Here is a 57,671-nt window from a genome sequence, read left to right as displayed (position 1 = left end):
CTGCACCCTAACCAACCTGATACGTTCCCCATTCAATTCCACCCGGTACATGTTGGCGTGGTCTTGCGCATGGAACGAAAAACCAGAATACAGCCGATCGTTCGTTAGCTTATTAAATTGGATCCTGAAGTTATAAGCAGCATTTTGAAGATGAACTTTCCCAAGAAGCTGCTGCTGCGATCCTAGCGCACCTTGAAGTTCCGGTCTGCTTGCGTCGTAGACCAGCCCCTTCCGAGGGCTATAATTCCACTCTGCACGCACAATGACAGCTCCGTCACCAGCTAGAACGGGTGTCGCGTATCCCGTGTTCCAAACCTTCGATAGGTTGCCGACCGTCTCCAAACTCCCGTTCGTGATTTTGAGCCGTTTCAGGTTACGGTCCGCCCGATCCGCAACGTATAGATAGCCGCTGTTATCTAAGTTCGCTACCGCATTATAAGAGTAGTAGTTCAGGTTGCCGTTATGATTGTTAATAATCCAGAGCAGGGACAACGTGCCGTTGCTATTCCAGTAGTAACCTTCCAGATTTCCGTAATTATTCACTAGCAGGTAATTTCCCCATCGCCCGATAGCCCCTCCGGTGGGGAGCGATTGAATGAGCTGCATTCCCGGGATGCTGTACACTTTTCCATTGTAGAAAAAGTATCTTCCGTCCGACCGCGGCCAAAATCGGGGCGCGCTATTCGGATGCACTCCGGTTGGGTTCGCATACTCCGATTGTTGGCCGTTTTCCGGGTCGAATACCGTATAAAATCCGGTTGTTTGCAACGAATGATATTTCAAGTAAGCGTCAGGCATACCGAGCCACACCTTATTGTCCAGCCAAGATGCACCGTAACTGTAGTAAGGCGATTCGTGGTTATACCAATTAAATACTTGGTATGCCCCCGTTGTCGGTTTAGAGATATCCGAAGTTGCGCCTGCATCTAGCCACCCTGCGTTTGTGCTGCCCGCGCTAAACCTGACATACTGACCGTAACCTTCGTTATCCACCGGGTATGGCTTTTTCCATACAGTCGATTCTTCGAATGGCATTCCGCCCGATAAGTAATCCGCTCTACGGTATGTTCGGTACACAGAGCCGTTACGAGTGTAAACCAAAGCTTTATACGGATTAGCACCGATCACTCCGCTGCTTGGAGTCCTGTAGTACCCTTCGCCGAGATAAATAACATAGTCCTCAGTTTCCCATTGTAGAGAGTTTACCGTTGCCCCCGGCGCCGGACCGGTAATGTCCGCATTGTACTTATAAATTGACGGAATATGGCTCAAGCCGCCCGTTCTAGTATTCACCTTCCAGCTCTTCGGGATATTAGATTCCGAGATGGTGGAGTTCGTCCAGTCCGAGGAGTTCACAAACGTACTATTGGCGATCGGTACCGTCGGAACGGGGACCGGCTCGGTCACTTGGGACGAGATTTCAAAGCTCACCAAAGGACCATCGTTCACCACTTCGAACACATGGTACGTGGTCGTGTTTCTGCCCCAATTCTCTTCTGTGTAAAGACGAATCTGATATTTCCCCACCCTGTTTGGCGTGATGGAAAACGTGTTGTTGGACACCGAAGCTATGTAAACTGTCTCTTCGTTGAAATCTCCATCGTTGTCCCGGTCGTAACGGTACGTTATTTCCCTCCTTACAATGGTATCGCCGTCGGGCGAGTAGGATGCATCTTTGAACGTCGTCGTTGCATTGCGGACGCCCGGCGAATTGTACTCGAGCACGTTGACAGGCGGCCTGTCCGGTTTTACCGTCAACGTTTTTGTGGCCGGCTGCTCCGATTTCAGTCCGATAGAGTCATACACGTGCAGCGAAATGATCTCCGTTCCCGGCGTTGTGTAGACGCTTTTCTTATTCGTCCACTCATCCCGCGAATGGTCGATCGGTCTCCCTACCGGACTGTAACTGGCAGAAGAGGAAAATTCACTCGGCAACGGCCGCCCCTCGACGACTTCATCCGGACCATTGATGATCGGAATTGGGTTCGGGGGCACGACTTCAATGCTCGTTGTACGGGTCGTGCAAGCGCCGAACGGGTCGCACATCGTCGCCTTGATATTGTTATGAAAGCCTCGCCCATTCATCACGATTCCGTAATAACCCTCGGAGGACTGAGAATAATTTTGAGGGATCGTCTTTGCCCAAGCGCTGCTCTCCGAAAAATCGAAGCCCCTAAACTCAAGAGGGTCCCCATCCGGATCCCGCGGCGTTGGCACTCTTGGATCCACAATGTATACGAGATTTAGCGTTGTTCCCTCGATAACTTTAAATACGGGCACCGTAGGGTCACTTGGCTTCACAAACCCGATTTGAAAGCTCGGTGGATTGTTGGATGCCGGGCCCGTGACTGACAAGGTTTTGGGTCCGATCCACTCGCTTTCCCCGCACGTACCGACGAACTTCATGTATACGTAAACCGTGCCTACCCCAATGGTGCTAGGGTAATTGCTGTACGAATAGGTCGTTGTTAAGGTCTTTCCAACGTAATCGCGCTTCTCTACGCTTGCCCCATCGCGTTCAAACTTGTAATGATGCTTGAGATAGGTACAACCATTATCGGTGATCGTTGTTGGCTTGACGGAAAATGAATCGCGATAGGCAATTGTATTTGGACTCACCGTGAAATCTCCTGTGATGCTTCCTGTTGGGGGCGGGGGTTCGCCTCCACCACCACCGGTGCCGCTTCCGACAGTAACAGTGAAGGAACGATAAACATCCCATTTTAGGCCGTATTCATCCTCCCTTGTCCAACGCACTGTAATGGTCGCCGAGCCCACGCTTTTGGCCGTGATCCGCCCGCTGGCCGAGTTCACTTCCGCAACGGCGCTGTTGCTGCTGCTCCACGTCGTGGTTGCCGTATTGTTGTTCACATCCACCGGTCCGCCGCTCGCTTGGTAGCCGGTCGTCGTAACCGTAGCCGTCGATGCGGACGTTTCCCCGATCGTAAGGGATGTTTTTGTCGTCGAGGCGTTCAATGTCTTGGTCGTGATGACTTGCCCTTTCCAGTACACCATCATGTCGATGTCATATGTCACGAGGCGCTTAACGCTGTGAGGCTCCACCGTAATCCTATTGCCCGAACTAAACGGTTCATTACTTGTAGATTTATTCCCCTGTGTTTCGATGTTGATCGTGAGATGCTTATTGTCCGGCACCGCATTGCTGCCTATATAGACGCTGCCGAATGGCGTATAGTCTGCGTCGGCCACCCCGAACGTATTAAGATCAGCTTCGTAATATTCTTTCCCAGTCTTATCGCTCCACGGCGTTATAGGCTTATATGGAGTCATGTCCAGTTTCCAGTTTGAGATAGAGAATACCTCGGGATAGTCCTTCGTTCCGTCGTATCCCCCAAAAGCAATATATTCGCTAGGTTTTTCAGCAAAATCGGCTTTAAAGCTCCGATCATTAAGTTGGTACATTTCTACTTTCGGTTTCGCTTCCCTAGAGTTATACACCTCAATAATTCGCTTTTGTTCGCCATTGGCGTTAGCTGCGGGTAACAAATACGGGGCTTGCACGTCATTTTGGTCATAAACGCCAGCCTTCGTAGATCCCCACGGCGCCACCAATTCCGTGATCATCGAGGAGAGGAGAAGCAGGCCAACCACACGCCTCCGTCGCGTCAATTCTCAACACCCCGGACTATCATTCTAATCATTTTCCCGTCTTGCGTATTAATTACCACGATTCCACTTTTCATCACACCATATAGATTCCAAAACGTACTCGTTTGCCCTTTCTTTAACATCGTCAACGCTTGATCTGAGGTCATAGCGTGAAATCCGTATTTTTTAGGCTGATTTAGTTCACCACGAACTTGAAACGTGGTACCTGCAACTGCCGGTAAACCATATAGAAAAGATTGCGTATCCAGATCCTTCGAAGGCATTAAGGTGACCTCTACAAAGCGCATAAAGCGTTCCAACGATTCCGTAGTAAGTTCCTCCTGCTGCTCCTTTGACAAAAACACATCCTTGTACACGCTAGTCAGCTCTTTATCGACCAGAATATACTTCCGCAGGATGATCGTCCCGATCGGCCGGTCCGGCTTCAGTTCGACATTAAACGCCTCATAAAATGGACGCCGAATACCCTTACCCGGATACCACTCCGCGTTCCCGATCGTCTTCACATTCGTACCATACAGCCCGACCTCGCGCATTTCATTCAGCGCTTTGTAATCCTCAGCCTTCGTTCCCTCCGCCGCCAAGTAACGGGTCAACAGCGTGACGACCTCCGCTCGCGTCGTCGTACGATCCGGTCCGAACGAACCGTCCGGGAAGCCGCCAACCAAGCCGACACCCCGCGCCACGGCGATGTACGGAATGTCCGGTTTGTTGAACTTTCCGGGGAAGTATTCCGTAAATGGCAGAATCGTGTTCTGCGTATCCTTCAGCGCGTCACCGAACGAAGGGTCGGCCTTCACCAGTCCGTTGACCAGCCATGTCACCATTTCCGCCCGCGTCAGCGCTTTATCCGGCTCGAAGCGGCTGCCGAATGCGGACGGCGAGATGAAGCCCATGCCGATCCCCCGCCCGATCGCATCTACCGCCCAATGCCTTGCATCGACATCGACGAAAGGCTCCTCAACACCGGCGGCAGGCAATTTCGAAGCCCGGGTAACGATGGCAAGAAACTCCGCCCTCGTTACGTTCGCGTCCGGCTTGAACGTCCCGTCCGGATACCCTTTCACATACCCCGCCGTGACAGCTCCAGTGATAACGTCCCTCGCCCAGTGGTTGTCGATATCCGTAAATCCGCCCGCAGCTTTCGCACTCGGAACCGGCGCCCCCAAAGCTAACGCAAACGCAACGACAGCCGATATCCATCGTCTTCTCATCATAAACTCCCCCTGTTCCCCATCCCGCCGTCCCCGCGCAAACAAAAAAAGACCGCAAACAAGGAGTCCTCTCCTGTCAGCACGGTCCTTCCGGCTTGTGATCGTATTCGGTTACCCAAATTATACCGGAAGTGCTCACGACTGACAATCCTCCACTTCCGAAGAATTAAGCTCAAATCGCTGTACCCCAGCCCTCGTCGCCCCACCCAGACCGGCTCATAGCGTACGCCGCGCGCTCGTACACATGTTTGCGGGCGTATGCGAGCTCCACGTCGGTGATCCTCACGACCCGGAACCCCTGCGCCTCCAGCGCCCTACTGCGCTCCAAGAACAGCGCGTACTCCGCCTCCGTCAGCTCGACACCTACCCGATGACTCAAAATTTCGAACACGATCGGCCGGCGGTTCCATCGGAAATAGGTGAAGTAGCATGCGAAGCGAAGCTCCTCCGCCCCGTCCAATGGGCACCCCGCGCGCAAATGACGGAACGCCCCCTTCGACAACGGCGCCCAGATCAGCGACAAGAACGCCACGGCCGCCGCTGGCAAACCGTGCGCCCAGCCGGCAGCCGCCAGCGAGCGCTCGCATTTCTTTACGAACGATTCGACTTTACCCCCGTACGCCTTCCGCTTCGACACAGCCATCCCTAACCATCGCTCCTTTCGTCCGAACGCAAAAAAGCCCCGACAGGCCGGATCCACGGCCGTCGAGGCATGCTTTGCCATCGCACGTAATTAGATTTGATTCCCAATTTATCACAGACCTGCCTGTTTGACAAGCCTCACATGTGCGCCGACGGATCGGACGGCGTGCCGCCAGGCCCGTAAGCGGCGCCGCGCGAAGACGAACGGCGAGAACGCAGGAACGAGAACAACCCGCCTTCCTCGAATTCGGCGACATGCAGCACATGTTCGTCCGGACACAGGACGATGCCGAGCTGATGGTGCTCGTTCGCGAACAGCGCGCGCTGCAGGAAGCGGCTCTCGCCCGCATGGTCGAGCACCTCCAGCTTCGTGAACGCCGCGTTCAACCGCATGGCGGCGTGCAGCTCCGCGCGGTCCAGCACCGGCTGGCCGTTCACGCGGCGGAGCACATAGCCCGGCTCGATGCCGAGCTCGGCCGCGGGCGAGCCAGGAACGACCGCCAGCACCTTGAGCCCGCGCGTATCATGCACAAAGTAAGGGGAGCTCTGCGATTCCTCCCTGCGATCCCACACGATAAGCCACTCGTGCAGCCCGAAGCAGAGCAGCGCCGCCAGCGCCGCGGTCCACCACGCCGGCACATAAAACACGGCCGCCCCGCACAACAACACCGCAGCGCCGAATCCGGCCAGCCGGAACGCGCTCGACCGCGCCTTGTCACGCGGCAGTCGGCTTAGCGCGAGCGAGTGGAACCCGACTAGAATCGGGAACGCGACCGCGCCCCAACCGGAAGCTTCGCCGCCGAAGAGCGTCGGCCACGGCAGCGCGCCCGTTGCCCCGCCGGCCATCGGCGTCAGCAGCAGCAGCGGCACAGGCCAGAAGCCTTGCATTTGGTAGCCGCCGACCGGTTTGCCGCGCTTGCCCTCGAAGAATAGCGGGGTCGCGAGTCGTCCAGCCGTCGCATATACTAACGCTGCCTCGGCCACATGCAGCAGACCGACGAGCGCGAACACCGACGGCATGTGCACCGCTTCGATTTCGCGAACGAGCATCGCCGCTCCGCCCGGAAGCGAATCCGCATCGAGGAAGCCGATTGCCGCTTGGAGCAGCCCGACCACGCCGGCAGCGTAGGCAAAGCATAAATACCGAATGCGGAACGCCGACAACAGAAGCGCCGCGATCCACAATAAGAGCAGCGCCGAACCGGTTACCGACGCCCCGATAAACAGAAAGACGATGGAAACGCCTACACCGACGATCGCGCCCCAAAGCACCGTTCGTCCCCACTCGCGCCACCACGTATGAAGTTTGACGGAAAACAGCTTCCGCTCGATCGCGGTCTGTTTTCGCGCATGCCAAGCTACCCAAAGTATCGCTAGATAATAAAAGGGCGATGTCCACAATCCCCCGAACGCCCGCAACCCATCGTAGAACATGTCCATGAAATCTGCTCTCCCTACATAAGTGCGGATACAGAAAAAAGGAAGGCCGACGCGCGACCTTCCCCATCCTTTTCGACAATACCGCCGAAATCTCCTGCTTAGTGCGATAGCATTTTCTGGATCTGTTCGACGGCCGCATGCAGCTGCGCATCATTTTCCGGATCGAGAAGCCGCTCCAGCGCCTTTTCTTCCAGCTTCGACGCCGTCGCCGCGTTCACGACGCCCGTCTGCGGAAGCCCATGCTCCTTCTGGAAGGCGACGACCGCCTGTTTGGTCGCTTGGTTGAAGTACCCGTCCGTCCGGCCAGGCTGAAAGCCGAGGCCCTCCAAGATCAGCTGCACGTTCTTGATCTCGTCGCCTGTCATATCGAACGCGAGCTCTTTGTCGTCCGGAATCGTCACCGCCTCGAACAGCTTCGTCTGCTCGACGACGATATCCGGCGAGACGCCCTTCTCGTGGATCGTGTCGCCGTCCGGCGTCAGCCATTTCGCGATCGTCAGCTTTACGCCGCTGCCGTCGCTCAGCTTCACGGTGCTTTGCACGAGACCTTTGCCGAACGTCGTTTGCCCGACGAGCTTGCCGCCCGCCGATTCTTGAATAGCCGCCGCGAGAATTTCGGAGGCGCTCGCGGAGCCTTCGTTGATCAACACGACGATCGGATACGTCTTGCCTTTGCCTTTCGACGTCGTTTTCTCGCGCTTGCCGTCGCGGTACTCGAGGTGCATGATCGTCCCGCCGGACGGCACGAACGTTTCGGCGATCGACTGGACCGCCTGCACGACGCCGCCCGGATTGTTCCGCACGTCGATAATAAGGCCTTTCATCTGCTGGTCTTCCAGCTTCTTTAGCTCTTCCGTGAAATGCTCCGACGTATTGACCGCGAATTGGCGGATGCCGATGACGCCGATGCCGTCCGGCCGCATTGTCGATTCCACGGTTTCGAGGCTGATGTCGTCCCGAACGACGATAATGTCGATCACGTTGGCCGAATCCTTGCGCTGAATTTCAAGCTTCGCCTGCGTGCCCTTCGGACCGCGGATTTTCTCCACCGCCTGCGTCAGTTCAAGCCCTTGCAGCGATTCGCCGTTGACGGACAAAATTTTGTCCCCCGCCATCAATCCGGCCCGTTCGGCGGGCGAGTTCTTGATCGGCGTGACGACGACGACGTGGCCGTCCTGCAGGACGACTTCCGCGCCGATACCCGTGAACGTCGAGTTGATGTGCTCCGAGAACGACTCCACTTCTTCCTTGTTCAAATACTCGGAATACGGATCCTCCAACGCTTGGACGAGCCCGTCCAAGGCGCCCTCGGTCAACCGCTCCCGGTCGACCTCTTCGACGTACCGCTGCTCCAGCAGCTTGTAAACCGCCGCCAGCTTTTTCGCTTCTTCCTCGCTCAATCCGCCCGCATCTTTTTCCGGCTTCGCCTCGCCCGAAACCGTGACCGCCGGCCCTAAGCTCGCGACGAAGCGGTCGTCCAACGGGCCGACGACCGTAAGCGTAACAATGCTGCCGGCGAACAACGCCAGCAGCACGAACGCCAGTACCGTTCGGCCTTTAAACATCATCCGTTCACACCGCCTTCTCCTTACGGACGCATGCAACCTTTCCGCCCATATACTGAGAGTAGTATATGCAAGGCCTGTACCGGTTATTTACTAATTTTGAAAGCGATCAGCGCAAATACGGTTCCGGATCGACGGCGGCGTTGTTGACGTAGACGCCGAAATGCAGGTGGTTGCCGGTCGAATTGCCCGTCGAGCCGACTTCCGCGATCTTCTCTCCGGCGCTTACGATATCGCCGACCTTCACTTTGATGCCGCCGCTGCGGATATGCGCATACAGCGTCCGGAAGCCGTCTTTATGCTCGATGATGACGCAGTTGCCGTAGCCGCCGTACCATTGCGCGAGAATAACCTCTCCCGAAGCCGCCGCGACGATCGCGGTGCCCGCGGGGGCGCCGATGTCCAAGCCGGAATGCGTATGCTTTTTGCCCGTGATCGGGTGCGTCCGCGTTCCGAATTGGGAAGTGATCCGCTGGCTGTCCGGCACCGGCCATTTCAGCTGACCGCCTGTATATTTAACGACGTTCTTTTTCTTCGATTGTTCTTCCTGCTTTTTCAGCTCTCGCTGTTTTTTCGCCAGCTTCGCTTGCTCGTCCGCCAGCTCCATCAGCTTCCGCTCTTCCTCTTCGGTCACTTCCTCGAGCTCGTGCTCCTGAATTTCTAGAGAAGCAACGGCGACTTCCTTCTTCTCTCGGTTCGCCTTAAGCTCGTTCTGAAGCTGGGACGTTTGATCGACCAAGTTCGCTACGTACTCCAGCTGCGCTTCGACGTCGGCCTTTTTCCGCTCGACGGTTTGCTTGTCCAAGATGTTTAATTCCAAAATCTCTTTGTCCTGTTGCACGATCGACTGCAGCGCGTCGATGCGGTCAAGGAAATCGACGAAGCTGGTGGAGCTGAGCAGCACGTCGAGGTAGCTGACGAAGCCGTTCACGTACAGCAAGCGCAGCCGCGACTTCAACAAACCGTCCCGCGTGACGACGCGTTCTTCGGCTTCCGTCAACTCCTTCACGGTAAGCTGCAGATTTTCTTCGACTTCGGCCATTTGCTCGTTGAGCGCCGCGATTTTTTGGTTCGTCGCCGCGATTTCCTTCTCCAAGCGCTGGATTTCCGCGAGTCCCGCTTCCTTGAAGCCGCGAATGCGTTCGATTTCTTGCTCCGCTTTTTTCTGCGCAGCTTCGGTCGCCGCCATTTCCTTCTTCAGCTTCTCCAGCTGGGCGTTCACCTTCGCGAGCTCCGAGCTCGCCGCGACCCCCGTTCCGGGAACCGCGACGACGGAACCGGCGGCGAGGCTCACCGCAAGCGCGAGCGGCAAAATGTACCGTTTCAAAGAATCTCCTCCCTTGCTTTCGTCTTACACCTTCAGAAATTTTCGAACGGACAGCGTGCTACCCCACACGCCGATAATAAAGCCGAGGCCCATGAGGAGAACGGCCAGCACCTTCGCGACCTCTCCAAGCGGCACCAGCGCGATTTGCAGCAGACCGAGCTCCAGCTCCGTAGCCGAGATGAGCTGGCCGTAAGCGAAAATCAAAATAGCGGTCGGAATAACCGACCCGATAATGCCGAGCAATGCCCCTTCGATGAAAAACGGCCAGCGAATAAATCCGTTCGTCGCGCCGACCAGCTTCATGATGGCGATTTCGCGACGGCGGGCTACGATCGTTATTTTAATGGTGTTCGCGATCAGGAACATCGACATGAGGGCAAGTCCCCCCACGAGCACAAGACCGACGTTGCGCACGATGTCCGTTACTTTGAACAGCGTCCGCACCGTATCCGCGCCGTACTTCACTTCCCAGATCGGAGGCGGTTCTTGGCCTTCGTTAATGGCCAGAATGCGCTCCGCTACGAGATCAATCGTCCTCGGTTCGTAGACTTCTACTGTGAACGAGTCAGGCAGCGGGTTGTTGTCGCCCTCCTGCCCTTCGAGCAGGGCGCGCCCTTCCTCTCCGAGCCGTTCCTTCAGAAACTCCAGCCCGTCCTCTTTCGAGACGAACTCGATTTTTTTCACGCCGTCGATGCCGCCGATTTGGTTTTGCAGCTCAGGCACCTGGCTTCTTTCGACGCTGACGTCGAGGTAGACGCGAATTTCGACCTCGTTCTCGATGTCCTGCGTCAGCTTGTTGATGTTCATGGCGACCGCCAGGAACGCGCCTAAAATAAACAGCGAGATCGAGATCGCGCTGATCGAGGCGAAGGACATCCACCCGTTGCGCCAAATGCTGCGGAAGCCTTCCCGGAAGTGGCGGCGCATGGTGCTAATCCTCATAGCCGTACTCCCCTCTGAGCTCGTCGCGGGCGATCAGACCGTTCTCGATCGCGATGACCCGCTTGCGCATCGTATTGACGATCTCTTTGTTGTGGGTCGCCATGACGATGGTCGCGCCTCGGAAGTTGATTTCCTCCAGAAGCTTCATGATGCCCCAAGACGTCTCGGGGTCGAGGTTGCCGGTCGGTTCGTCCGCGACGATGACCGTCGGATTGTTCACGATCGCTCTCGCGATCGCGACCCGCTGCTGTTCGCCGCCTGACAACTGGTTCGGGTAAGCGTTCGCTTTATCCTTCAGCCGGACGAGCTCCAGCACCTCCATAGTACGCTTCTTAATGATGCGCGAAGGCGCTTCGATGACCTCCATCGCGAACGCGACGTTCTCGTAAGCGGTCATTTTCGGCAGGAGTTTGAAGTCTTGGAAGATCACGCCGATATTGCGGCGCACGAACGGAATTTTCCGCTGCTTTAATTTCTCTAAGTTGAACCCGTTCACGAAAATCGAGCCCTTCGTCGGCCGCTCTTCGCGGTAGATCAGCTTCATGAACGTCGACTTGCCGGCGCCCGAAGGCCCGACGATATATACGAACTCATTCCGTTCGACGCGCACGGACACGCCGCGGAGCGCTTGCCCGCCGTCCGGATACGTCTTATAGACGTCCTGCATTTCGATCAACCTGAATCACTCCTGTTTGCGCATAAGGTACATTTCGACAAAACTAGGGAAAATCCTCTAGTGAAATACGGTTTTCAACATTATGTAACATTATATCACTCGACTCTAGCGAAATTGGCTGAAAGTTCGTGGAAAATGTCCGGAACGTCGATTCGTGCGGGGCCCAGCTTTGTCCGAATTCGGCGAACGATTGAAGGAAGAATTTGTATCGAACGATCATATATTCATTGCATCAACCTATTTCGGACGAGGTGTATCGCAATGAACTCACGGTTGATTCGCTGGATTCTCATAGGCTGGGGAATCGGGCTTGCGGCGGCGGGCATCGTCGCTTGGTATGGAATGCATAGCGGGCTGCCGGGCGGCATGTCCGTTTCCGGATGGAACGTGGGAGGCATGCGGACGGACGAGTTCGAAAAAGGGCTCGCGGACCGCGTCGCGCAGCTTGCGCGAATGCCTGTCGCCATGACCGCCCCGATGCCCGGAGGCGGCACGGAGACGCGCACAGCGACGCTGGGAACGTTGGGTCTGCAGACGAACGCGGACCAGCTTCGCGCCGAAATCGGGCGGTTCGCCGAAGGGTCGGTATGGGAGCGCGCGTGGCGGCGCTGGCAATGGCACGGCCGTTCCTGGGAGCTGCGGGTCGCTTTCGACGCGAAGGCCCTCTCCGCCGCGGCGCAGCAAACGTGGCCGGAGCTGTACGCTTCTCGACCGGTCAACGCCGTCCGCTCGATCACGGAGCAGGACGAGGTGCGTTATTCTCCGGAGCGGAAGGCGCTGCGCCTCGACGAGAAAGGGCTGACATCGACGATCTGGACCGCCGTGCTCGGCGAGGGCGGCGCAGCGGCGGCCAAAGCGGGCCGGGCGGCGCATCCGTACGCGCTGAAGCCGGACGGGCCGCTCCAATCGAAGACGCCGCTGAAGCTGACCGTGCCGACGTACGAGCTGCAGCCGGAGGTGACGGTCGCCATGCTGAAGGAGCAAGGCGTCGAACGGCTAATTTCGTCGTTCACGACCTCGTTCGCCACGAGCGGCTCGGGCCGCCGGCACAATGTCGCGAAGACGGCATCCGTCGTGCACAACCGTCTCTTGAAGCCCGGCGACGTGTTCGACTACGCGAAGATCATCGAAGAAACCGAATCGAAATTCGGATTCCGGGAAGCGCCCGTCATTCTGAACGGGAAGCTCTGTCCCGGCGTGGGCGGCGGCATCTGCCAAGTCTCCACGACGCTGTACAACGCCGTGCTTCGCGCCGGGCTCGAAATCGTCGAACGCCGCAACCATTCGCTGCCGGTCAGCTACGCCCCCATCGGGCAAGACGCTACTTTCGCGAGCGGATACATCAACTTCAAATTTCGTAACAACACGGAGAAATATATATTAATCCGAACCAGCACCGAGAACGGGAAGCTGACCGTAAAGCTGTTCGGCTCGATGCCGCCGGGCGTCGCCTACGAGATCAAATCGGTGAAGCTGGAAGAGCTCGACCCGCCGACGAAGTACGTGAAAAACCCGCATTTACGCAAAGGCTCCGTAGAGCTGCTGCAGCGGGGCAAGCCGGGTTACGTCGTCGTGACACATCGGTACAAAAAAGTGAACGGCAAAGTCGTCGACAAGGAGCTTATTTCCAAGGACACGTACAAGCCGCTGCCGACATTATACGCTTCCAACAGCGGCGATGCGTCCGATCGCGAGCAAGAGCGTCACCGCGGCGATCCGATCGTAGAGGACGGCGTGAAGGCGCCGGCGGACTGATACTCGCAGGTTTAGAGGAACCGACTGTCCGTTAATATTCACAACGCTCTAGCGCTCCGTCCAATAGCGGAAACGACTGTCCGTTAATCGGCCGAAATCGTGCGTTTGACGCCTTTTTCGTCGAAATAGCGGACACCGTCTTCCGCTATTTTCCCGTTGTCCCGCCTTGCCCGCAAAATAACGGACACGGCTTTCCGCTATCCATTAAAGCCCAAGGAACAGCTCCGTTCGCTCCGCGCACAGCTCGTACGCCCGCACCCGCTGCGAGCCCCGCGCCGGCCGAATCGCCCCTTTCGCGGCCAGCGCACGCAGCTCCGCCTCGCCGTGCGGTCGCATACGCCGAGCGCCGGGCTCACGTCCCCCGGCAAGAATCCCTCCCAGCAAATAAAAAACGCCGCCCGCCCCTCCAGGGGACGAACGGCGCGTGCTTCGCGCTATACCTATCGTTCCGATTTTATGAAAAAGACGGTCACTCGGCAACCGCCGGCTCGTTCTGTCCGCCCAAGCGGCGCCGCGCCGTCTCCCGCGGTCCCGTCGCCGGCGCCAAACCGGCGACGCGGCCGAGGCCGAACTTCGGCATGTTCACGTATACCGATTCGTACTTGCCTTCGTCGACGATGTACGTTTCATGAAACACGCCGACGGCATGGGACTTCGCCGCCTTCGTATTAAAGTCCCGCCAAGCCTTCAGATGCTTCGCGCCGTGCCGCGCATAATGCTCCAGCTGGTCATAGGAACGCCAGTACTGAATCAGAATCGGCCCCTTGGGCGAGAGCGCGAACTGCATATCCAAGAAGCCAAGCTCCTTATTCTTATAAAGCTCAGCGATCATCGGCCCCATCGCCCGAAACACGGGAAGCCACCGATGCACCGCCCACCAACGATTGACGCTCATCCCGATAATGAATACGACCAAGCTGCCGCTGTACGCGGCCGTAAACCGGCCGGCTTCCGCCTTTGCCATGCTAGGACGCCTCCTTTTTCATATGAAAATGCTGGTCAGGTGCCGATCGTACGTCGCGCGAATGTCCTGCCTGCACATGTGCGCGGTCAGGTAAGCGCCGTAGAAGATCGTGAGCAGCCACTGCGCCAGAACGGCCGTGCTTTCTTCCCGCCGGCATTCGCCGTCCGCCTTCGCCTCGTCGATCAAGCGCCGGAACAAGGCGAAGATGTCCACCGGCGTCGACCGCGCGCGTGCCTCCCGCCCCGGGAACAACAAGTGCAGCTCGGCGTCGGACAACACCGGCATGCACGGGTGCATGTGCGTCTCCGACAAAAAACCGATCAAACTGAGCATCAACCCCGGCCGTTCCTCCGAGCCCTCCGCCACGCTGTGCAGCAGGTAACGCGCCGCGCCGGCTCCCCGCAGCCCATCCTCCTCGATGCGCAGCATCCGCTCGAGCAGCCACACGTTCATGAAATACACCAGGACGTCCTCTTTCTGCGGGAAAAACTTAAAAAACGTCACCTTGGACACTTCCGCCTTCTCGCAGATGTCCTCCAATTTCACCGCCCGGAACGTGCTGCGGCCGATCAGCTCTAAGCTTGCCTCGTACAGCGCGATTTTCGAGCGGGCTTTCTTCAGCTCGCGCAACGGCAGCTTCATTCGTCCTCCCGCCCGCCTGCGAGAAACCGAACTATCCGGCCCGCCTCGGCGTACCGTACGACAGCTTCAAGATACACATCAACCACTCCATATATTAACTTGTGTATCTATATTAACTCGAGTTAACTTTACTCGTCAAGCCAATTCCTTCCAACATTGAAAAAAAGCCCGAAACCGTCCGCGGCCGCAATGAGCGTTCGCATCCGATTTCGAGCTTATGAAGGTTGAAAAGCTGTTTATTTCGACGCGAGCCCCGACTTGGCCGCGTATTCCGCCGTCCACGCCTGCAAGCCGACGAGGGACGCCTCGGCGCGCGCAATCGCTTCGCGCACCTGCGGGAACGCCGTGCCGCCGTACACGGCGCGCGCGTTCACCACGTGCTCCGGCTGGAGCACGTCGAAGATGTCGCCCTCGAACTCGGGCGCGAACTTCTTGTACTCCTCCAGCGGCAGCTCGAGGAGGACGATGCCGCGCTCGATGCAGTGCAGCACGAGCTTGCCGATGATTTCGTGCGCCTGGCGGAACGGGATCCCCTTGTTGACCAGGTAATCCGCGATGTCCGTGGCATTCGAGAAGTCGCGGTCGACCGCGCCGCGCATCCGGTCCGTCCGCACCTGCATCGTCGCGATCATCGGGGCCATCAGCCGCAGCGCGCCGCCGACGTGCTTCACCGTGTCGAACATGCCTTCCTTGTCTTCCTGCATGTCCTTGTTGTAAGCGAGCGGCAGCGACTTCAGCACGGTGAGCAGGCCCACCAGATTGCCGTAGACGCGGCCGGTTTTGCCGCGGACGAGCTCCGCGACGTCCGGATTTTTCTTCTGCGGCATGATCGAGCTGCCCGTGCAGAACGCGTCGTCGAGCTCGACGAAGCCGAATTCGGTGCTCGACCAAAGGATGAGCTCCTCGCACAGCCGCGACAAATGCGCCATCAACAGCGACGCGTTCGACAGAAACTCGACGATGAAGTCGCGGTCGCTGACCGCGTCGAGCGAGTTGTCGTAAATGCGCGAGAACCCGAGCTGCTCCGCCACGAACGCCCGATCGATCGGGAACGTCGTGCCCGCGAGCGCGCCCGCGCCGAGCGGCAGCATATCGACGCGCTTATACGAGTCCATCAAGCGCTCCGCGTCGCGTCCGAACATCGCCACGTACGCGAGCAAATGATGGCCGAACGAGATCGGCTGCGCCCGCTGCAAATGCGTATACCCTGGCAATATCGTCTCCACATGCGCCTTCGCCTGGCCGATCAGCGCCTCCTGCAGCGCGCCGAGCAGCTCGACGAATTCGACGACCCGCTTGCGAAGGTACAAATGCATGTCCGTCGCCACTTGGTCGTTGCGGCTCCGTCCCGTATGCAGCTTCCCGCCGACCGGACCGATATCCGCGATGAGCAGCTTTTCCACCGTCATATGGATATCTTCCTCGGCCGCCGAGAACGTCACTTCCCCGCGCCGCAATTTCTCGAGCACGCGAGTAAGGCCCCCGATGATCGTCTGGACGTCCTCCTGCGGCAATATGCCCTGCTTGCCGAGCATCGTTACATGCGCGATGCTGCCCTGAATGTCTTCCTCATACAGCTCTTTATCGAAAAACACGGACGCGGTATACTCCTCCACCAACGCGTCGGTCGCTTTGGTGAACCGGCCGCCCCACAGCTTCGACATCCTGTTCGTCCTCCTCCGTCATGTACATAGGAAAGGAGCCGCCAACGTCCGTCCGTTGGTCGGCTCCGTCCCCTTCAATCGCAGTTTCTTAGGCGTTCGTCTCGGCAGGCGCCTTCGCCGGCTCGATGCCCTCGGCGCCGTGCACGGCCGAGGATACTTTCAACCGCAGCGCGTTGAGGCGGATGAAGCCCGTCGCGTCGCCTTGGTTGTACGCCTGCGTCGGGTCCGCTTCCATCGTCGCGATGTGCGGGTTGTACAGGCTGACGTCGCTCTTCACGCCGGCCGCCATAATGTTGCCTTTGTAGAGCTTCAGGCGGACCGTGCCTTCGACGTTCTTCTGGCTCTCCGTTACGAGCGCCTGCAGCGCAAGACGCTCCGGCGCGAACCAGAATCCGTTATATACGAGCTGCGCGTACTTCGGAATGAGCGAGTCGCGCAGCAGCATCACTTCGCGGTCCATCGTGATCGATTCGATGATGCGGTGCGCCTTGAACAGGATCGCGCCGCCCGGCGTTTCGTACACGCCGCGGCTTTTCATGCCGACGAAGCGGTTTTCGACCATGTCGACGCGGCCGACGCCGTGCTCGCCGCCGATTTCGTTCAGCGTGTCCATGACCTCGAGCGGCGACAGCGGCGTTCCATTGATGGCGACGCAGCAGCCCTGCTTGAACTCGAGCTCGATGTACTCCGGCTCATCCGGCGCGAGCTGCGGATCGACGGACATGACGTACATGTCGCGCACGTCTTCGCGCGTCGCGTCGAACCACGGATCCTCCAGCATGCCGCTCTCGAACGAGATGTGCAGCAGGTTGCGGTCCGTCGAGTACGGCTTCGCCGCGGACGCTTTGACCGGGATGCCGTGCTTCTCGGCGTATTCGATCATTTCCGCGCGGCCCGGGAACTGCGCCCGGAATTCTTCGATGCGCCAAGGCGCGATCACGTCGAGATCGGCCGCGAGCGCCGCCGCCGTCAGCTCGAAACGCACTTGGTCGTTGCCTTTGCCCGTCGCGCCGTGAGCAATCGCCGTCGCGCCTTCCGCGCGGGCGATTTCGACCATCCGCTTCGCGATGAGCGGACGCGCGATCGACGTGCCGAGCAAATATTGACCCTCGTACAGAGCGCCCGCTTGGAACATCGGGAAAATGTAGTCGCGCGCGAACTCCGCCCGCAGGTCTTCGATGTACACCTTGGACGCGCCCGTGTTGAGCGCCTTCTCCTCCAAGCCGTCGAGCTCGTCGCCTTGCCCGATGTCCGCCGTGAAGGCGATGATTTCCGCGTCGAACGTTTCTTTCAACCACTTGAGAATGACCGACGTATCGAGACCGCCCGAGTACGCCAGCACAATCTTTTGCTTCGACATAAGCCGCCGTTCCACCCTTCGCTTCGTTGAATTCCTATAACTACTATCGTATCCTTTATCCCATCAATGCCGCAAGGACCGCTTTCTGCGCATGCAGCCGGTTTTCCGCTTGATCGAACACGATCGAATGCGCGCCGTCGATGATCTCGGCGCTCACTTCTTCGCCGCGATGCGCCGGCAGGCAGTGCATGAACACGAAATCCGGTTTCGCGTATTGGGTCAGCTCCGCGTTCACTTGGAACGCGTGGAACGCCTTTTCCCGCTCCTGCTGCTCCGCCTCCATGCCCATGCTCGCCCAGACGTCCGTATATACGACGTCCGCGCCTTCGATCGCTTCTTTCGGATCGTAGTGGAACGTATATTTGCCGCCCGTCGCCGCCGCGGTTTCGCGGGCGATGTCCGCGACTTCCCGGTCCGGCTCGTATCCGGCCGGGCTCGCCACCGCGATATGGAGGCCGAGCTTCGCCGCGCCGACCATGAGCGAATGCACCATGTTGTTGCCGTCGCCGATGTACGCGATTTTGAGACCTTCCAGTTTGCCCTTATGCTCCAGCACGGTCATGTAGTCCGTCAGCGCCTGGCACGGGTGCGACAGGTCCGTCAAGCCGTTGATGACCGGCACAGTCGCGTTGCGCGCCAGCTCGACGACGTTCTGATGCGCGAACGTGCGGATCATAATGCCGTCGACGTAGCGAGACAGCGTGCGCGCCGTGTCGGCGACCGTTTCGCCCCGGCCGAGCTGAATATCGTTCTTGGACAAGAACAGCGCATGGCCGCCCAGTTGGAACATGCCGACCTCGAACGACACGCGCGTCCGGGTCGACGATTTTTCGAAAATCATCGCCAGCGTTTTGCCGGCGAGCGGCTGGTACGTTTCTCCCGCCTTTTGCTTGCGCTTCAGCTCGATGCCGAGCCGAATCAAATTGCGAATTTCGTCGGGCGTATAGTCGGCCAGCGCCAGGAAGTCCCGGCCCTTGAACGGTTTCGCCAACGATTCTGCGTTATCCTTGCCTTCAGAGGCTTGCAACGCCGCGGTTTCCACGCGCACCTCTCCCCTCTATGCGTAAATGCCGTTCTTCGCGTCCGCCGCGATGACGCTCGCGAGCAGATCGAGTCCACGGTACCACTCTTCTTCCGAAATCGTCAGCGCCGGCAAGAGCCGCAGCACGTTCGGTCCCGCCGTGACGACGAGCAGCCCTGCCTCCTGCGCCTTCGCGACGATGTCCGCCACCGGCTCCTTCAGCTCGACGCCGATGAGGAAGCCGCGGCCGCGCACTTCGACGAAGCTCGGGTGGCCGGCCAGCTTGCTCCGCAGCCGCTCCATGCCTGCTTCGCCCAACGCTTTCGCGCGCGCCGGGAGCTTATCGTTCACGATCGTCTCGAGCGTGGCGATCGCCGCCGCGCAGGCGATCGGCGTGCCGCCGAACGTCGAGCCGTGTGAGCCGGCCGTGAAGCCTTCGCGAAGATATGCCTTGCCGAGCATCGCGCCCATCGGGAAGCCGCTGCCGATCCCTTTCGCGAGCGTCAGAATGTCCGGCTCGATGCCGAATTGCTCGTATGCGAACAACGTGCCCGTCCGGCCGATGCCGGTCTGGATTTCGTCGGCGATGAGCAGCAGTCCATGCTCTTCGCACAGCGCCTTCACCGCTTCCAGGAACGCCGGCTGGGCCACGTTCACGCCGCCTTCGCCCTGCACGAACTCCAGCATGATCGCCGCCGTCCGTTCGCCCACCGCCGCCTTCAGCCCTTCGACGTCGTTGTAATCGACGTGGACGAAGCCGGTCGGCAGCGGATCGAAGCCGTCCTTCACTTTCTCCTGACCGGTCGCCGTCAGCGTCGCTAGCGTGCGGCCGTGGAACGATTTGTTGAACGTGACGACCTCGTACCGGTCGTTGCCTCTCACCTTGCGCTGATAGCGGCGCGCGAGCTTGATCGCCGCCTCGTTCGCTTCGGCGCCGCTGTTGCAGAAGAACGCGAGGTCCGCGCAGCTGAGACGCGCAAGCAGCGCCGCCAATTTCTCTTGGTTCGGAATTTCGAACAAGTTCGATACGTGCCACAGCTCGCCCAGCTGCTTCACGAGCGCTTCCTTCACCGCCGCCGGCGCATGGCCGAGGTTCGTGACGGCGATGCCGCTGACGAAGTCGAGGTATTCCTTCCCCGCTTCGTCCCATACGCGGCTGCCTTCGCCTTTCACCAGGCGGATCGGAAACCGCCCGTAATTCGGAAACAGCGCTTCTTTGCCCGTGCTCATGCCCGCTCCCCCTTCCGCGTTACGCCGGCGTGACGGACGGTTCCGCCACGATCGTCGTGCCGATTTTCTCGCCGCGCAGCACTTTGCCGAGGACGCCTTGCTCCGAGCCGTTCACGATGACGACTTCGTTGACGCCGCCGCCGAGGCATTTCAGCGCGGCCTTCACCTTCGGAATCATGCCGCCGTAAATTTCGCCGCTGTCGATCATCGCTTGAATCTGGCTCGGCGTCACCGTCGGCAGCACCTGCTTCTCGCCGTTCACCGTGCCCGCGATGCCCGCCACGTCGGTGACGACGATGAACGGTCCCGCGCCGAGGCTCGACGCGACCGCGCCGGCCGCCGTATCCGCGTTAATGTTATAGCGCTGGTTGTCGACGCCGAGGCCGACCGGCGCCACGACCGGAATGTAGCCCGCCGTCAGCATCGCGTTCAGTAGTTCCGTGTTGACCTCCGTCACTTCGCCGACGTAGCCGAGACGGTCCGCATTCGCGACCGCTTCCGCCGTAAGGAGCCGTCCGTCCGTGCCGGAGAGGCCGACCGCTTTCGCGCCGTTCTGAGACAAGCGGCGGACGATCTCTTTGTTGATTTTGCCCGCGAGCACCATTTCCGCCACGTCGAGCACTTCCGCGCTCGTGCGGCGGAGACCGTCGACGAACTCCGTATGAATGCCGAGCTTATTCAGCGCCTGCGAAATCGCAGGCCCCCCGCCGTGCACGATGACCGGCTGCTTGCCTTCCTTCTGGAACGCGGCCAGCTCCGCGAAGAACGCGTTCGGCAGCGCCGCCAGCGTGCTGCCCCCGCATTTGATTACGAACGTGTTGCTTTTACCCGCTTCGCTCATCCTCGTTTCTCTCCCCTCGTTATGTGCGGTACGACGCGTTGATCTTGACGTAGTCGTAGGTCAAATCGCAGCCCCACGCCGTCGCCTTGCCCGCTCCGCCGTGCAAATCTACATGTATGGTCACTTCTTTACCGTCCAAATACGCTTTCGCCGCCGCTTCGTCGAACGGCAGCGGAGCCGACTGCCGCAGCACCGTGATGCCGCCGAGTCGAATGTCCACCGTGTTCGGGTTGATCGGCACGCCCGCGCGCCCCGCCGCCGCGATGATGCGGCCCCAGTTCGCGTCGGAGCCGTATACGGCCGATTTCACGAGGTTCGAGCCGACGATCGTCTTCGCGATCGCCCGCGCGTCGTAATCGGACCCCGCGCCGACGACGTTCACTTCGATGAGCTTCGTCGCGCCTTCTCCGTCGCGGGCGATCTCCTTCGCCAGCGTCTCCGACACGAAACGGAACGCCGCCGCGTAATCCGCCCAATCCGGATGATTCGGGCTCAGCGGTTCGTTGCCCGCGAGGCCGCTTGCCATCGCGACGACCATGTCGTTCGTGCTCGTGTCGCCGTCGACCGTAATCATATTGAACGTGACGTCCGTCGCGCTGCTGAGGAGCGACTGGAGGCAGCCCGGCTGGAACGCCGCGTCCGTCGTGATGAAGCCGAGCATCGTCGCCATATTCGGATGAATCATGCCCGAGCCCTTCGCCGCGCCGGCGACGTACACCGGCTTGCCGTTCACCGTCAGCTCGACGCAGACCGACTTCTTCACGAGGTCCGTCGTCATGATCGCTTGGCAGAAGTCTTCGCCGCCGGCAGCGCTCAGCTTCCCGCCGAGATCCTCGATACCGCCGCGCACCTTCTCCATCGGCATCGGCACGCCGATGACGCCCGTCGACGTAACGCCGACGTAATGCTCCGGCACGCCCAGCGCCGCCGCGAACGACGCGCGCATGTCTCGGGCGTCGCGGTCGCCCTGCTCGCCCGTGCAGGCGTTCGCGTTGCCGCTGTTCACGAGCATCGCCTGCAGCTTGCCCTCTTTCGCGAGGGACTCCTTCGTGACGGCGAGCGGCGCCGCCATGACGACGTTCGTCGTGAAGACGCCCGCCGCGTCCGCCGGCACGTCGCATACAATCGCGCCGAGGTCGTTCCGCTCCACTTTCTTAATGCCGCAGTAAACGCCGCCCGCGCGAAACCCTTTCGGCGTCGTGACGGTTCCCCCCGCTACTACGGTGAAACTTGTTTGCCCGATCATGCTTCTGCCTCCCCTAATCTTGCCGCGTCCGCCTCGCCCTGGACCGCGCGTCCTCTTATGGATATACCGGCGCCAACCGGAGTCCGAGATCCTCGTCCCAGCCCATCATGATGTTCATATTCTGCACCGCTTGCCCCGCCGCGCCCTTCATCAGGTTGTCGGTGACGGAGATGATCGTGACGCGCCGCGTGCGCGGATCGACCGCGAAGCCGATGTCGCAGAAGTTGGAGCCCCACACTTCCTTCGTCGCCGGCCATTGGCCTTTGTCACGGATGCGTACGAACTTGCGGCCTTCGTAATAATTGCGGTACAGCTCGATCCAAGCGTCCTCGTTCATATACCGCTCGTCGGCGATGCTCGCGTAGGTCGTGCACAGAATGCCTCGCGTCATCGGCACCAGATGCGTCGTGAACGTCGTCGTCACCGGCTCGCCCGCCCGGTCGCTCAGCACCATCTCGATTTCCGGAATATGCTGATGCTTGTTGACTTTATACGCTTTGAAATTTTCGTTGATCTCCGAATAATGTACGCCGAGGTTGACACCTCTGCCTGCGCCGGACACGCCCGATTTCCCGTCGATGATGATCGTCCCGCGGTCGATCGCGCCTGCCTCCACCGCCGGCACCAAGCCGAGCGTCGCCGTGGTTACATAGCAGCCCGGATTGGACACGAACGCCGCCCCGCGCACCCGGTCCGCGTACACCTCGCAGAGACCGTATACGGCGCCGTCCAGCGCGTCCTGCGGCGGCGCTTCGTGTTTGTACCACGTCTCGTAAGCGGCGCGGTCCTTCAGGCGGAAATCGCCGGATAAATCGATCACGCGAACGCCCGTCTCGAGCAGCTGCGGCACGAGCTTGCCGCTGACGCCGGACGGCGTCGCCGTGAACACGAGATCCGCCTTCTCCCGGATGAGCCGCGGATCGACCGCGTCCAGCGTATCGACCGTCAGCACGCCCTGCAAATGCGGATAGCCCGCCGTGAGCGCTTCCCCTGCGTTCGACGACGAGATGACCGAAGTGATGTCAACCTGCGGATGATTGGCGAGCAAACGAATCAGTTCGACCCCGCCGTAGCCGGTCGAACCGACGATTGCCGCCCGTAATTTGTCCTTCAACGAATGTTCTCCTCTCGCACCGTCTTGCCCGGTCGTTTCAAGATATGAATTATTATACATAGGTATGCATATTGATACAACCCTATTTTTTGCCCGTTTTCGCGCCCAAACTTCGCCGGACGCTCGCCCGCTCACTGCACCTTGAACCCTTCGCCGAGCACCTCCGTCGCCCCCGTCAGAATGACGAACGCCTGCGGGTCGACCGACTGCACGAGCGTTTTCAGCCTCGTCACTTCGGTTTGCGACACGACGACCATGAGCACCGTCCGCTCCCGCCTCGTGAAGCCGCCTTGCGCCGTCAGCCGGGTGAGTCCCCGGTCGAGGTCGTGCAGCACCGCCTGCGCGATTCGCTCCTCGTCCTCGCTGATAATATAGGCGACTTTCGCATGCGAAAAGCCAAGCTGCACGACGTCGATCGTCTTCGTCGTGACGAACAGAGCGATGAGCGCATAGAGCGCCTGCTCCGCGGAAAAAACGAAGCCCGCCGTCAGGATGACCAACCCGTCCAGCATCGCCACCGCGAGCCCGAGGCTGACCCCCGTATACTTGGCGACGATTTGCGCCGCGACGTCCATCCCGCCGGTCGAGCCCCGCCCGCGAAACACGATGCCGAGCCCCGCGCCGATGCCGAGTCCGCCGAACACCGCCGCCAGCAGCGGGTTTTCCGTGAGCGGCGCCCAACTAGATGTCAGCAGCACGAACAGCGGCATGACCGCCGTGCCGACGGCCGTCTTCATGCCGAAGCGCCGGCCGAGCAGCCAGACGCCGAGCAGAAACAGCGGCACGTTGAGCGCCCACTGCGTCGCCGCCGGCGTCACCCCGAGCAGCGCCCGGACGATGATCGAAATGCCGGACGTCCCGCCCGAGGCGATCTCGTTCGGCTCAAGAAATAAGTTGAACGTCGCCGCGATCAAGAAGGCTCCGATCAGCAAAAGCGCATATTCCAATATCGTATGCGCCGGGCTCCCTACGGGTAAACGCGGCGCCTTCCTTCTCGCCCGGCGCCGTTCCGCGGCCGCGTTCATGCGCCGCACCTCCTTATCGCTTAGCAAAAAGGACCATCTTCTCCAACAGGAGTAGGATGGTCCTTCCGCCGTCCGCCTTATTCGCTCTTTTGGATTTGGCTGCGCAGGTACGCGTTGATGAACGGATCGATTTCTCCGTCCATGACGGCGCCGACGTTGCCCGTTTCCTCCCCGGTGCGGTGATCCTTCACCATGCTGTACGGGTGGAAGACGTATGAACGAATCTGGCTTCCCCACGCGATATCCGACTGTTCGCCGCGAATCGAAGCGAGCTCTCGCTGCTGCTCCTCGAGACGGCGCTCGAACAGCTTCGAGCGGAGCATCTTCATCGCCCGGTCGCGGTTCGAAATTTGCGAACGCTCCGTCTGGCACGCCACGATGATGCCCGAAGGAATATGCGTGATGCGGACCGCCGACTCCGTTTTATTGACGTGCTGACCGCCGGCGCCGCCGGACCGGTACGTATCGACCTTCAGATCCTCCGGACGAATTTCGATTTCGCTGTTGTCGTCCTCGATCTCCGGCACGACGTCGCACGACACGAACGACGTATGGCGCCGTCCGGACGCGTCGAACGGCGAAATGCGAACCAACCGGTGCACGCCTTTCTCGGCCTTCAAATATCCGTATGCGTTATAACCGCTGACCGCGATCGTTACGCTTTTGATCCCGGCTTCGTCGCCCGGCAAATAGTCGAGCACCTCGACCTTGAAGCCGCTCTTCTCCGCCCAGCGCGTATACATCCGGTACAGCATCGACGCCCAATCCTGCGACTCGGTGCCGCCGGCGCCCGGGTGCAGCTCGAGGATCGCGTTATATTTATCGTACGGCGAGCTGAGCAGCAGAGTGAGTTCGAACTGCTCGAGCGCTTCCGCCAGCTTGCTCACGCCCTCTTCCCATTCCGGGATGAGGCTTTCCTCGCCTTCCTCGGCGATCAGCTCCTGCATGACGAGCAGATCGTCGCAGTCGGTCTGCAGCTTCTGATACTTCTCTACGACCGACTTGATCGCGTTCATCTCCGCGATCGTCTTCTGCGCGCGCTCGTTGTCGTCCCAGAAGTCCGGGGCCGACATTTTCACCTCAAAATCGCCGATGCGCTCCAGCTTCAGATCTAAGTCAAAGAGACCCCCTAAGCGCTTCGAGTTTTTCCGCCGAGTCGCGGAGGCGATGGCGAATCTCCGGATCCATCATCATGTGTACATCTCTCCTTGTTGGTATTGCCGCGTGCGCATGCAGGAAGCCCGGCAATATGCTTCCGCCGGGCCGCCTTTTATCGTTATATTACGCCTGCATGCCATGGCACTGTTTGTATTTCTTGCCGCTGCCGCACGGGCACGGATCGTTGCGGCCGATGACGTTGTCGGCTTTCGCCGGCTTTTTCGTCACCTCTTCCTTCGCGTTGACCGCTTGGCCCTTCGCGACCTCTTGACGCTGCAGGTTCGATTGCACCTGCGCCTTCATGATGTACTTCGCGACCTCCTCCTGGATGGAGGCGATCATCTCTTCGAACATCGCGAAGCCTTCGAATTGATATTCGCGGAGCGGATCGGTGCCGCCGTATGCCCGAAGGTGAATGCCCTGCCGCAGATGATCCATCGCGTCGATATGGTCCATCCACTTGCTGTCGACCGCGCGCAGCACGATGACCTTCTCGAACTCGCGCATGAATTCCGGCGGGAGCTCCTTCTCGCGCTCTTCGTACGCCTCGCGCACGACGCCCTTGAGATATTCTATGATCTCTTCCGGCTCTTTGCCTTCCAATTGTTCCGGGGACACTTGCCCTTCTTTCAGGAACGTGGCGTTGCCGTATTCCACGATCGCCGCCAAATCCCAATCCTCCGGCACTTCCTCCGGCGGACAGTGCGCTTTGACGATGCGCTCGATGACGTTGTCGACCATGCCGAACACGATGTCGCGGATATTATCGGAATGCAGCACTTCGTTGCGCTGTTTATACAGCACCGTCCGCTGCTGGTTCATGACGTCGTCGTATTGAAGGACGACCTTCCGCACGTCGAAGTTGTTGCCTTCGACTCGCTTTTGCGCCGATTCGATCGACTTTGTGATGAGCTTGCTCTCGATCGGCTGGTCTTCCTCGAAGCCGAGCTTCTCCATCATGCCCATCACGTTGTCCGCGCCGAACCGCTTCATCAGCTCGTCCTGCATCGACAAATAGAATTGCGTCGAGCCCGGGTCGCCTTGACGGCCGGCGCGACCGCGCAGCTGGTTGTCGATCCGGCGGCTCTCATGGCGCTCCGTGCCGATGATATGCAGGCCGCCGAGCTCCTTCACGCCTTCGCCGAGCACAATGTCCGTACCGCGGCCGGCCATGTTCGTCGCGATCGTGACCGCGCCCTTCTGGCCTGCCTGCGAGACGATCGCGGCTTCTTCGGCGTGGTACTTCGCGTTCAGCACCTTATGCGGCACGCCGCGCTTCTTCAGCAGCGACGACAAATATTCGGACGCCTCGATCGACGTCGTGCCGACCAGCACCGGCTGACCGATCTTGTGCTTCTCGACGATCTCCTCGACGACCATCCGATATTTGCTCGCCACCGTCTTATACACGACATCCGGCTTGTCTACGCGGATCATCGGACGGTTCGTCGGCACGACGATGACGTCGAGACCGTAAATCTTCTTGAATTCCTCTTCCTCCGTCTTCGCCGTACCCGTCATGCCCGCAAGCTTCTGGTACATCCGGAAGTAGTTCTGCAGCGTAATCGTCGCGAGCGTCATGCTCTCGTTCTGAACCTCGAGCCCTTCCTTCGCTTCGATCGCTTGGTGCAGGCCGTCGCTGTAACGGCGTCCCGCCATCAACCGTCCCGTGAACTCGTCGACGATGACGACGTTGCCTTCCTGCACGACGTAATCGACGTCGAGACGCATGATCGCGTTCGCCTTGAGCGCCTGCGTTATATGGTGGTTGAGCAGCACGTGCGCGTGATCGTACAAGTTCTCGATGCCGAACGCCCGCTCCGCCTTCGCCACGCCGGCTTCGGTGAGCGCCGCCGACTTCACTTTAATGTCGACCGTGAAATCTTCTTCCGGCTTGAGCGTCTTCACGAACCGGTCCGCCGCATAGTACAAGTCGGCCGACTTCGCGGCTTGTCCGGAAATGATGAGCGGCGTCCGCGCCTCGTCGATGAGGATCGAGTCCACTTCGTCGATCAACGCGTAATGGAGCGGCCGCTGGACGATCTGCTCTTTATAAAGGACCATGTTGTCCCGCAAATAATCGAAGCCGAACTCGTTGTTCGTGCCGTACGTAATGTCGCAGGCATACGCGTATTGTTTCTCGGCGTGCGACATGCCGGCGAGGTTCGTGCCGACCGTCAGCCCGAGGAAATTATAAATTTGCCCCATTTCGGTCGCGTCGCGCTGAGCCAAATATTCGTTGACCGTAACGACGTGTACGCCCTTCTTCGTGAGCGCGTTCAAATACGTCGGCAGCGTCCCGACCAACGTTTTCCCTTCGCCCGTCCGCATCTCCGCGACTTTGCCCTCGTGGAGCACCATGCCGCCGATCAGCTGCACGTCGTAATGACGCTTGCCCAGCACTCGCTTGGAAGTTTCCCGGACGACCGCGAACGCCTCCGGCAGCAAGCTGTCCAGGCTCTCCCCGTTCGCGTGCCGTTCCATGAACTCCTGCGTCTTCGCGCGCAGCTGTTCGATGCTGAGCTTCTCCATATCAGGTTCCAAGCCGTTTATTTGCTCTACGGTGCGTTGCAGCCGTTTGATTTCTCGTTCGTTCGAATCCCCGAAAATCTTTTTCACTAAGCCGAGCACAAGCCGTTCCCCTTTCCAGGTTGAACTATTAAACACCATTGTATCAGTTGGTTATATATGTCGCAAATAACCGGCGAATATTCACTATTACGCAAGAAAGCCCCGTCCGGTTTCGGACAGGGCTTGATGTTCTTGACGTTACGCAGATTCGATCAACCCGTAACGGCCGTCTTCTCGTTTATACACGACGTTGATGCCGGACGTTTCCGCGTTGGAGAAGACGTAAAAGTTATGTCCCAGCAAATTCATTTGCAAAATCGCTTCTTCCATGCGCATCGGCTTCAGCGTGAACCGCTTCATGCGCACCACCTCGAACGGCTCCTCCTCCTCGTACGCCCGGGCGGGCGCCGCCTGCTCATACGATTCCTTGAACACTGCTCGGTACGTGCCTTCCGCACGCGCCTTTCGGTTGACACGCGTCTTATGCTTGCGAATTTGCCGCTCCAGCTTGTCGCTGACGAGGTCTATGGATGCGTACATGTCCTCGGACTTCTCCTCCGCGCGGAGCGTAACGCCGCTTACGGGGATCGTCACTTCGACGGTATGTTTATTCTTGTTGACGCTTAACGTAACATGAACTTCGGAGGTTGGCGGACTTTCGAAATACCGCTCGACGCGGCCGATTTTCTTAGCTGCATAATCCCTCAATGCTTCCGTAACTTCTACGTTCTTTCCGCGAATGAGAAACTTCATGTTGCATTGCCTCCTTTGGTTAAGCTCAACTCGATTATACCATAGGGACAAGCCGATATCAAAATTTTCTGACTAGTTAGCGTTTTCAAAAAGTGCGCAAAAAAACACCCCGGTCTCCCGAGGTGTGTGTCCGCGATGCTATTCGTTCCCTAAAATATATAATCATCTATTCCCGGGCGGGAAAGCCCAGAATGTGATTAGATTTTAGTTACGTTAGCTGCTTGAGGTCCGCGTGCGCCTTCGACGATGTCGAATTCTACCGCTTGGCCTTCGTCTAAAGTCTTGAAACCGTCTTGTTGGATGGCCGAGAAGTGTACGAATACGTCTCCACCTTGTTCCGTTTCGATGAAGCCATAGCCCTTCTCAGCGTTGAACCATTTCACTTTACCTTGCATTGAGACACGATCCCTTCATAATCAAGTACGTGGCTGAGCCCACAGTTTGAATATACCACCCTGACCCCGCAAAAGTCAATTCTGTCAAGTGATCTTTTCTTGAAAATTTTCCCCTTTTTTGCATTGTATTCTGAACATTTTGATACAAACAACCTATGCCATTCGGCGCATGAAATGAAAGCAGGTTTTCATTGGTTACTCACAGGTTTGTCCACATTGTCCACAGGCGTTTTGGAGGAAATGTGCACAAGTTGGCAACGGCAATATAGTGCTTGGGGATAAATCGAAATGCATTCAAGTGAGCGGTTCCGTCCTAGAGCGCTAATTTATCTTGCGAGATAAGGAAGTTCATCCCGTGAAGCGTAAACTTCTTATTTTAAAAAATCCTCGCCCTAGATTCGGACGAGGATCGCTTGAAACCTATTTTTTTCTATCGAAAAATACGCTGTTGTCGCCGTTCCCGAAGTTCTCGTAGGCGCCGACCGTCGTCTTCTGCACCGCGAGCTTTTGGCGTTCCCTCGCCGCTTCCTCCATGTACTCTTTCATTCGGCTCGAAATCACTTCGTCGCACTGGAGCACGTTGCGGATTCTGCTCTGCAAGGCAAGGCGTTCGCTGTCTTCCATCGCGATTCGCGACAGCTCATCAACAATTATGCCCCGCTCGTCTACGAATTCACTCAACCGTTCGTAGGATGCTTCGTCCAAGCCCTGAAGCAGCGAGGCTGTCATCTGTTCCAACCGGCTGACGAGCTCTTCGGCGTTCATTGCGGCTTCGCGGCTGCCGCTTGGCTAGCCATCGCGATTTTATTCGCTTCGGTCCACGTCTGTTTCAGCTCGATGAGGTACCCGAGCACTTCCTCCGCCGGCTCTGCGGCTTTCTTCATGTTAGCCTCCCGTAAGCGCACAAGGAAGTAATCGTACAGCCGGAGAAGGTCGTTCGCGAGAGGAGAGTTCTTGTCCAGCGTAATTTCGAATTCGTGAATGATGTCCTGCACTTTCATAAGGTTTTCATGCGCATCCATTAGCTTGCGCTCTTTAATCGCTTCGATGGCAAGCTTGCAAAACCGGATCGCACCGTCGTACAGCAGGATGAGCAATTGCCCGCGGTTCGCCGTCTGCACGGTCATTTCCAAGTATCTATTCTGCTGCTGTTGCTGCATCATGCAGGTTTCCTCCAGTTAGGTAGGTAGTAATGAAAACGCAATAATACCACGCGCGTCGCAACGTTTTAGCCGCCTGTACCGCCGAACTGGGACATGAGATTCGTGCTTTGGGCTTGAAGCTTGGCCAGCGCCTGCTCCATTGCCGTAAACTGTTTGTAATAGCGATTTTCCATGTCGACGAGCCTGCGCTCCCAGGAAGTAATTCTGGTGTTAACATTGTACAGCTCTCGGCCGATCGTGTAGTTATCCAACGAGCTCGTCGACGTTCCTGCCCGTTGAAGAATCATATCGATCGTGCTGTCCGCGATGCTGTGCAGACGTCGAGCCAACCCGTCGCCTTCGGAGCTGGTGCTGTCGTTGTCGTCTGCGGTGAACAACGCCAGTACTTCTTCCGGACGGTCGGAAATCGCCTCGCGCAACAACTCTTCGTCGATATACAGCTTCCCTTTTTCATTGTAAGCGTACGCCCCGGTCGAGATGCCGATTTCCGACATCTGCTGCAAATGACCGGCCGGCAGTCCCGTGACCGATCGCACCATGCCGTATCGGAACGAATTGACGGCGCCCGATAGAATGCTATCGTTTCGCAGCAAGCCGCTGCGCGCCTTCTCTTCCCATTTTTTAATATCGTCCTCGTTCATCGCTTCCCGCTGTTCGTCGGTCAGCGGCTGGAAGTCGCGAAATCGCTCTTCGCTCAATTCCTTATTCATCGCGTCTAACATCGAATTATATTTCTCGACGAACGATTTAATTTTATCGAAAACCGCATCGACATCTTGCGTGACCGCGATATTCACATCCGACGTCGTCGTCTCCTTGGCCGTGAACGTGATGCCGTTGATCGTGAACGTATTCGAGCTGAACTCGACGGCAGGCGTCAAGCCGTTAAACTCGACCGACGCATTCTGACCTTCCCCGTCGTATTCGTGATAAGTGATCGGCGTCCCGGCCGTGGATCCCGCCGTCAACCCGAGCGAAGATAAAATGTCGACGCCGTCGCTGGTGGCATCTTGGATATCCAATTGCTCATTGGAATCCGGATTAAATAACGTGAAATGACCGTCTTTATCCAAGTATGCGGAGACGCCCTCTTTGCCTAACCCCGAAGCGTTGATTCGATTGATCAGCGTCCCCACGGACGTGCTGCTGGTAATATTGAAGTTGTATGTCTTTGTTTTGTAAGTGATCCGAAGCGTCTGCTCGGATGTCAGAGAATCATTGATCTTCTTCGTTGTGCTCGGAGACGCCGGCGTGCCGGAAACGAACGCGACGGATCCCGTCACCAAGCCGCCGTTTCCGGTTCTTTCCGGTGTCAATCGGAGAACGTCGCTGAGAAAATCGGAGTCCGGCGAACGAATATCCACCGTCGCATCCGCTCCGGTCGTCGACGATTTGAAAAAGAATCGCTGGAGCGTCGTATCGTAGCTCGCCACGACGCCCGTCGTCGTCGACACGGCGTTGATTCGGCTGATGACGTCCGAAATTTTGTCCGTCGTCTTAAACACGAGCGACACCGATCCCGTTTTGCCCGTTATCGTGACCTCCGTCGGCCCCGGCGAATCCATGCCGATGGACGACAGCGTATCCGCCGTCGACGTCGCCCCGACAGGGCCTTCCGACGAAATGCTGGCCGCTTTCGCAAGCGCGTTGACCTTCACGGTGTAATTTCCTGCGACCGTTCCCGGCGCGGCGGTAGCGCTGACGGCGTTCTCGTTCGATGAAGACGCCTTCCTGGTTAAGTAGCTCGACGACAAGCGCATGTCGAACGCGGCGTTCCGGAAGTCCATGATCTGGCTGTTCAGCGTACGGAAGTCCTCGCGCTGCCATTCCAGCGTTTGCTTTTTCTGCACGAGCTTGTCCATCGGCAGCCGCTGCGCCGTCATCAGCTGTCTAACGAGCTGGTCTATATCCAAACCGGAGGAAAAGCCGTTAATTCTCGTTACCATATCGGAAAATCACACCTTACGTGAATTTATCGCTTCTCGTCGACGAAGAGTCCGGCTATCTTCCAAATATTTGCGATGAAGTCCAAGTTTTTTTCCGGCGGCACTTCACGAATAAGCTCGCCCGTCTCTTTGTTGAGCACTTTGACCATAATTTGTTTGGTTTCTTTATGAACTGCGAACTCCAGGGACGTATTGTTGCCTTGGATCGCTTTGATCGCTTTTTCGATGGCTTTTATCAATTGTTCGTCGCTTACGGAAACCTCTTCACCTTGCATCTCGGCGCGCTTGAGTTCCTTCGTGGAGTAGATATGCTTGATTTTTTCCGTATGGGTGTGTTCGCTCCCTTTGACGGAAGTCGCCGGCAATATAGGATCAATTTTCGATACGGGAGCCGCGCCCCCAACTTGAAAATCAAAGCTCATTACGATATCCCTCCGCGCGCATAAGAATCTATATTCTAGTATTTCGGCAATATCGGGCGCAGGTTTAATAGCATTTAAAAAGATATTCCGGAAATATACAAATATTGTTATGAGCACTTAGAAATAATGCGTATATTCCATATTCGCGCGCTCGAAGTCGCTCATTCTTCCAATATCCATCCAGTATTCCCGAATCGGAAATACGCTGGTCGTTTTGTTTTGTCCGATTAACGCTTTAAAAAGATCCGGCATGTCATAGAACTGGTTCCTCGGTATCATTTCCAGCGCACTGGGCGCCAAGACATAGATCCCTGCATTAATGAAATACTGATGCACCGGCTTTTCCTCGATCGCTTCAAGCGCATGCCCATTGGATCTAACGATCCCATACGGTACTTGATAGTTATATTCCCGCACGCACATCGTCGCAAAGGAATGGTGCTCGTTATGAAAATCCAGTAGATTCTCGAAGTTTACTTTCGTCAATAAATCGCCGTTCATCACGATCAACGGCTCCATCGGCGGTTCGGGCAGCAACGATAACGCCCCGGCCGTACCCATCCGCTGCGTCTCGTCGATATAGCGGATGCTTACCCCCCACTCCGAACCGTCCCCAAAGTAATCTTTAATCATCTCGGCTTTGTAATTCACGGAAATATAGAAATTTGAGAATCTATGGTCAATGAAGCTCTCTAAAATCGTCTGAAGAATCGGTTTTTCCCCGACCTTCAGCAGCGGCTTCGGCGAATGCTCGGTCAACGGACGAAGCCTCGTTCCTAGCCCGCCGGCCATTAACACGACCGGATTATCTCTTTTCTCCAATTTCAGTATATCTTCAAGCTTCTTCACGTCGATGACGCGCATTTCTTCATCGACGATCGGCAAGTGCTTCAGCCTCGCATTCTTCAATAGCGAAGTTATCGTCCCCGGCGATTCGTGAATGCTCGCGTATTTCGGCGAAGCATTCATGACGCGTTCGACCGGGTCGTGCAAAGGAACGTTGCGCAGAATGCCTCTCCGAATATCGCCGTCGGTTACGGTTCCTAATAGTTTCTTATTTTCGTCGATGACGATCGCGATTTGCATCGTGCTTTTGTCGATCGCTTCGATCGTTTCAAGAATCGTGGTAGTCGGATATACCGCGGCTTTCTCCCATGAATTCATTCAGTTGACCTCCCTCGCGGGTACTCCCAGCACCTTCGTTCTTTCCGACACATCTTTGACGACCACTGCCCCGGCTCCGACCAAACTGCCGGCTCCGATCCGAATGTTTTGAATTATGACAGCCCCCGTGCCTACATGTACTGCATCGCCGATATGGATGCCGCCCGAGAGAATAGCCCCCGGCGCAATGTGTACATGGTTCCCGACCGTACAGTCATGGTCAACCGAGGCTCGAGTATTTACGATCACGTTGGCCCCCAACCGACAACCCGGCTGAATGACAGCCCCCGCCATAATTTGAACTCCGTCGCCAAGGACGACATCTTCGGCGATGACTGCGGACGGGTGCACTGCCGCGGCGAACCGGTAACCGGCATCGTGCAGCTTGCGATATAACGACGCTCTACGCTCCGTCGATACAGTACTGCCCAGCCCGTTAACCAGCAGGACCGCATTGGAATCAAATTGGAGCACCGCCTTGTCGTCACCTAAATAAGGAGCTCCCGTAAGCTCGGTTCGTTCGGGATCCGTAAATCCGATCACCGTTCGGCCGGAACGCTTCAACACATCGAGCAGCACCTTCGCATGCCCGCCTCCGCCAAGCAAAATAATCGGCTTGTCGGTCATTGCACAGGCTCGTCCCGTTCGTAGTCTCTATCGGCAGGCTGACCAAGCATCTCCCAATACTCCATGGGGGATCTGCCGGTTCCGGGCCGCTTGATCGCGAGATTCTCTTCGGAGAACGGCTCGCCCTTGCGAATCGCGCGTATGGCGACCAAGCTTTTCCGCACGACCAATTTATTGTTGATTTCCGAAGCCGTCGGATGTTTGATCGGGTTTCCGAGCGCCTTCTCCACATCTCGAATGGCCGAAACCATTTGCTTCAGTTCCATCGGTTCGAGCGAAGCTTGATGATCAGGCCCCGGCATGCCGCGATCCAACGTGAAGTGCTTTTCGATGACCGCCGCCCCTTTGGCCGCCGCGGCGACCGGAATGGCGATACCCTGCGTATGATCGGAGTATCCGACCTTGAGGTTGAACGCCCGCTTTAACGTATCCATGACATTCAGATTCACTTCATCCAGCGGCGCGGGGTATTCCGTCGTGCAATGGAGCAAAGTTACGTTGTCGCGCAGCGCGCGCTGCCCCGCCTCGCTGGCATATGCCCGGAGAATTTTATCGCGCGAAGGCTTCTCGTCCGCGGCAACATAACCGAACGCGATTACCGAAAGCGCCGTTTCGATTTCGCCGAGCGTGCTCATGCCCGTGGACAAAATGATCGGTTTGCCGGTTCTCGCGGTACGATATAAAAGAAGAGGATTGGTAATCTCTCCTGAAGGCAGCTTAATCGTCGGTATATCGTACGTTTCGGTTAATAGAGACAAGCTATCCAAATCGAACGGCGTGGATAGGAAGTGAATCCCCCTCGCCCGACAACGTTCCAGCAGCTTCGGGTAACTTTCTTCCGGCAACTGCAGCTTGCGGAGCATGTCCAACTGCGACTCCTCAGAATCCGTAAGCTTCTTCTGATAATCCGCTTTCCCGGCAAATGCGCTGACAAGGAGTTCCGGCTTGAACGTTTGAAATTTAACCGCGTCCGCTCCCGCTTCAACGGCTGCGTCGATCAGTTCGACGGCAAGCTCTACGGACCCGTTATGATTGACTCCCGCTTCCGCGATAATATACGTCCGATTCAACGGCCCCACGTCTCCTTTAGCACCATAAACGCCTCGGCGGCTTCGAAGCCGGAGGCCGCTCCGCGCACTTTCGCCAACGAACGGATCGCTTCTTCGCTCCTCGGGAACGGGAAAGCTCCCATTTCGCTGCGAAAAATGTTCATGATCTCGATTTTGCGATCGATCCAAGGCGCGATGTCTACGAACCAATTCGGACGAAAGCCGTTATTATCCGGGTTTAGGCCGAAGTCCGTCTCGGATAATGTTTCGTAAACCGCTATTTTCGAAACGAACGGGTACCGAAACCATTTCGTACAAGATATCGTCGCATCGAACACAGCCGCATGATCTGTGTGGACGTCTCCCCTGTGCGGCACGTACACCGTGTTCGGTCGGATTTCTTGGAACGATGCACTCATGCGGGCGACCAGATCGGCCATCGGAATATCGTCCAGCCGCATCGTCGGAAATTGTAGCTGCGTTACGCCGTCAAACCCGTACGCGTCTTTCGTCCGTTGAATTTCCGCCTCTCGTTCTTCCATTCTTTCCTTCGTGAATCCGTATTGTTCCGACATGGAGGTAACGATCAGCCAATGCACCTCGTCCCCTTGCTCCTTATGTCGGAGCAGGGTGCCGCCGCAACCTAACGTTTCGTCGTCCGGGTGGGGCGCCACGACTAAAACAACGCTCATATATAGGTCCCCTCCAAAGGAAGTTGGGTCATTTCATGCTCCACAATCCGAATAACCCCATGCCCGCACTTGATGTCAACAGCAGTTCCGTTGACGCGAAGTACTTTGCCGGGCTCGAGATTGTTCGTTTCAGGGTAAAGCTCGTCAACCCGAACCGTTTTCCAAACTTTCGCCTCTTCCCCGTTGGAAGCTGTCAGATGCGCTCCGATGTACGGCCTCGTCAATGCTCTCACCAAGTTGTGAACGGACGCAGAGGACATCCGCCAATCAATGGCGCCATCCTGTTTGCCCCGCTTCCGCCAGGAGTTCGCTTTTGTATGGTCCTGAGGAACTCTCATATAGGTTCCTTCCGCAAGTGCCCTTGTAAATGACGCGATTTGCTCCTTAGCGACGTTCTCCAACTTGGAATACAGCGTTGCCGCGTCGTCATCATCCTCGATCGCGATTGGACGCTGATCCAATATATCGCCGGTGTCCGCCCCTTCGTCCATGAAAAAGAACGTGGACGCAGTATGCTTCAACCCTAACGCTAGTGCCCATATGATCGGATGTCTCCCGCGATTTTGAGGCAACGCGGCAGGATGGTACCCGATCACTCCAAGCCTGGGAACCGAAAGCAACTCGGCAGGCAGCAAGTGCGACCAACCGAAGCAGTAGACGACATCCGGCGCGAGCTCTTGAATCCATCGAATCATCGGTTCAACGTCCGCCGAACGTTGATATAAGAAGCAAGGGATCTTCTCTCTTGCTGCGATCGGCTCAAGCGATCGAAAGTCGGCGTTAATAGCGGAAGCAGCCTTCGTAACGATACCTGCGATTTCTGCGCGTTCCTGCTGTAAAAGTACTTCCAAAGTCGTTTCGCTAAATTGGACGCAGCCGATAAACACAACCCTCATGAATTCAATTCACTTCCAGATCGTAGAATCGCTTGAATACGATGCCTTCCAGCTCCGCTGATTTTAAGATTTCCTTCATCTTTCGGGATGCCGTGCCATCTCCGAATATCGATTCCGCCCGCTCGATGCGGCTGCGGAAATCGTCGTCCAGCGCCGTCCGTAAGCAACGAACGATCTCGTTCGCATCGTCAGCTGCATCCAGCACAGAAGGAGCTCGCAAGCGCCCGCTTTGGCGTTCGCCGATGTTGACGGTAGGCGTCTTGAGGAACGGGGCCTCGATAATGCCGCTGGATGAATTGCCGATCACCGCGTCGGCGGCTTTCAGGACGCTTAGGTATCTGCGTTGTCCCAAATTCGTGAATACCTTCGCCCGTTCGGAACGATCGGCTGCATACCGCTCGAGCCGTTCGTTGATGACCCGCCCATGGGTATCGGAATTGGACTTCGTAAATACGATTCGCGCCTCCGGGAAATGATCCAACGCCTGAAGCAGCTGCTCTAACGCATGCGTCTGATCCGCGCCCGCCAGCGTTACCGGGTGGTACGTGACCAGAAACAGCCGTCCATCCAGTGCCATGCCTAGTTCCCGTTCCAGCTCCGTCCGCGTCATCAATTCCGCGTCTCGGATGTAGTCCAATCCCGGCGCGCCGACGTTATACACCCTCGACGGATGTTCGCCTAACTGGATCACACGCCTTCTATACGGCTCTGCGGACGTAAAGTGAAGGTGCGCCATTTTCGTCACGGAATGACGGATGGCTTCATCGATCAACCCTTCGGTCAATTCTCCTCCGTGGATATGAGCGATCGGAATGCGTGCCGTCATCGCAGCTTGAGCCGCTGCCAAAATTTCGTACCGGTCTCCCAACATTACGATGACATCCGGAGCTAACCGTTGGAATGCGTCAGCGAATCCAATCGTCCCAAGGCCGATCGACTTGGCGATGCCGACCGGCGAATCGCTGGACATGAGCATTTCCACCTTCTCATCGATTCGGAAACCATCCTGCTCGATGAGCCGATACGTGAGTCCGAATTCGGGAGACAGGTGCATGCCCGTGGCGATGATCTGTAGTTCAAGATCCGAGTCGGATTGCACTTCAGACATCAGCTTGAAGAGAAGACCGTACTCGGCTCGCGTACCCGTAATGATACAAATTTTCCTTCTCTTCATAATCCCTCGCCTAATTTCGCGCTGCTGGGCAAGTTGATGATGGACCGTTCCAACCGCTCCGCGCAGCTAAGATCCATTGCCGGACAATCTCGAAACATCGGGAGGCGGTTCAGCAGCGTCCAAACGGGGCGAGACAAGTATCCGGATTGATGGAGCGCTGCCAGCAGGTCGTCTTTCTGATCGGTGAACTGATCGTCCAGCAGCAGCGCATTCAGCCAGTAATTGCTTCGGGCGAACGAAGGCTCGGTAAAAAAGGCAACCCCCGGCACGTCCCGGAACGCCTCTTCGTACTTCGCCGCCAGACGGCGCTTGTTCTCAAGAAAAGCTGGCATTTGCTCTAACTGAGCACAGCCTAACGCGGCGTTCAGGTTAGGAAGACGGTAATTGTATCCGATCTCGTCATGGAAGAAATCCCAGCGATGCGGCAGCTTCGCGGTCGTCGTTATATGTTTGGCTCGATCCGCTAATTGTTCGTCATTCGTTACAATCGCGCCGCCGCCCCCGGTCGTAATGATCTTGTTGCCGTTAAAGCTGAGCGCCGCCGCCTTTCCGAACCCGCCGGTGTGTCTGCCCTTATAGAACGATCCCAGCGATTCGGCTGCATCCTCGATCAACTCGATGCCGTACGTACGGCAAACGTCCATAAGCGAGTCCAGGTCGACCGGGTGACCGAATGTGTGCATCGGGACGACAGCCTTGATTCTCCGACCGGTATGCTTGTTATGGCAAACGCCTTCTTTCAATACCGCAATGTCGGCCAAATACCTATCTAGTTTTCGGGGATCGATGCCGAGCGTCGAAGCCTCGCTGTCCACGAAATGGGGGACAGCTCCGCAATAAGAGACAGCATTAGCGGTAGCCACGAACGTCAAGGCCGGAATCAGCACTTCGTCCCCGGGCTCTACGCCGCAAAGCTGTAAACAAATATGAAGCGCCGCGGTCCCATTCACGACAGCGACGGCTCGACGCACGCCCGCCGCCTCGGCCAGCTTCTGTTCGAACAAATCGACGTATTTGCCTACGGAGGACACCCACCCTGTGTCCAAACATTCCTTCACGTAAGCCCATTCATTCCCCGAAAACTGGGGTTCGTGCAGCGCAAGCGGCGCCGATCGGTTCTGAAAAATAGAATCTAGGGCTTGAATGACATCGGCCGTAATCATATATTGTATCGATCCGCCTTGTACGCGCTGAGATTTTGTTTGTCCGTAAACCAAGCCGCCGTCTCTTGGAGACCCCGTTTAAAACCTTCTAAACCCCCGTATCTCGGTTCCCACCCGAGTATCCGCTTCGCCTTCGCATTGTCCGCCCACAGCCGCTCGACTTCGCTTTTCTCGGGCCTCAGACGCTGTTCGTCCGTTTGAATTTCGATTTCCGCATTCATCGTATCGGCGATCGCCTTGACCGTATCTCCGATCGAAATTTCGTAATTGCTGCCCAAATTAATGACTTCCCCTTCGATCGCATCCGTTTCGAGCGCCGCGATAAAGCCGGCAACCGTATCTTTCACGAAATTGAAGTCTCGCGTCGGGTGCAAGGCACCTAATTTAATTTGGCGGGCCCCCTGCGCGATCTGGGTGATGATCGTCGGAATGACCGCCCGAGCGGACTGCCGCGGCCCGTAAGTATTGAAAGGGCGAATGATCGTCACCGGCGTTTGGAAGGAGTAATAATAAGACATCGCCAGTTGGTCGGCGGCAATTTTCGTCGCGGAATAGGGCGATTGTCCCTGCAGCGGATGCTCCTCCGTAATCGGAACGAACCTCGCCGTGCCGTACACTTCGCTGGTTGATGTATGGATCACCTTGCTGATTCCCAAGCTTTTCGCGGCTTCCAAAACGTTCAACGTCCCGTTGACGTTGGTGTCCACGTAAGTGGCGGGTGAATGATACGAGTACGGAATCGCGATGAGGGCAGCAAGATGCAGTACCGCATCGCAGCCTTTCATCGCCTCCTTCACCCCGAACGGATCTCGTATGTCGCCGCTGAAGATTTCAATCGATTGCTTGATATCTTCCGGAGCATGGTCGAGCCAGCCCCAAGAGTTGAACGAGTTATAAAGCACGAAGGCTCGGACTTGGTAGCCCTGCCTTACGAGCGTTTCTGTCAGGTGGGACCCGATAAAGCCGTCGGCTCCCGTAACCAGCACTTTTTGCGAATTGCGATCCATCGACTTCCAGCCTCCTAAATCTATGCCCAAGCTGCGAACAGCCGGTTACGTACGCTGCGTGATCATCCACTCGCACAACCGAAAATCGATCTCATTGTCGATGTCGAAAGATCGCTCCTTCGGCATCGGGTATGCGACCGTTTCGGAGGTAATGAACGCCTTTCGCTCCCGCAGCCACTCGCTTTCGGCGATGTAGACGGCGCCGTTCAGGGCGTATACCTTCGGCAACTGCTGCCGGTTGGGGATGACATCCACATTCAGAAGGGACTGCATCTTATTTTCGCCATCTACCGTATACATCCAATACGGACTTTTCTCCGGCTCCGTCACCGTCACGCAAGCCTTCGCCCGCTGAGAGTGGCACAACTCGATGCATCCGTCGATATCCCCCGCCGTCCGAAGCGGGGACGTCGGTTGGAGAAGCATGACGTAATCGTATCCCGGCACCATTTCCATGGCATGAAGGATCGGGTCGATCCCCGGTGTGTCGTCCTGAGCCAAGGATTCAGGCCTAACGTAGGGGACATCCCCGCCGAACTGTCTTGCCGTCTCGATAATTTCATCGTCCTCCGAAGAGACGATCACTCGGTCGATGTACTTCGACGCCTTCGCCTCCCCGATCGTCCAAGCAATAAGCGGCTTGCCCGCCAGAGGCCGAATGTTTTTTCTCGGGACGCCCTTCGAACCTCCCCGAGCCGGAACGACCGCCAATATTGTTTTGCCGTCGATCATCGCTGCGCCTCCGATACATTTCGATCAGCTCGACTGAGCCAGCTCCGTTTTCGATGCCGCGTATTCGCGGATAGCTTGAAGCATATAACCGAACACGGGGATCGATTGTTCCAAATCGCGTCGGCAATGCGATAAATATTTCCCGAAGACATCGAGCAGCATATTCGCCTTGGTAACCTGATCGCGCTGGAACCGAATCTCTTGGGTATGTTTCAGTAGTATCTCGAACTGAACCCGATTCATAGGTTGAATGTAATGATAATGATATTGATTCGTCTTCATCCGTTTGAATACCCTATCGAACTTAGGGAACATCCCTTCCAATGCCCTTGCATTCCCTTGATCCGCAAAACGCTTGAGGTCTCTCATAATGTCGACTAGCTGATCGAATATCCTGCATAACTCTTTAAAAGCTTCTTCCATTTCCATGGATTGCTTTCGTAAATATTCGACGTCATACGCTCCATCTTTACCTTTCATCCAATCCGGTTCAACGCAGGCTTCCTTGCAATATTGGCTCATGACATCTCGCAGCGCTTCGAACCTCGTGCCCTCGATGTTCGCACCGCCCTGCGTCGTATTGATGACAACGGTTTGCGGATCGAAAGCCTTTATATACTGTTCGATTTGCAGCCGCATCTGATTCAGACTGTTGTTGGTCAGCACTTGACTTCCGTCCACCGCTTCTACGGGGAATGCCCTCTGCAATTCGGCTTCCGACAGTTTGGAAGGCCTGTGGGAGTACTCGATACCCGCCGAATAAAACCGTTCGTCCTTGTAGGATAAGTTCTGCCCGACAAGAATAATCGGATTGCATCCTAATCTATATAACAATTGCAGCGTTATAACGGCAATGGAAGGAGCGTCGTTGACGACTTCTAAAGGCGTTCCTTCTTCCTTCTTTAGAAAAACAGCCGCAGTAGAGTCTTGGCTCGTAATCATGTGCAGCTTAGGACCCGGATACTGCTGCAGCGTTTCAAAACCGACAGTCGTACCATAAATCAACGGAATGTTGTCGATGTTTTGTTGAACCAGTTTCTCGAAGACTTTTTGATTTAATGCCGAGGGGTCATAAGTGCAAGCTGCGTCCGGTTGAATCCCAGCCGAAAGCAAGGCGTTAATCGCCGATCCCACTGCGAAAATGTATGCGGTACCGCTCTCTTTGATTTGGCGCAAATTTTCGAGTTCTTCTTCGAGGGACGGTCCGGCGGAAACGATAATCGCAGGTTTCTGTTCAAAATGCTGCCGTTTCTTATCCAGGATGCTCGGCGACTCCAATGTATGCTTGATATTAAGCATGCCATTGACAATCCACCGTTTTTCAAATGCAAAGTTCGTATTCAGAGCAGACCGTTTACCGGAGATCGCCTTAATGAAGGTTTGCTGAAATGCGCGAAACTCCTCTTGGAATGCTCTCTCGTAACTTGGCAAGACGACCAACAACACGTGATCTTTAATTTTGTTGATGAAATCCGATACATGAGAGGTGATATCCGCGGAACTCCACTGGATATACAGTTGATCCGGTCTCCTCCGGAACACATCTTTGAACAAACGGGTTTCCAGAAACTTCACGAATACGGACGCGTTCGGTTCATAGACGCTATAGGCAACTTGGGGGTGGAGCGCTTGCATCGCCTCGATGTGGTACCCTAAGCCAATGCCGTAAAAAAATATATGTTTATAGTTACCTAAATTCCGGTACTGCTCTACGAACTTTTCCGCTTCCTCCCGCGGATTATATCGACTATGGAGGTACACCGGCGTTCCGTTGTCGTTGTCGTAGATCAATGTCGGGTCCCCGCTCCGGCTGTTTACAAGTTGTAAAGTTTCATTTTGCAACGATGCCTGCTCTTTTTCCATCCGAGACCAGAGGGGCTGAAAATTTGATTTTAGCAGCTGTACGTTATCGATAAGAATCATACTTAGTTACCCCGGCTAGTTTTTAATGTCTTGGCCTGAATTAGGAGCCGCTCTAATAGCGGCACTACTTCATACGTTAATAAGTCCCCGACCAACGCCTTGTCCCCTTGTTCAACCGCCTCCACCATCTCTTTCCACTGCGGTTGGAAGTCGCTTAATAGCTGGTGCATGTCCCCGCTCGTTGGGCCGCCTCCGGATGAGACTTCTCGTAAAGCTTCGCTCAATTGAGTCAACCATTGCATTCCCTCGAAGAGCTGCTCCAACTTCGCCCATCCGGCCATATCATTGCGATAAAATGCATCAGCCAAATCTTTCACTTCGGGGAGCGCACGTTGGATATATTCCTCGGATGAATGGATCATATCCTCGATCAATTGACCGCGCGTACGCACCTCGACGATTACTTCTTTAATTGAATTTAGTTTCGACGCAAGAACATCGTAATGGTCGTCGTATATTTCTACACCATCTACTGTCATATGACTTATTAGTAAGTCCGCTTCTTTCATTTTTCGGTCCAGTATTTCAAACAGTTCGCTCAACGCATCCTCTGTCCGGACTTCATACCGATCATCCAACATCAATACCTGCAAGCGGATCTCCTCCACGTTGGAAATTACAAGTTATACATTCTTTATCGGTTAAGGGGGTAAAATTCTGAATAGATTCTCCCTATGGGAATTAGAAGCAAAAGAAAGAAGGCCCCCTCGCGGGAGCCCTCTATCGGAGAGTTTCTTATTAACGGAGCAACTGGAGCACGCCTTGCGGCTGTTGGTTCGCTTGAGCCAGCATCGCTTGCGCAGCTTGCGTGAGGATGTTGTTCTTCGTGAACTCCATCATCTCTTTCGCCATGTCTACGTCGCGGATGCGGGACTCGGCAGCCGTAAGGTTCTCTGCGGAAGTTGCCAAGTTATTGATCGTGTGCTCGAGGCGGTTTTGGTTCGCGCCAAGCTTTGCGCGCTCTGCGGATACGCGTTCGATCGCGTCGTTGATGACCGTGATCGCCGCAGACGCCTTCGTGGAATCGCTCATGTCAAGTCCATACTCGACATTCGTTGCATCCGTTCCGTTCGTTACGGTCGTGTCGGCCGTGAACCAAGCTTGGACGTACCACTTGCCTGCTTCGCCGCCAACTTCGCCGCCGGATTTCATGACGCCGTTCAGAACGAGGTCGTCATGCTTCCGGGAGATGTTGACCCAGATGCCGTTGTCGCCGCCGGAGTTCGTCGTCGTAACGCCGATCGCTTTGGCACGCATGTCGTTGATGTCGAGGGACATCGACTGATTCTGGTTCGCGCCGATCTGGAACGTGACGGAATTATTCGTTCCGCTGGAACCTTCCGTGACTACCGTGAAGGAGCCTACGGAAGTCTCTACACCTGTAGTCAATTGCGTTCCCGATGTAGTAACTCGGATTCCATTAGCCGTATACGTGCCGGCTGCAAGACCGGTAGAACCGGATGCGATCGTCGTGGACGACCCGTTCACGTTCATCGCGTAAGTGAAACTAGGGGTGGTGGTGAAAGTGACCGTATCGCCGTCTCTACCGCTCGTGCCGCTACCGATCGTAAAGCTCAGGCCATAACCGGTGTACGCGTGAGTTGCCGAGGAAAGGTCAGTCGTCACTGTATCAGTAATCGAATAACCGGATCCAACACCGGAGATCGTAAAGCCGCTTGCGCCGTTGGCTCCCTTCAGCGTGATCGTCCATGTCATATTGACAGGAGGAAGATCATTCGCGCCCGAAAGGCCACTGCTCAACGCCGGGGTGCCAATCGCGATATTGGTCATCCAATCGTTAGTGCCCGAGTTTGTACTTGCATAGCCAAGCTGATTCGTAGTGTATGTGTTGGCACCGGACATCACGCCACTCGCGAATTCAACCGCACCATTGCCTGTCAAACCGGACGTGTTGAACGAGAACGAAACTCCGAACTGGTCATAATTGACTACGCCGCCGGTGATTGAAATCGTATCGTTGATTTGGCCGCTTGCGCCGGAACCAAAGATCGTGAGCGTCTTTGCAGTGTGGTCGTACGTGATGGAGAAGCCGCTGTTGGCGAAGTTTACCGCACCGGAAGTAATCGTGACACCGCCGCCGAAGTTCGCACCGATATTGCCGCTCGATCCCGCCGTCGTCATTGCATCGGAGACCGTTTGGTCAGCATGGTCGACAGCCGTACGAGTGAATTTCACCGTATTTGTGCCGGAAACCAAATTACCCGAGCCCACGATCGTAATGCCCGTAACCGCAGCCAAACCGGATGCGCCTGCGAAAGTCTTGCTGCCCGCTGCGTTGGAGAACAGACCTGTAAATTCCGTGTACGTGTTCGCCTTCGCGCCGTTGAGGAGCTTCTGCGTGTTGAATTCCGTCGTGTTGCCGATCCGGTTGATTTCCGAGGAAAGCTGGTTGATTTCCTTCTGGATCTCAGCGCGGTCGACGGCGACGTTCGTGTCGTTGGAAGCTTGCGTCGCGAGTTCGCGCATCCGCTGGAGGATGTTTTGCGTCTCGTTCAGCGCGCCTTCCGTCGTTTGGATCAAGGAAATCGCGTCCTGCGAGTTCCGGGAAGCTTGATCCAAGCCGCGGATTTGGGCTCTCATTTTCTCGGAGATCGCAAGACCTGCAGCGTCGTCGCCTGCGCGGTTGATGCGGAGACCGGAAGAGAGCTTCTCGATGTTCTTGCCCGAGTTGACGTTGTTGGAGGACAGCTGACGATATGTATTCAGCGCCGCCAAGTTGTGATTAATACGCATTGATTCTTCCTCCTTGAAGATCTAATGGGCCACGTCCGTGTGGCTGAGACTTTCCCCTAGGTCGGCCGCCCTAGTTTTGTCCCTACCCATTTTTATCGGCAAACCTCATCCGAAACTTTAGACTTCCGATAGAAAAACTAGAAAAAAGAAAACGGCAGCCATAGCGGGAACCTCGCCCGCATCGACTGCCCTCTTCCCCCGGCTCTATTTTTTTCCGCCGAACAGCTCGTCCAAATCCTCTGGTCTTACGGTCAGCGAAGCTTCGCGGTTTGACTGCTGGATCATGTCGAACACTTCTTTGCGGAATATGTCGATCGATTTCGGCGCGTTGATGCCGATCTTCACGGTATCTCCCTCCACCCCGAGCACGGTGATTTCGATATTGCCGTCGATCACGATCGATTCGCCCTTTTTGCGGGACAGGACCAGCATCAGAGATCACCCCGCCTTCCACCGGTCGCGGCGATTTCTTGCAGGTTGACGGCATGCTTTGTCTGATACCCGCTGTTATGAAGCACCACCTGTTTCGCCGTACGGGTCCGTTGGTTCAAAATGACCGGCGCCAGCAAATTCAACGTCATTTCCTTCCGTTCCGAAATCGTAATGATCGCCACCGTCATAACGTCTTCCTCGGTGCGGATATCCAGCTCTTCTTGGACGGAATCCGGCAAATCGATCGTATAGTCCGGAAACACGAGGAACGGATTCATGACCATAAACGCCAGCGCGCCGTCCTCGATCGACTGCATGAACCATACCGGGATTTGCGCGTTAGGCGGCTGTAGGAAAATAAAGTCTCGGCAATGTTCGAACCCGGGAATGCCTTGCGGGAACCGAACGATTTTGTCCTCCTCAACTTCGATTTCCCCGAACCGAGTCGTATCTAGTTTCATATCGTATCGCACCTTTGCCCAAAAATAAAACTATAGATCATTCATCTATAGTCGAAGTTCTCTATCATTCATTTATGTCCTAATCTAGACGGTTTGATCAATGACCGGAGGAGTAATCTCGAGCGAGGCCTTCTGCTGCAAGTAAACTCTGACCTTACCGACGTGGTATTGGATTTGCGGCGGATTCGGGCTCGACTGTACCGACACGCTGCCCGGCTCGAATTGCATGTCCGGTTCCACTGCCGTATACGTGACATCGACAGGATCGGGCGTGAACGGCCCTTCGTAATTGATTTTAAAATCCCGAAATACGCTGTCGTATGCAATATCCGCAATAGCATTCTGACCGGTATGAATCGCCTTCATACGGTTGCCCTCGTCGACGCGTCGGCCGATGCCTTCCAGCGCGAGACGCTGTCCTTCTTGGGCCATCAAGCGCGTAAACTGAAACACGTTCCCTTTCCCGAACGCCTCCCGGGCTCGGGTCGAATCGATGGTCAGTTCCCCGCGGTGATAGGTTGCTACCAACTTCGGATGTTTTGTATTCATTTCGAAGTTGGGCCGGGGCTGCTTAATTTCGTAGCGCCCCGGCTCGCTCTCGATCCCGATTTTGGCGAACTGCTGCCGCATTTGAATGCTTGCGCCGACCTTCACTCGCGTTCACCTTCCGACGATCCGGTTTCAAATTATCTCAAGAAATCTACAAGACTTTGGCTAATAATTCTCGAACCGATGGATAAGGAAGCTTGATACACGTTCTCAAACGTTTTCAGCGTCGTGATCAGCTCCGCCATGTCGGCATTTTCGATATTGGCCTGCAGCGTCGTCAAGTTGTAGTTGATATCCTTCATTCGTTCGCTCGCAAGCTCCGTCCGGTTCATCTTCGCGCCGACGTCCGCCCGCACGGCAAGGAATTTGTTCATTCGCTGGTCCAGATTGCCGAGCAAATCGGATACCTTCGCCGTATCCCCCGCATCGAGCGCGTTGTAGATGTCGTTCATCACCCTGAACAGGTTGTCGTTCTCTTCCGGAGCGCCGAAGACGGCGTCCCCGGTAATGTTGACGGCGATGTTCACCCCGGTGCCGATCTCGAATTCGATGCCGCCCTTGTCCGTGCGCGCCGATTGCGCTTGGATGAACACGCCTGCGTCGCTGGCTGCGAAACCGGCCGTCTCCTCCAAATCAGACAGATCCCCCGCGGCGCTGAGCCATGCGATCGCGAAGCTTCCGCCGGTCACTTGCACGGAAGATGTCGTCCCCGCCGAATTCGAGGCGATTCTCAGCTGATTGTTTTTGCCGACCGTTACTGTGACGTCCGTGGTCGCCGTCGCTGCATTAATGCGCGACTGCAAGTCGGCCGCCAGTTGTTCAGCCCCCGCGTCCCCTAACGTCGTGTAATCGAACGGAGGAATCGTCACAGATACCGTCTGCCCGTCGACGATAAGATCCAAAGCGTTATTCGACGAAGTCAGCACGGCGCTGCTTACGTCGACGTTGCCTTGGGAAAATCCGCTCGTCGCCGGCCTGCCCTCGGAAACGGCTGCGCTGTAAGGCGGCACATCCGTGAGCTGACCGTTAAACACGTACTTCCCGTTGAATTGGCTGTTCCCGATCGTCGTGAGCTGTTTCGTCAATTCAAGGATTTCCGCCTTGATGGCGTCGAGCGCGGATTGCGGGTTGCTTCCCGTCGAACCGTTCACGGTTAACTCTCGCACCCGCTGCAAGATCTGGTTCGTCTGGTCCAGCATCGTGTCGGTGTACTCCAGCCACGAAGTCGCCGTGTCGATGTTTTCCTGGTATTTTTCGTGGATTGAAATTTCGGCCCGGTACCGAAGCGCGAAAGAAATGCCGACGGGGTTGTCCGAAGGCTTGTTTATGACTCGGCCCGTATTGATCTGCTCTTGGTACTTTGTCATCTGCGCCAAGTTATAGTTATAGCTGCGCATAAACTGGCTGTTGATCATGCCTTGCGTTACGCGACCCACCATGCCTTAAGCTCCTTTCCCGCCGTTCGGGTCTACCGTTAACGGCCTACTGTACCCATGCCGTTAATGACTTTGTCGAGCATTTCGTCGAACGTCGTCAGCGCCCGCGCCGCAGCGTTGTAAGCATGTTGGAATTTAATCATGTTCGACATTTCTTCGTCCAACGATACGCCGCTTACCGATTGTCTGCGCGCGTCGATTTGATCGACCAGCGTCTGTTGGTTATCGGATTGGCGCGTCGCTTCCTGCGCTTGAATGCCGATTTCCCCGACGACCGCCCGCAAAAATTCGTCGAACGTGCCGCCGTTCAGAATGATTTTCTCCAAACCGCTGCCATCGAAATTGAACTTCTGGTTGCGCAGTTGCGCGATCTGCAGCGCGACCTCGTTGTTCCCGCGTACGACGCGCACGACGCCGTTAGCGTCCGTGTAGGTGCGAGCTGACGTCGCGATTTTCTCTACGTCGTTCGCGATATCCGGGTGTAAACGGAATCGTTCAGCCGCCGTTTTCGGGTTGTCCGGATCGAGCGGCGCGAACTGGAAAAACTCGCCGCCGAGCGTGACCGGATGCTCAAGCGTGTAGCCGGTTTGATGCACGGCGTTGAGCTCTGCTGCAATCGTCGTCACCAACGCGTCGAGCTGGTTTTGATATCCTGTAACGATTCGATCCTTCGAGTAGATCAATCCGAACAGCTCCCCGCTGTTCAAGTCGCCCGATCCGTCCTCCGCGTAAGCGGACGTAACGAGGTCCGAATCGAATTCGGTCGGCACGTTGCCTTCGACCAGCACTTCCGACCCCATCGAGATCGTATAACCCTGTTCTCCGTCCTGCACGGTAAGATTTATAATCTTGGACAAGTCGTCGACCAAGACGTCTCGGCGATCCCTCAGGTCGTTGGCATTGTCGCCCAATCCCTCGTTGCGGTAAATTTGTTCGTTCAGCCGGGCGATCTGCGTAAGCAGCGAATTGACCTCGCCGGCTTTCACGTTGATACTGTCGGACAAGTCCGACTTTAAATCGCTCAATTGGCGCGCCGCGTGGTTGAACGAATCCGCCAGCGCCAGCGACGACTCTTTCACCAGCGCTCTGGCTTCGAGATTGTCCGGAGCTTTGGACAGTTCCTGCCAGGAACTCCAGAACGTATTCAGCACGCTGTTCAATCCGGTATCCGAAGGCTCATTGATGATCGCTTCGAGCTTTTCCAGCGTCTCTTTGCGAACGGTCCATTGGCCTAAGCTTTTGTTTTCGTTATAAAATTGCTTATCTAAAAACTGCTCCCTAACGCGGGTAATCGAAGAAAATTCGACGCCTTGTCCCATCTGTCCCGGGACGCCGGAACGCATGAGGCCTACGGCTTCGATCGGACTCGACGCCGTCATATTGACGACCTGCCTCGTATAGCCGCGCGTATTGGCGTTGGCCACATTATGCCCCGTTGTCGAGAGCGCCGCTTGATGGGTGAATAAGCTTCTTTTGGCGATTTCTAAACCGCTGAACGACGAACGCATGAGGTCGCTCCTTTCGTAATGCGCGGGATGGGATCGTTACGCTTTGGAATCGAAGTAGCTCATGCGCTTGGCCCCGCCCGTCGCTTGTGACGCAGGATTGTGGTAGATCGGCTCCTCATCCGGTCCGAGCACCAAATCCAATGTGTAATTTATATAGGAAATCGATTGCTCGATCAGCTTCTGATTCAGTTCATTTTTCGTTTTCAACTGTGCGATCGCCGCCGTTAGCCGATCTCTCGCGTCCAGCAGCCGCTTCTTCTCCTGCGGATCGGTGACCATGCGAGAAAGCTCCGTCACTGTGACTGCCCGCGTCGTTTGGAAGCCTCTCGCCCGGAAGAAGGCGTTAGTCGCGTCGGCCTGCTCTTTTAAGAGCGTGTCGACGACCTTCACCGCCCTCGTTTCTCTATTCACGATCGCGGACACCTCGTCCACGTTGTTGCGAATTAGAGCTTCTTTCTTCTGTTCCGCCAATGCGATCAATTCCTCGTGTGTTTCCGTCATCCGTTCCAAGACGGACAACAGCTGTGCGACCGTCACCGGCGTCACCCCTTCGTTGTTATTTTAAAAACGGCAAAAGCTTCTCGGCGAGCTTCTCCGCATCGACTCTGTACGTGCCATTCTGGACGGAGGCTCGCAGCTGTTCCAGCCGCTCAGCCCGATCCCCTTGGTTCGCTCGCTCGGCTTCTAGCATTTCTAGCGCCTCGGGAGAAATTTGCACGTTATCCTTCATGCTCGCTTGCTTGCCCTTGCCAGCGATTTTAGAGTCTTGGTTTTGGTATCCGTTCCGGTACGCGTTCACCGAAGTAATCCGCCCGGATTCGTTGATTTTCATTTGCAACCACCGCCTATACCGACAAAATAAAAAAGGAAACCGATATTCATATTATACATATCGGTTTCCGAATCTATTTTGTTAATATACGTTTTTTCCTATTTTCTATCCTTCAAGAAACCTAATCCGCGCTCGGGCTGATTCGTCCGGTCTTCGGACGCTTTCATCGCGTTGACGTCGCGCACGAGCCGCTGCCGGCAGCTTTCGCACATTTTCCCTTCTCGGATCGATGTCCCGCACACTTCGCATTCATAGCTCAAGTTCGGCAGCTCCGCGATCGAGATGCGCCCCTCGCGGATGAATTTCGTGATTTGCGCCGTGCTGACGCCGGTCGCCTCGCTCAGCTCCCCGAGCGTGCATTTCCGATTGTCGCGCAAATACTTCCAGCATTTATCGAATTGCGCCTCGATCTCTTGATGGCAGTTCGGACAAAGCGGCCGCGGTCCCTTCGCCATCAATCGGCCGCATTTCGGGCAATTCGTCACATTCAAAGACATCATTACACCTCCGATAGTACCAGCGAATAATTATTTCACTGCGTAAATTGTACTGCAAATATATGGTTTTGTATATTGAGAGATTGCCGACTTTCGGTCTACCTCGCCCATGTTAATCCGTAGATAGACAAGCCATTCGACCCGAATCGTTCGGCGACCGTAGCCCCGCACCGCTGCATCGTGCTGCCGGTCGTGTAGACGTCGTCGACGATGACGAGCCGGACCGGTCCGGAGCGAAGAAGCCGCTCCAGCTCGGCCGCGCCGTCGTCCCGCAGCGCGAATGCTCGGTCCAAGCTTTCGAGCCGTTCGCGGCGGGTTTTGTAGCTTTGCTTCTCGGTATGCCGCGTGCGCGAGAGCAGCGGGAGGACCGGCGCGCGGAACCGGCGGCCGACGTATGCGGCCATCGCTTCGGCTTGATTGAAGCCGCGCTCCTCGAGGCGCCGTTCGCTGAGCGGCACGAACGTCAGCGCGGCGCGCGCCCGAGGCGGCGTCTCGCTCCGCCACGCGTCGGACGATAGCCGCTCGTACGCCGCGCAGGCCATGTCGCCGAACAGCGGCGCCAGCCGCTCCGAGCCCCGGTATTTGTAGCGGGCCAGCATCTCTTTCATCATAGGCGTATACCGCACGGCGGCTCGGTTCGCGACGATGTGCGACACCGCGCGCCGCGCGCAGTCGCCGCACGCCTCCGCCCGTCCGCACGCCGGGCAGAGGGGGCGCGCGATCCACGGAATGCCGGACGCGCATGCGCCGCACAGCCGCTCCATCGCTCGGAGGGCGGAAGGAGAAGCGTCGGGAGGGAACGCCGGACGCCCCCGACGCGCGGCGCCGCACCACAGGCAGGCGTCCCCGCCCGGGCCGAGCCCGCGTTCCAGCAAGTCGAGCAGCCGCGACCACCACGCATTACCGCCCCTCATGCGTCAAATACCCTTTCTTTCGCGCGAGCGCGTTCATCGCGCGAATGTCGCGGATCGCCTGCCGCTGCGACGACGTCCACTCCGAGGAACAGAAGTACACGTTCCCGTCCGGCTCCTCCCGCTTCCTCCCGGCGCGGCCGGCCATCTGGACGAGCGACGCATCGTCGAACAACGAGCTGTCCGCGTCCAGAATGAAGACGTCCGTCTTGGGTACGGTGACGCCGCGCTCCAAAATCGTCGTCGACACGATAATGCGCAGCCCGCCGTCGCGGAACGCCTGCACCTTCGCGGCGCGCTCCTCGTCCTTCGACGACGTGCCGGCGACGGGCGCCTCCGGGAACGCGGCGCGGAGCAGCCGCGCCACGGCGTCCGCGACCGCGATGTGCGGCACGAAGACGAACAGCTGCGCGCCGCGGCGCAGGCTCGCCGCGATCGCTTCGCGCAGCGCGGGCGGCGGCGCGGCGTCCTTCCAGCGCCGAAGGGGCGGCAGCGCGAGGCGGCGGGGCACGGGCAGCGGGCGCCCGTGGAATCGCACGCACACTTTGGCGTGCGGGAGGCGCCCACGCCGGGCGGCCTCGCGCAGCTCCGCCGGCGGCGTCGCCGACAGCAGCACGAACTTGCCGCCCCGCCGCGCCGCTCCTTCCGCCGCGAACGCGAGCTGCGCATCGCCACGGTACGGGAACGCGTCGACCTCATCCAGCACGACGAGGTCGAACGCCTCCCGGAACCGGAACAATTGATGCGTCGTCGCGATCGTCAAGGAGCCGGACGCCCAGCGATCCTCGCTGCCGCCGTACAGCGCGACGACCCGCTCCGCGGGGAACGCCGCTCGAAACCGCGGCACGAGCTCCAGCACGACGTCCTTCCGCGGCGTCGCCACGAGCGCGCGCCCGCCCGCGCGCAGCGTCCGCTCGACGAGCGGAAACATCGTCTCCGTCTTCCCCGCTCCCGTCACCGCCCAGAGCAGGAACGATCCGCCTCCGGGGCGCCCCAAGAAATCCAGCGCCGCCGAGGCCGCCTCTGCCTGCGCGGGGCTGAGCCCCCAGCCGCCCGCGCCCAACGGGCGAACGGCCGAAGCGCTCCCGCTCCCGGCGCCGGAAGAGCCGCCCCCGACCCCCTGCACCAACAGCGCGCAAAACCGAACCCGCCCCATCGTCAGGCAGGCTTCGCAATACGGGCACGGCTCGCCGCAGACGGCGCAATCGGCCAGCGGCAGCGGCGCCTCCAGGCCGAAGCCGCAGCGCACGCACCGATACCGCGCCCACCGCCCGGCCTTCCCGCGCCCCCTCCCCCGCCAACCTCGCAGCCAGCGCCTCAGCCACCCCCGCACAGCGCCCGCTCCCGCATCCGCCGCGCCGTCTCGCTCCGCGCCGCGTCGCAGCCGAAGCCGCCCCTCCAGCGCGCCCCACTGCGCCAGCGGCGTCCACGGCTCCGGCCGATCGAGCATCGCCTCGATCTCCTCCCGAAGCAGCAGCCTGCCTTCGAGGCGGCGCACCCACCGCTCGTACGCCGGCTCGTCCAACATCCACCCCGCCGTCGGAACCCCGAACGCCTCCCGCAGCGACACCCAAGCGCCGCTCCCGGCTTCCCCCGGTCCTCCCGGGCACTCCCGTTCCAGCCGTTCGCGCAGCTCGACCGCTTGCCCGAAGGACAACCGGCGCCCGCCGCCGAACAACCACACCCGGTCCGCGCCTTGCCGCTTCCACCAGAGCGCATCGGCCTCGGGCGCGATGCTGACGACCCACCGCCAGCCGCCCGCGTCGGCGACGCCGTACACGACTGCTCTCATTCCCAGCCCTCCTCGGAATAACGCAAAAAAGCACACTCCCTTCAAGGCTTTCGCCCCAAAAAGAGTGTGCTTCACTGTCCCGATTATACCGCCGATCCCGCGCCTCCGGCAAGCGCCCCTCGAATCACCACGATCTCGTGAACGGCGCCGATTCGCGCGAGCCGCGACTGCGCCTCCGACGGCGTCGCCGCCGAAATCAACTCCCACTCCGCATGCAGCTTGCCGAGCAGCCGCTCCGCGATGCGCAGCGTATCGTCCGAGGATCCCTCGTCGATCAACGTAATTTTCGTATATCGCGACTTCAGCCACTGCCCGAACGCCAAAGCGCGGAGATGCCATTCCACGATCGAACCGGCATCGCGAGTCACGATCACCGCATGCTTCGTTCCCTCGCGCCCCTCGCGGGAGCGCCGGCGAAGCCAATGCACGAGACCGACGCCGATCCCGTAAGCGGCGATAACGGCGATCAATTCTTCCACCATCGCAGCTCCCTCCTTTGGCAACATCATATGCCGCCGCCGGAGAACTGGTGACTCCTCCGAGGAAACCCCTTACATACCGCAAAAAGGCCGGGTTACAGCGTAACCCAGCCGTTTTTGATCGCGATGATGACCGCCTGCGTGCGATCGTCGACGTTCATTTTTTGTAAAATGCTGCTGACGTGATTTTTAACCGTCTTCTCGCTGATGAACAAATAGTCGCCGATCGACCGGTTGCTCTTCCCTTCCGACATGAGCCGCAGCACCTCGGCCTCGCGGCGCGTGAGCGGGTTGTCTTCTGTATGGATGAACCGCACGCCGACCGACTGTCCGCCGATATCCGCCGTGGACGTCGCCGCCGTTTCGAGCTCCGCATCGTTTTCCGTCATGCGGCGAATTTGGTTGATCAACTTCCCCGTCACCCGCGGATGGATGTACGCATGCCCAGCTACGACGGTGCGGATCGCTTCGATCAGCGTTTCCGTCTCCATGTCCTTCAGCAAATAACCGGAAGCGCCTTTGCGCAGCGTTTCGAACACGTAGCTTTCGTCGTCGTGAATCGACAAGATGACGACCTTCACGTCCGGCATTTCCTTGTACAATGCCTCGGTCGCCTCCACGCCGCTTGCGATCGGCATGTTGATGTCGAGCAGCACCACGTCCGGGCGCAGCTCGCGGCACAGCTCGAGCACCGTCTCGCCGTCGCCGCATTCCGCGACGACTCGAAGCCCGGGCTCCATATTCAAAATCCGTTTCAATCCTTCCCGAAACAGCGAATGGTCGTCCGCCAATACGATCCTTACCTCGGAAACCGGATTCGTCCGTTCAGCCATGGTTCGCATCCTCCTTCGTTCCGTCGTCCAACGGAATTTCGATCGCGATTTTGGTGCCTGCATTAACATTCGATTCAATCTCGAATTTTCCTTCCAGCAGCTCCACGCGCTCCCGCATCCCGACGAGCCCGAAGCTCTTCGTGTCGCCGGCGTGCGCCCGCGCGCTCCATTTCGAGAGGTCGAAGCCGACGCCGTTGTCCGCGACGACGACCCTCACCCCGCCTTCCGCGGTGAACGACAGCTCGACCGTCACGAACGTCGCTTCCGCATGTTTCGCTACGTTGTTCAAAGATTCCTGCACGAGGCGGAAAAGCGCGACTTCCATGCCGGTTTCGAGGCGCCGTTCCTTCCCGCGCAGCTCGAATTTCGTGCGAATTTTCGTCTTCTCCTCGAAATCCTGCGTCAGCTTGCGGATCGTCGGCACGAGCCCGAGATCGTCGAGCGCCATCGGCCGCAAATTGAAAATGATTTTCCGCACTTCCTCAAGCTCCGTCCGCACGTTTCGTTTCAAATCGCCGAGCTCCTGCTTCACGACGCCTAACTCGCCCTTCGCCAGCATGCGCTCCGCGATGTCCGTCCGCAAAATCAAGTTCGCCATCGACTGCGCCGGCCCGTCGTGAATTTCCCGCGCGATGCGCCGACGCTCTTCCTCTTGCGCAAGGATGATCTTCAGGCCGAGCAGTTGCCGATTTTTCGCCGACTCTAAGATGCGGGTCACGTGGCCGAGGTCGCCGGACAAATATTCGAGCACGACGTTCATTTGCGAGAACAGCGATTCGGCCCGCTCGATCGTTCGTTCGACGTTCCGAATCCGCTTGTGCAGCTCGTCGCGCTTGCTTTTCAGGTTCGTTTCCTTCTCCCGATTGACGGTGAGCGACAGCTGCAGCTGCGTGGCGTTCTCGTACGCCTCCCGGATATCCTTCTCTCCGTAACGCTTGAAATCGCGGCTGACCTCGACGAGCCGGACGCGGGAGCGCCGGTACTGCTCCTCGAGGCGATCGACCGCTTGAATGGTCTCCGTCAGCTCATCCATGACCCGTTGAAGCTCCGCCGCGAGCGATTCCCGCTCCTGCCGCGCCGCCTCGCCGATTTCGAAAATATCGTATTTGCTGCTCTCCAGCGCCTCGGTCGCATTTTTGAGTACGCGCTCGATGGCATCGACTTCAACGTTCAACGGAATCGCCTCCACGGTCTAAGCGCCGCCTCTGCATGGTTATCTTTACTGAATCGTAATGCCTCTCGTCGCCGGATCCCAAACGACGTTCAATCCGAGCTGCTCGGACACGAATCGCAGCGGCAGCATCGTCCGCCCGCCCCGAAGCATCGGGGACACGTCGGAGCCGATGCGCGCGCCGTCGGCGATCATTTCGGTCTGACCGATCCACAGCTCGACGAAATGTCCGCCTTTGCGGATTGTTACCTTCTTATCGGCCGCGTCCCAATCCACGTGACCGCCGAGCGCGTCGACGACGAAACGCACCGGCACGAACGTCCGCTCTCGATCGATCAGCGGCGCGACGTCGAGCTGCTGCGGCTGCCCGCCGACGACGACGTCTTTCTTGCCCACCGTCAGCGCGACCGACGTGCCTCCGCCGGTCTTAGACGGATACAGCAGGTTCAGATCGTCGAACACCAACTCGCCTTGGATCGCCGCCTTGCTGACCACGTACAGCCGTTTCAGCGACACGGCGCGGTACGGCGTTACATCGACCGATACCGTACGCCATCCGGTCCAATCGACCTTCTCCGCGATCGTCGCCCGCTGCACGTTCCCGTCCGCATCCGTGAATTCCGCGCGCAGCCAGCCGCCCTGGCCGTCGCCGAACACGTCGAGCTCGAGCGCGATCGGGCCGTCCGGCAGCGGAATGCCCGCCGTGCCGTTGAATGCCGCGTACGCGGCCAAATCGGTGGCGCCGTCCCCCGCCCTGAAATCATAGGCGAGGTGCAGCTGAGTGTCATCCTCCGTGCCCGCCAAGGCGACGGAGGCGATCGCTTGCGCCGGATATTTCTCCGCCGAGATACTCCACGGCACGGTGGAGAAATCGGTAAGCGGC

General features: G+C 57.5%; 54 protein-coding genes (2 of these 54 running past the window's edge). 1 reads left to right on the top strand and 53 read right to left on the bottom strand.

Going from position 1 to position 57,671, the window contains the following annotated elements; genetic code table 11:
- The 8 genes from VE009_RS21325 to ftsE all read right to left on the bottom strand — a co-directional run.
- Positions 1-3,612, bottom strand: partial view of an Ig-like domain-containing protein gene (locus VE009_RS21325; RefSeq protein ID WP_325011187.1) — the 5' portion only. Its footprint begins 2,196 nt before the window's first position; 3,612 of the gene's 5,808 nt are visible here — the first part of the coding sequence; its start codon is at positions 3,610-3,612; the stop codon falls past the left edge of the window.
- 14 nt (positions 3,613-3,626) lie between these two features.
- On the bottom strand, positions 3,627-4,844 hold the full coding sequence (locus tag VE009_RS21320) for an S-layer homology domain-containing protein (RefSeq protein WP_325011185.1): 1,218 nt from the start codon (positions 4,842-4,844) through the stop codon (positions 3,627-3,629).
- A gap of 172 nt (positions 4,845-5,016) precedes the next feature.
- Complete coding sequence (locus VE009_RS21315; RefSeq protein WP_325011183.1) at positions 5,017-5,487, bottom strand: hypothetical protein; 471 nt, start codon at positions 5,485-5,487, stop codon at positions 5,017-5,019.
- A gap of 137 nt (positions 5,488-5,624) precedes the next feature.
- Positions 5,625-6,926, bottom strand: coding sequence for a PDZ domain-containing protein (locus VE009_RS21310; protein ID WP_325011181.1), 1,302 nt, complete (start codon positions 6,924-6,926; stop codon positions 5,625-5,627).
- Between the two features lie 98 nt (positions 6,927-7,024).
- Complete coding sequence (locus VE009_RS21305) at positions 7,025-8,494, bottom strand: S41 family peptidase (protein ID WP_325011179.1); 1,470 nt, start codon at positions 8,492-8,494, stop codon at positions 7,025-7,027.
- A gap of 106 nt (positions 8,495-8,600) precedes the next feature.
- Positions 8,601-9,818: a murein hydrolase activator EnvC family protein gene (locus VE009_RS21300; RefSeq protein WP_325011177.1), complete on the bottom strand. Its 1,218-nt coding sequence runs from the start codon at positions 9,816-9,818 to the stop codon at positions 8,601-8,603.
- Positions 9,819-9,842: 24 nt separating this feature from the next.
- Positions 9,843-10,760, bottom strand: coding sequence for a permease-like cell division protein FtsX (gene ftsX / locus VE009_RS21295; RefSeq protein WP_325011175.1), 918 nt, complete (start codon positions 10,758-10,760; stop codon positions 9,843-9,845).
- The gene (ftsE, locus tag VE009_RS21290) at positions 10,750-11,436 is read right to left on the bottom strand and encodes a cell division ATP-binding protein FtsE (protein ID WP_325011173.1); all 687 of its coding nucleotides are present in this window, start codon (positions 11,434-11,436) and stop codon (positions 10,750-10,752) included. Before ftsE ends, ftsX begins: the two co-directional genes overlap by 11 nt.
- Before the next feature lie 261 nt (positions 11,437-11,697).
- Here ftsE and VE009_RS21285 point away from each other — a divergent pair, with 261 nt between their 5' ends.
- On the top strand, positions 11,698-13,191 hold the full coding sequence (locus VE009_RS21285) for a VanW family protein (protein ID WP_325011171.1): 1,494 nt from the start codon (positions 11,698-11,700) through the stop codon (positions 13,189-13,191).
- Between the two features lie 204 nt (positions 13,192-13,395).
- Here the strand turns inward: VE009_RS21285 and VE009_RS21280 are convergent, their stop codons facing one another.
- The 45 genes from VE009_RS21280 to VE009_RS21060 all read right to left on the bottom strand — a co-directional run.
- Entirely contained in the window at positions 13,396-13,527 is a 132-nt protein-coding gene (locus VE009_RS21280) for a hypothetical protein (protein WP_325011169.1), read from the bottom strand.
- A gap of 133 nt (positions 13,528-13,660) precedes the next feature.
- Positions 13,661-14,155: a DUF4188 domain-containing protein gene (locus VE009_RS21275; RefSeq protein ID WP_325011167.1), complete on the bottom strand. Its 495-nt coding sequence runs from the start codon at positions 14,153-14,155 to the stop codon at positions 13,661-13,663.
- Between the two features lie 18 nt (positions 14,156-14,173).
- Entirely contained in the window at positions 14,174-14,797 is a 624-nt protein-coding gene (locus VE009_RS21270) for a helix-turn-helix domain-containing protein (RefSeq protein ID WP_325011165.1), read from the bottom strand.
- Positions 14,798-15,033: 236 nt separating this feature from the next.
- The gene (gene argH, locus VE009_RS21265; RefSeq protein ID WP_325011163.1) at positions 15,034-16,461 is read right to left on the bottom strand and encodes an argininosuccinate lyase; all 1,428 of its coding nucleotides are present in this window, start codon (positions 16,459-16,461) and stop codon (positions 15,034-15,036) included.
- 88 nt (positions 16,462-16,549) lie between these two features.
- Positions 16,550-17,821, bottom strand: a complete 1,272-nt coding sequence (locus VE009_RS21260; protein ID WP_325011161.1) for an argininosuccinate synthase — start codon at positions 17,819-17,821, stop codon at positions 16,550-16,552.
- 55 nt (positions 17,822-17,876) lie between these two features.
- Positions 17,877-18,812 (bottom strand): ornithine carbamoyltransferase, encoded by a 936-nt coding sequence (gene argF / locus VE009_RS21255; protein WP_325011468.1) that lies wholly within the window; start codon positions 18,810-18,812, stop codon positions 17,877-17,879.
- 66 nt (positions 18,813-18,878) lie between these two features.
- Positions 18,879-20,072 (bottom strand): acetylornithine transaminase, encoded by a 1,194-nt coding sequence (locus tag VE009_RS21250; RefSeq protein ID WP_325011159.1) that lies wholly within the window; start codon positions 20,070-20,072, stop codon positions 18,879-18,881.
- A 19-nt stretch (positions 20,073-20,091) separates the two neighbouring features.
- Positions 20,092-20,913, bottom strand: coding sequence for an acetylglutamate kinase (gene argB / locus VE009_RS21245; RefSeq protein WP_325011157.1), 822 nt, complete (start codon positions 20,911-20,913; stop codon positions 20,092-20,094).
- Between the two features lie 19 nt (positions 20,914-20,932).
- Positions 20,933-22,159, bottom strand: coding sequence for a bifunctional glutamate N-acetyltransferase/amino-acid acetyltransferase ArgJ (gene argJ, locus VE009_RS21240; RefSeq protein WP_325011155.1), 1,227 nt, complete (start codon positions 22,157-22,159; stop codon positions 20,933-20,935).
- 55 nt (positions 22,160-22,214) lie between these two features.
- A complete protein-coding gene (gene argC, locus VE009_RS21235; RefSeq protein WP_325011153.1) occupies positions 22,215-23,273 on the bottom strand; it encodes an N-acetyl-gamma-glutamyl-phosphate reductase in 1,059 nt (352 codons plus the stop codon).
- 131 nt (positions 23,274-23,404) lie between these two features.
- Positions 23,405-24,298, bottom strand: coding sequence for a YitT family protein (locus tag VE009_RS21230; protein WP_325011151.1), 894 nt, complete (start codon positions 24,296-24,298; stop codon positions 23,405-23,407).
- A 77-nt stretch (positions 24,299-24,375) separates the two neighbouring features.
- Positions 24,376-25,489 (bottom strand): peptide chain release factor 2 gene (gene prfB, locus VE009_RS21225; RefSeq protein ID WP_325011467.1). Its coding sequence is split into 2 segments (ribosomal slippage): positions 24,376-25,416 and positions 25,418-25,489, totalling 1,113 coding nucleotides; the frame shifts between segments, so codons are not numbered across the junction.
- A 90-nt stretch (positions 25,490-25,579) separates the two neighbouring features.
- A complete protein-coding gene (gene secA, locus VE009_RS21220; protein ID WP_325011149.1) occupies positions 25,580-28,087 on the bottom strand; it encodes a preprotein translocase subunit SecA in 2,508 nt (835 codons plus the stop codon).
- 138 nt (positions 28,088-28,225) lie between these two features.
- A complete protein-coding gene (hpf, locus tag VE009_RS21215) occupies positions 28,226-28,780 on the bottom strand; it encodes a ribosome hibernation-promoting factor, HPF/YfiA family (protein ID WP_325011147.1) in 555 nt (184 codons plus the stop codon).
- Between the two features lie 197 nt (positions 28,781-28,977).
- Positions 28,978-29,175, bottom strand: coding sequence for a cold shock domain-containing protein (locus tag VE009_RS21210; RefSeq protein ID WP_242732683.1), 198 nt, complete (start codon positions 29,173-29,175; stop codon positions 28,978-28,980).
- A gap of 420 nt (positions 29,176-29,595) precedes the next feature.
- Entirely contained in the window at positions 29,596-29,940 is a 345-nt protein-coding gene (gene fliT, locus VE009_RS21205; protein ID WP_325011144.1) for a flagellar protein FliT, read from the bottom strand.
- Positions 29,937-30,338, bottom strand: coding sequence for a flagellar export chaperone FliS (fliS, locus tag VE009_RS21200; RefSeq protein WP_325011142.1), 402 nt, complete (start codon positions 30,336-30,338; stop codon positions 29,937-29,939). Before fliS ends, fliT begins: the two co-directional genes overlap by 4 nt.
- A gap of 65 nt (positions 30,339-30,403) precedes the next feature.
- The gene (gene fliD, locus VE009_RS21195; protein WP_325011140.1) at positions 30,404-32,284 is read right to left on the bottom strand and encodes a flagellar filament capping protein FliD; all 1,881 of its coding nucleotides are present in this window, start codon (positions 32,282-32,284) and stop codon (positions 30,404-30,406) included.
- 26 nt (positions 32,285-32,310) lie between these two features.
- Positions 32,311-32,706 (bottom strand): flagellar protein FlaG, encoded by a 396-nt coding sequence (locus VE009_RS21190; protein WP_325011138.1) that lies wholly within the window; start codon positions 32,704-32,706, stop codon positions 32,311-32,313.
- Between the two features lie 117 nt (positions 32,707-32,823).
- Positions 32,824-33,870: a nucleotidyltransferase family protein gene (locus VE009_RS21185; RefSeq protein WP_325011136.1), complete on the bottom strand. Its 1,047-nt coding sequence runs from the start codon at positions 33,868-33,870 to the stop codon at positions 32,824-32,826.
- Positions 33,871-34,497 (bottom strand): acetyltransferase, encoded by a 627-nt coding sequence (locus VE009_RS21180; protein ID WP_325011134.1) that lies wholly within the window; start codon positions 34,495-34,497, stop codon positions 33,871-33,873.
- Positions 34,494-35,567 carry an N-acetylneuraminate synthase gene (gene neuB / locus VE009_RS21175; RefSeq protein ID WP_325011131.1) on the bottom strand — a complete coding sequence of 358 codons (1,074 nt, stop codon included), beginning with the start codon at positions 35,565-35,567 and terminating at the stop codon, positions 34,494-34,496. The genes VE009_RS21180 and neuB overlap by 4 nt, the downstream gene beginning before the upstream one ends.
- Complete coding sequence (locus VE009_RS21170) at positions 35,564-36,238, bottom strand: PIG-L family deacetylase (RefSeq protein WP_325011129.1); 675 nt, start codon at positions 36,236-36,238, stop codon at positions 35,564-35,566. The genes neuB and VE009_RS21170 overlap by 4 nt, the downstream gene beginning before the upstream one ends.
- Entirely contained in the window at positions 36,235-37,134 is a 900-nt protein-coding gene (locus tag VE009_RS21165) for a formyltransferase family protein (RefSeq protein WP_325011127.1), read from the bottom strand. The genes VE009_RS21170 and VE009_RS21165 overlap by 4 nt, the downstream gene beginning before the upstream one ends.
- Positions 37,135-37,138: 4 nt before the next feature.
- Positions 37,139-38,308 (bottom strand): UDP-N-acetylglucosamine 2-epimerase, encoded by a 1,170-nt coding sequence (gene neuC, locus VE009_RS21160; protein WP_325011125.1) that lies wholly within the window; start codon positions 38,306-38,308, stop codon positions 37,139-37,141.
- Positions 38,305-39,471 carry a LegC family aminotransferase gene (locus tag VE009_RS21155; protein ID WP_325011123.1) on the bottom strand — a complete coding sequence of 389 codons (1,167 nt, stop codon included), beginning with the start codon at positions 39,469-39,471 and terminating at the stop codon, positions 38,305-38,307. Before VE009_RS21155 ends, neuC begins: the two co-directional genes overlap by 4 nt.
- Positions 39,468-40,478, bottom strand: coding sequence for an NAD-dependent 4,6-dehydratase LegB (locus VE009_RS21150; RefSeq protein WP_325011121.1), 1,011 nt, complete (start codon positions 40,476-40,478; stop codon positions 39,468-39,470). The genes VE009_RS21155 and VE009_RS21150 overlap by 4 nt, the downstream gene beginning before the upstream one ends.
- 45 nt (positions 40,479-40,523) lie before the next feature.
- Complete coding sequence (locus VE009_RS21145) at positions 40,524-41,210, bottom strand: acylneuraminate cytidylyltransferase family protein (RefSeq protein WP_325011119.1); 687 nt, start codon at positions 41,208-41,210, stop codon at positions 40,524-40,526.
- 24 nt (positions 41,211-41,234) lie between these two features.
- On the bottom strand, positions 41,235-43,133 hold the full coding sequence (locus tag VE009_RS21140; protein ID WP_325011117.1) for a motility associated factor glycosyltransferase family protein: 1,899 nt from the start codon (positions 43,131-43,133) through the stop codon (positions 41,235-41,237).
- A gap of 2 nt (positions 43,134-43,135) precedes the next feature.
- A complete protein-coding gene (locus tag VE009_RS21135; protein WP_325011116.1) occupies positions 43,136-43,726 on the bottom strand; it encodes a hypothetical protein in 591 nt (196 codons plus the stop codon).
- A gap of 145 nt (positions 43,727-43,871) precedes the next feature.
- A complete protein-coding gene (locus tag VE009_RS21130) occupies positions 43,872-45,887 on the bottom strand; it encodes a flagellin (protein ID WP_325011114.1) in 2,016 nt (671 codons plus the stop codon).
- A 204-nt stretch (positions 45,888-46,091) separates the two neighbouring features.
- Positions 46,092-46,319 carry a carbon storage regulator CsrA gene (gene csrA, locus VE009_RS21125; RefSeq protein ID WP_325011112.1) on the bottom strand — a complete coding sequence of 76 codons (228 nt, stop codon included), beginning with the start codon at positions 46,317-46,319 and terminating at the stop codon, positions 46,092-46,094.
- On the bottom strand, positions 46,319-46,780 hold the full coding sequence (gene fliW, locus VE009_RS21120) for a flagellar assembly protein FliW (RefSeq protein ID WP_325011111.1): 462 nt from the start codon (positions 46,778-46,780) through the stop codon (positions 46,319-46,321). The genes csrA and fliW overlap by 1 nt, the downstream gene beginning before the upstream one ends.
- 84 nt (positions 46,781-46,864) lie before the next feature.
- A complete protein-coding gene (locus VE009_RS21115; RefSeq protein ID WP_325011109.1) occupies positions 46,865-47,434 on the bottom strand; it encodes a DUF6470 family protein in 570 nt (189 codons plus the stop codon).
- Positions 47,435-47,466: 32 nt separating this feature from the next.
- A complete protein-coding gene (gene flgL, locus VE009_RS21110; protein WP_325011107.1) occupies positions 47,467-48,768 on the bottom strand; it encodes a flagellar hook-associated protein FlgL in 1,302 nt (433 codons plus the stop codon).
- A 35-nt stretch (positions 48,769-48,803) separates the two neighbouring features.
- Entirely contained in the window at positions 48,804-50,273 is a 1,470-nt protein-coding gene (gene flgK / locus VE009_RS21105) for a flagellar hook-associated protein FlgK (protein ID WP_325011105.1), read from the bottom strand.
- Between the two features lie 36 nt (positions 50,274-50,309).
- Complete coding sequence (locus VE009_RS21100) at positions 50,310-50,810, bottom strand: flagellar protein FlgN (protein ID WP_325011103.1); 501 nt, start codon at positions 50,808-50,810, stop codon at positions 50,310-50,312.
- Positions 50,811-50,829: 19 nt separating this feature from the next.
- Positions 50,830-51,105, bottom strand: a complete 276-nt coding sequence (flgM, locus tag VE009_RS21095) for a flagellar biosynthesis anti-sigma factor FlgM (protein WP_325011101.1) — start codon at positions 51,103-51,105, stop codon at positions 50,830-50,832.
- A 98-nt stretch (positions 51,106-51,203) separates the two neighbouring features.
- Positions 51,204-51,602, bottom strand: coding sequence for a TIGR03826 family flagellar region protein (locus VE009_RS21090; protein ID WP_325011099.1), 399 nt, complete (start codon positions 51,600-51,602; stop codon positions 51,204-51,206).
- Positions 51,603-51,700: 98 nt separating this feature from the next.
- Complete coding sequence (locus VE009_RS21085; RefSeq protein WP_325011097.1) at positions 51,701-52,516, bottom strand: ComF family protein; 816 nt, start codon at positions 52,514-52,516, stop codon at positions 51,701-51,703.
- Positions 52,503-54,305 (bottom strand): helicase-related protein, encoded by a 1,803-nt coding sequence (locus VE009_RS21080; protein ID WP_325011095.1) that lies wholly within the window; start codon positions 54,303-54,305, stop codon positions 52,503-52,505. Before VE009_RS21080 ends, VE009_RS21085 begins: the two co-directional genes overlap by 14 nt.
- Before the next feature lie 83 nt (positions 54,306-54,388).
- Positions 54,389-54,787 (bottom strand): hypothetical protein, encoded by a 399-nt coding sequence (locus tag VE009_RS21075; RefSeq protein ID WP_325011094.1) that lies wholly within the window; start codon positions 54,785-54,787, stop codon positions 54,389-54,391.
- A gap of 92 nt (positions 54,788-54,879) precedes the next feature.
- Entirely contained in the window at positions 54,880-55,617 is a 738-nt protein-coding gene (locus VE009_RS21070) for a response regulator transcription factor (protein ID WP_325011092.1), read from the bottom strand.
- Positions 55,610-56,791, bottom strand: a complete 1,182-nt coding sequence (locus tag VE009_RS21065; protein WP_325011091.1) for a sensor histidine kinase — start codon at positions 56,789-56,791, stop codon at positions 55,610-55,612. Before VE009_RS21065 ends, VE009_RS21070 begins: the two co-directional genes overlap by 8 nt.
- A 45-nt stretch (positions 56,792-56,836) precedes the next feature.
- A protein-coding gene (locus VE009_RS21060) for a stalk domain-containing protein (RefSeq protein WP_325011089.1) crosses the window boundary here: on the bottom strand, positions 56,837-57,671 show its end. Its footprint extends 1,793 nt past the window's final position; the window shows 835 of its 2,628 coding nt (coding positions 1,794-2,628); the start codon falls outside the window, past its right edge; it ends in the stop codon at positions 56,837-56,839.

The sequence above is a fragment of the Paenibacillus sp. genome, from assembly GCF_035645195.1.
In the GTDB taxonomy this organism is placed as follows: domain Bacteria; phylum Bacillota; class Bacilli; order Paenibacillales; family YIM-B00363; genus Paenibacillus_AE.
The sequence above is the reverse complement of the archived record's forward strand: the minus strand, read 5'-3'. Positions and strand labels throughout refer to the sequence as shown.

Bases quoted from the DNA above. Each gene is read 5' to 3' on its own strand.
- VE009_RS21285 (WP_325011171.1), top strand. From the start codon at position 11,698: ATGAACTCACGGTTGATTCGCTGGATTCTCATAGGCTGGGGAATCGGG.
- VE009_RS21140 (WP_325011117.1), bottom strand. From the start codon at position 43,133: ATGATTCTTATCGATAACGTACAGCTGCTAAAATCAAATTTTCAGCCC.
- flgK (WP_325011105.1), bottom strand. From the start codon at position 50,273: ATGCGTTCGTCGTTCAGCGGTTTAGAAATCGCCAAAAGAAGCTTATTC.
- VE009_RS21165 (WP_325011127.1), bottom strand. From the start codon at position 37,134: ATGAGGGTTGTGTTTATCGGCTGCGTCCAATTTAGCGAAACGACTTTG.
- neuC (WP_325011125.1), bottom strand. From the start codon at position 38,308: ATGAAGAGAAGGAAAATTTGTATCATTACGGGTACGCGAGCCGAGTAC.
- VE009_RS21320 (WP_325011185.1), bottom strand. From the start codon at position 4,844: ATGAGAAGACGATGGATATCGGCTGTCGTTGCGTTTGCGTTAGCTTTG.
- ftsX (WP_325011175.1), bottom strand. From the start codon at position 10,760: ATGAGGATTAGCACCATGCGCCGCCACTTCCGGGAAGGCTTCCGCAGC.
- VE009_RS21280 (WP_325011169.1), bottom strand. From the start codon at position 13,527: ATGCGACCGCACGGCGAGGCGGAGCTGCGTGCGCTGGCCGCGAAAGGG.
- flgM (WP_325011101.1), bottom strand. From the start codon at position 51,105: ATGAAAATCAACGAATCCGGGCGGATTACTTCGGTGAACGCGTACCGG.
- VE009_RS21090 (WP_325011099.1), bottom strand. From the start codon at position 51,602: ATGTCTTTGAATGTGACGAATTGCCCGAAATGCGGCCGATTGATGGCG.
- VE009_RS21275 (WP_325011167.1), bottom strand. From the start codon at position 14,155: ATGGCAAAGGCGGAAGCCGGCCGGTTTACGGCCGCGTACAGCGGCAGC.
- VE009_RS21305 (WP_325011179.1), bottom strand. From the start codon at position 8,494: ATGATGTTTAAAGGCCGAACGGTACTGGCGTTCGTGCTGCTGGCGTTG.
- VE009_RS21070 (WP_325011092.1), bottom strand. From the start codon at position 55,617: ATGGCTGAACGGACGAATCCGGTTTCCGAGGTAAGGATCGTATTGGCG.
- fliW (WP_325011111.1), bottom strand. From the start codon at position 46,780: ATGAAACTAGATACGACTCGGTTCGGGGAAATCGAAGTTGAGGAGGAC.
- VE009_RS21150 (WP_325011121.1), bottom strand. From the start codon at position 40,478: ATGGATCGCAATTCGCAAAAAGTGCTGGTTACGGGAGCCGACGGCTTT.
- argB (WP_325011157.1), bottom strand. From the start codon at position 20,913: ATGAGCGAAGCGGGTAAAAGCAACACGTTCGTAATCAAATGCGGGGGC.
- fliS (WP_325011142.1), bottom strand. From the start codon at position 30,338: ATGATGCAGCAACAGCAGCAGAATAGATACTTGGAAATGACCGTGCAG.
- flgL (WP_325011107.1), bottom strand. From the start codon at position 48,768: ATGGTGGGTCGCGTAACGCAAGGCATGATCAACAGCCAGTTTATGCGC.
- VE009_RS21250 (WP_325011159.1), bottom strand. From the start codon at position 20,072: ATGAGCACGGGCAAAGAAGCGCTGTTTCCGAATTACGGGCGGTTTCCG.
- VE009_RS21155 (WP_325011123.1), bottom strand. From the start codon at position 39,471: ATGATTACGGCCGATGTCATTCAAGCCCTAGATTCTATTTTTCAGAAC.
- argH (WP_325011163.1), bottom strand. From the start codon at position 16,461: ATGTCGAAGCTGTGGGGCGGCCGGTTCACCAAAGCGACCGACGCGTTG.
- VE009_RS21085 (WP_325011097.1), bottom strand. From the start codon at position 52,516: ATGAGGGGCGGTAATGCGTGGTGGTCGCGGCTGCTCGACTTGCTGGAA.
- VE009_RS21260 (WP_325011161.1), bottom strand. From the start codon at position 17,821: ATGTCGAAGCAAAAGATTGTGCTGGCGTACTCGGGCGGTCTCGATACG.
- VE009_RS21180 (WP_325011134.1), bottom strand. From the start codon at position 34,497: ATGACCGACAAGCCGATTATTTTGCTTGGCGGAGGCGGGCATGCGAAG.
- fliD (WP_325011140.1), bottom strand. From the start codon at position 32,284: ATGGTAACGAGAATTAACGGCTTTTCCTCCGGTTTGGATATAGACCAG.
- hpf (WP_325011147.1), bottom strand. From the start codon at position 28,780: ATGAAGTTTCTCATTCGCGGAAAGAACGTAGAAGTTACGGAAGCATTG.
- VE009_RS21230 (WP_325011151.1), bottom strand. From the start codon at position 24,298: ATGAACGCGGCCGCGGAACGGCGCCGGGCGAGAAGGAAGGCGCCGCGT.
- VE009_RS21210 (WP_242732683.1), bottom strand. From the start codon at position 29,175: ATGCAAGGTAAAGTGAAATGGTTCAACGCTGAGAAGGGCTATGGCTTC.
- fliT (WP_325011144.1), bottom strand. From the start codon at position 29,940: ATGAACGCCGAAGAGCTCGTCAGCCGGTTGGAACAGATGACAGCCTCG.
- VE009_RS21075 (WP_325011094.1), bottom strand. From the start codon at position 54,787: ATGGTGGAAGAATTGATCGCCGTTATCGCCGCTTACGGGATCGGCGTC.
- VE009_RS21315 (WP_325011183.1), bottom strand. From the start codon at position 5,487: ATGGCTGTGTCGAAGCGGAAGGCGTACGGGGGTAAAGTCGAATCGTTC.
- csrA (WP_325011112.1), bottom strand. From the start codon at position 46,319: ATGCTGGTCCTGTCCCGCAAAAAGGGCGAATCGATCGTGATCGACGGC.
- VE009_RS21080 (WP_325011095.1), bottom strand. From the start codon at position 54,305: ATGAGAGCAGTCGTGTACGGCGTCGCCGACGCGGGCGGCTGGCGGTGG.
- argJ (WP_325011155.1), bottom strand. From the start codon at position 22,159: ATGATCGGGCAAACAAGTTTCACCGTAGTAGCGGGGGGAACCGTCACG.
- VE009_RS21185 (WP_325011136.1), bottom strand. From the start codon at position 33,870: ATGAATTCATGGGAGAAAGCCGCGGTATATCCGACTACCACGATTCTT.
- VE009_RS21130 (WP_325011114.1), bottom strand. From the start codon at position 45,887: ATGCGTATTAATCACAACTTGGCGGCGCTGAATACATATCGTCAGCTG.
- VE009_RS21190 (WP_325011138.1), bottom strand. From the start codon at position 32,706: ATGAGCTTTGATTTTCAAGTTGGGGGCGCGGCTCCCGTATCGAAAATT.
- VE009_RS21310 (WP_325011181.1), bottom strand. From the start codon at position 6,926: ATGGACATGTTCTACGATGGGTTGCGGGCGTTCGGGGGATTGTGGACA.
- VE009_RS21145 (WP_325011119.1), bottom strand. From the start codon at position 41,210: ATGATCGACGGCAAAACAATATTGGCGGTCGTTCCGGCTCGGGGAGGT.
- VE009_RS21170 (WP_325011129.1), bottom strand. From the start codon at position 36,238: ATGAGCGTTGTTTTAGTCGTGGCGCCCCACCCGGACGACGAAACGTTA.
- VE009_RS21270 (WP_325011165.1), bottom strand. From the start codon at position 14,797: ATGAAGCTGCCGTTGCGCGAGCTGAAGAAAGCCCGCTCGAAAATCGCG.